This window comes from Chryseobacterium subflavum (assembly GCF_055762745.1).
On record NZ_JBVTMR010000003.1, the window covers coordinates 173015 to 230685 of the forward strand.

Consider the following 57671-nt stretch of genomic DNA (forward strand, 5'->3'; position numbering starts at 1 on the left):
TTATAATTTAGTGATATTTCAAAAGGTTTTCCACCTATTGAATTACTAAATAATGGAATACTAAGCGACGGTGTCCCCTTATACATGTTTACGGGGATCTTACCATTTATTGCGAAAGCAGTGGAATTAGGACTCTGAGGAAAAAAATTTGTTATTTGTGAAACTTGTGAATAAACTAATATAAGGTTTGATAATATTAGAAATACAATAATAAAATATTTTCTCATGGTTACTTTTTAATAATTTTATAATTAACTTTTTTACCTGTATCTGCCTTAATCACCACAAGGTAAGCACCTTGTATTAGCGGCTGTGTATTAATCTTCGTTACCTTATTCTTGGTTTTCAAAGTCTGAAGCTGTCTTCCTCCCATATCATACAAAGTAATATCCGCTTCCCTGAAATCAAAGCCTATTTCTATATAAGCATAATCTGATACCGGATTCGGGTAGATCTTGATATCCTGTTTTTCAATCAACTGATCCAGTTGTTTATCTCCCAGCTTCACAATCTTCCAGTTCTCCTTCCCTAATTCCTCTGCACTGGTTCCTGCTAAAATGATGGAACCATCCCTGTTCAGCTTAATATCCGATAATCTCTCCTCTCTCTTTTTGGATTCTCCCTTCACATGCTTTCTCCACTGTTCATTTCCATTATGGTCCAGATACAGCATCCAGAATGTTTCATCATCTGTTTCTATTCTTCCTTCTGCCTGAGTATATCCGCCTAATAAAATTCCTTTAGTTGAGGGTTGAGAGTTGTCAGTTGATAGCTGATTTAGGGCAGTCATACCCATTAAAACATCTCTGTTTTTGAAATTGTAGGACTTCTGCCAGTGTTCATCTCCTCTTTCATTTAAAGAAACCAACCATAAATCTGTACCTTCTTCTATTCCTACTGTCTTGTTTCCGGATCTCTCACTTCTGGATTCTCCTCCGATGAGATAACCGTTTGAGGTTAAAGCCAGTGTTCTTAGATGATCATCTCCTTTTCCTCCCAGGTTCTTTTCCCATTCTACCTTTCCCTCTTTGTTTAGTTTTATGATCCAGTAGTCTCCTTCACCAAAGTTTTCAGTGGTTTTTGCATAACGGGATACGGAATCTGAGGTTCCTGTGGCTGAATTTTGATTCCCGGAATCGGAAACACGAAACTCAGAACTTCTTGAATAGATTCCCAGAAGTGCTCCTCCGTCTCTTGTGGGGATCATCTTTTCCACTTCATCTAATCCCCTTCCTCCTAAAATAAGTTGTGAGAGTTCTTTTCCGTTTTTATCCAGTCTGATCATCAGGATATCTTTTGAACCATAACCTTTGGATGCATTCTGAACATTTCCGGCTACAACAAATCCTAAATCTGTGGTTTGGATAACTGCCCTGGCTTCTTCATCTGCACTTGTTCCCAAAGTCTTTTGCCACAATTCATCTCCAAATTCATTAATTCTAATGAGCCATATATCTGATCCTCCTTTGGAGTCATCTTTTTTATCTATTCCCTTTCCGGAATATGAGGTTCCTGAAATTAGAAAGCCTCCTTCCTGGGTTGCTACGGTAGAAGACAAATAATCATGATTGTTTCCTGAGAAATACTTTTCCCAAACCTGATCTCCCTGTTGGTTGAGTTTCACCAAATGAAAGTCGTAGCCATTGTTTTGCTGGGTATTGCTTCCTGCATCTTTCTTCTGGTTTCCTGCTTGTATGACACTTCCTGTTATCAGATACTGCTGATCGATTGTTGTGGTTACCTGGCTTAGGAAATCCTGGGTTGAGGATTTGATATCTTTTTGCCAAACCACTTCCTGGGCTGATAACCCGGAAATAATGCACATAGAAAGTACACTGAAGTAGAGTTTTTTCATGCCTTGTGTTTAATTGTTAATTGATTTTTATAATTGCCATAAAAGTAATCTTTTTTATCTCACAACGAAAAGACTTATCTATAATATTTAGTATTAATTATTTATTATAAATACAAACCTAATGCTTCAAAGCGCCAGAACTTGTCGTCTTATAATAACATTAATAACAAGTTATAGGTTGGAAAAAATTTATGACCATGTATTAATAAAAAGGTTGCTTGTCTGAATTTAATAACTTTTATCTTAATCCTCCGACCAAAAAATTGTCATTTCCAGTTTATTAAACTATTTTTGGAGATTAAAATTTTTGTAAAATGAATTATCATTTTCAGGCTCACAGACAGGTAAGGAGAAACCTTTTGGATATACTGCAAAACACCTCTCATGAAGATCTTTTGCTGATTCCGGACGGTTTCAACAATAATATGTATTGGAATATTGCACATACCGTTGCTACCCAGCAGCTTTTGCATTATTATCTGAGTGGCAACCCTTTCAGGATTGATAAATACTGGATTGAAACATATAAAAAAGGAACGCTGCCTAACCTGAACGTTCAAAAGTCGGAAGTTGAAGATTTAGAGTTTCTATTAACTGAAACTTCAAAGATTTTAATGAAGGATTATGACAGTGATTTCTTTTCGGATTATACACCTTATACCACAAGTTTTGGAATGGATCTGAAGAGCATTCAGGATGCAATTATTTTTAATAATATGCATGAAAGCCTGCATTATGGTTACCTTTTGGCACAAAAAAGAGCAATTTTAGGAGAAAAATATTAAAATGACAGATAAGAAAGACGATTTTATTTTCGGACTGCGTCCGGTAATTGAAGCTATTGAAGCGGGAAAAACTATTGACAAAATCTTTTTGCAGAATGCATTGCAAGGTCCTATTTATGCTGAACTGAAAACAATTTTAGCTCAAAATAAAATACGTCCCAATTACGTTCCGATTGAAAAGCTTAACCGCTTTACAAGAAAAAACCACCAGGGTGTTGTCGCTTTTATTTCAGATGTTCCGTTCCATAAAGTAGAAGACATAGTACCCCAATTATTTGAAGAGGGAAAAACTCCTTTTCTATTAATCCTGGATCGATTAACTGATGTAAGAAATTTTGGTGCTATATGCAGAACAGCAGAATGCGTAGGAATTGACGCTGTGATCATTCCGGAAAAAGGTGCATCCCCTATTAATTCTGATGCCATTAAAACTTCAGCAGGTGCTATTTATAATGTGAAGATTTGTAAAGAGGCCAATCTTGCTCATACTGTAGACTTTCTTCAGCAAAGCGGAATTGCTGTATATTCAGCAACAGAAAAGGCACAAAAGCTTATCTATGATGTAAGCTTTACAGAGCCTTGTGCTATTGTAATGGGTAACGAGGAAACTGGAATTTCCAAGGAAGTTTTACACCATTCCGATGAAAAAATAAAATTACCTATCGAAGGAAAAACCCAATCTTTAAATGTTTCTGTTGCCTGTGGTGCGATTTTATATGAAGCGGTAAGACAGAAAATGGCTGTCTCTCCAAATCTTTAATCCATGAAAACAATTCCGGAAACAGCGTACAGATAATCTAATGCGAGGGAAACAATTTGTCGGCAATATTCCTGAAAAGATTTACCGTAAAAACTATGAAAATCTTTTTTCAAAATATATTACCGGTCCGTTAAATATAAAGCAAATGATAGTTGGCACGAACTCTGCTGACTTATTAACCGGCTATAACGAAAAATGGATGATAATATCTATACCAGGAGTAACTGTAAGGATATTGCAGACAAAATAAATAAAAACAGTAGTAAAAAATTAAAATAAATTAAATGAAAAACATAGCAGCAATAGCGCTAATATCCATAGCATTGGTTTCGTGTAAAAAGGAAACAACAAAAATTACAAAAGTAGATCCCAAAACAGGAAAGACCGTTACAGTGGAAGTTCCGGCTGATTCACTTGCAAAAGTTGCAGAAAATGCTGCAATTAAAGATTCTGCAGGAATTTATACCCAGACTTTTAAACTTGAAAAAGGAAAAACCTATCCTTTAACAACATATCAGAGGGATGTAAAAACAATGACAGATCCTCAGGGGAAAACATTGAACGGAACAAGTGAATCCACAGATGAGATGAGTTTTACTGTAAATGACGTTAAAAACAATATTTACGACATTACACTTAATCTTATTTCCAAAAGAAATTCTCAGACTGCAGAAGGAAAAACTATTGTAGTAGATACTAAACAGCCTATTCCTAAAGAAGATGACCTTAAAATGATCTGGAACATCAACAGGGCATTGACAAGCAATAAACTGAACATGAAAATGGATACAAAAGGAAATGTAATTTCCATTACCGGTTTTGAACCAGTTTATACAAAAGTTTCCAATGCAGTAGGTACTATCGTAAAGGATGCCAATCAGAAAGCTAGTGTTGTAGCAAGTCTGAAGGAAAGTTTTAACGAAAAAGTATTGAAAGACCAGTTCAGCAAAAACCTTACAATTATACCTAAAAAAGGTGTTAAAATAGGTGAAAAATGGACCAATACCGAAAATGCTGATCCTAACGGTAAGATTAAAGTGACTTCAAATTATGTATTAAAAAGTGTTGGAAATGGGATTGCTGAGATTGGCGTAACAGGTGGAATTCCTAAAAAGACCGATAAACAGGCCCAGGGAGCAATGACTCACAGCATCAGCAGTGAGCTGGTACAGAACGGTACTATAAAGTTTGATGAAAATACAGGATGGATCAACAACCAGAATATTACAGTAAAAACAACTCAGATAGAAACCATTTCGGATGGGAAACAATCTCAATCCATGAAAAGCGTTTCCAATTCTTCTGTAATGGTAAATCCATCTGCTAAATAATTGAGGCTTATAAAATAAAAAAATATGAAGTGGATTCTTGAGCTAGTACTTACAGCTATTATTCTTTTCTTTGTCTGGAATATCCTTAGAAGGCTTTTTTTTAAGACTTTTTACAGTTACCGTTTCAACAATAACAATGATAAACAGCAGCAGGATATACAAAACTCAAAAAAGAATGCAAAGATCAATTGGGACGCAGAAACTGTGGACTACGAGGAAGTAAAAGAAACGAAGGATAAAAGGTAAAAATTCCAAGAAAATAAAAGATAATAACCAGCATGGCGAAAAATAAAAACTTAATTTATATTGCAATTTCATTAGTTGTATTTATAGTTTTAGCATTTTTATATTCCACTCCTGTTTTTACGGGAAAGCAACTTTTCCAGCATGACATTGTTCAGTACCGGGGAGGAGCAAAAGAACTTCTTGATTACAGAGCTAATAATGATAAAGAAACTTACTGGAGTGATTCCATGTTTGGGGGAATGCCTACCTACCAGATGGGTAGCCAGTTTAAGGGGGATATCATAAAAAAAATAGACAGTAATCTGAATTTCCTGCCAAGACCTGTTAATTATCTTTTTTTACTTTTTGCAGGATTTTTCCTTTTGGGAATGGTGGTGGTGAGAAACTGGAAGTACGCTCTGCTGGGGGCTACCTTCTTTGGTCTCTCAACTTATTTTTATATTATCATTGCAGCAGGACATAATGGTAAAGTAAATACGATTGAGTATTTTGCGCCTCTTTTAGCAGGTATATTACTGGTGTACATCAGAAAAAAATATATTACCGGATTTATCGTAACCACCCTGTTTATGGGACTTCAGATTGCTGCCAACCATCCACAGATGACCTACTATCTGTTCCTTGCATTAGGATTCCTCTTTATATCTGAATTGGTACGGGTTATCAAAAAGAAAACCCCGATGAAGCACTTTATTGTTTCTTCGGCTATTATAGCAGTATCATGTATCATCGGTGTCGGAATGAATTCGCAAAGGATCATGGCCAATTCCGAGTATATTAAAGAAACTGTACGCGGTAAACAAATCTTAAATACAGAAAGTCATACTGCCGGAAAATCCGGAATGGATAAAGAGAGTATGCTAATGTGGAGTTACGGAAGACTGGAAACACTAAACCTTTTTATTCCAAGATTAATGGGTGGAGGAAGCCAGGAACCTGAAGCCAAAGAGGTAATGAACCACATTCAGGAGATGATTCAGGAAAATGTTTCTTCTCAGGCAGAAATGGACAGGATTTCCAAAGGATTTGCAAGTGTTACCTACTGGGGTGACCAGCCGGGAACTTCGGGACCTGCCTATCAGGGAGCTATTGTTTGTTTTTTAGCTATTTTAGGATTCTTTTTTGCCGGAAAAAAATACCGCTACTGGATTTTAGGGGCTTCTATACTGACTATTCTGCTGGCATGGGGAAGCAACTTTATGCCATTTTCGGACTTCTTTATAGACTACGTTCCGTTTTACAATAAATTCAGAGCACCCTCTTCCATTCTTGTTATTGTTGAGCTCTTATTCCCGTTAATTGCAATTATTGGTTTGTATAAATTCTTTACAGATGAAAAATTGACAGAAGAATATAAAAAGAAAATTCTTTTTTATGTGAGTGGCGGGACACTAGGTTTGCTATTAATTCTTTTAATTTTTGGAAAGAGCATTCTTGGCTTTGCTACGGACAATGAAAAATTGTATTTCCCTCCTTTCCTATTAGACTATCTGGTAGATGAAAGATTCAAATTATTTAAAGTTGATGCATTAAAAGCATTTATCTATGTAGCAATAGCTGCTGTGGCTTTATTCCTCACGATGAAGAAAAAGCTAAATCAGAATATCGCATTGGTCATTATAGGTGTTGTAAGCTTATTTGATCTATGGACTGTAAACAAACGCTATCTGAATGACGACAATTATGTAGATAAAGTATTTGCAGAAAATCCTTTTCAGACGGAAAGCTCGGATCTTCTTGCTGAAAAAGTACAGGCAAATCCAAATCTTGGTTCTATTCTGGCCAATGTGAATGTCAACAAAACATTGGAAACCATTGCTGAAAAAGACAAAACACACTACAGGATTTTCAATAATATTCTTGGAACTTTCAGTGAAACGAATACTTCTTATTTCAAATCTTCAATTGGTGGTTATCATGCGGTAAAACTAAGAAGATATGATGATGTGATCAATGAATATTTCCAGATTATGGATTCTGTAAAAGTTCCTAATATGCTCAACCTTTTAAATGCAAAATACTGGGTTGTAGGGGGACCGGAAAAACCTCAGGTCATTCCTAATACAAAAGCTAATGGAAATGCATGGTTCGTATCAGAAGTTAAAGTGGCCAATACTCCGAACGAAGAACTAAAGCTGATCGGAGAGGTTGACACCAAAAAAATTGCAATTGTAGGAAAAGAAGACGGTAAACCTTTTTTAGAAAGAGATAAATTTATCCTACCCGATTCTACAGCATTCATTAATCTAACCAAATATCAGCCTAACGAATTAGAGTTTAAATCTAAATCTAAAACACCACAATTGGCGGTATTCTCAGAAATTTACTATCCTCACGGATGGAAAATGTTTATCGACGAAAAAGAAGTCCCTTATATCAAGGCAGATTATCTTCTTCGTGCGGTTCAGATTCCTGCAGGGGAACATCATATCAGAATGGTCTTTGAACCTGAAGTGATCGAAAAAGGAAAATGGATTTCTTTATTTTGCTTCGGATTATTTATCGCATTAAGTGCCTTTGGGATTTTCTGGATGAATAAAAAGAAGAAGGAAGCCTTAACCGAGGAAAAAGTTTAAATTATTTTTATACCCGATCATCTTAATTGCTGGTTAAAAAACATATTAAGATGACCGGCATTTATCTCTGCAATATTTCCATCCATGGAAGAGAAGAAAGTCCTTATTATTACTTATTACTGGCCTCCCGCAGGAGGTCCTGGTGTTCAAAGGTGGTTGAAGTTCGCAAAATATTTACCTGATTTTGGGTGGAAACCTATTATTTACACTCCGGAAAATCCGAGTTACCCGTTATTGGATGAAAGCTTGCTGAAAGAAGTTCCAAGAGACCTGAAAATTGTAAAAACAACAATCTGGGAACCTTACCAGCTTGCTGAAAAACTAAATAAAAGTAATAAGAAGTTTAAGGCCGGCCAATTTGATGTAGGCAAAAACCAAAGCTTGAAATCTAAGCTTTCCATTTGGGTAAGGGGAAACTTTTTCATTCCTGATGCAAGAGTTTTTTGGGTAAAACCATCGGTTAAATTCCTGGAACATTATATAAAAGAAAACAAAATTGATTTCATTGTAACTTCAGGTCCTCCCCACTCTTTACATCTTATAGGCTTACAACTTAAAAAGAAGTTTTCCACACTAAAATGGATTGCAGATTTCAGGGATCCGTGGACAGAAATCTCCTATTATAAGCATCTCAAACTTACCAAAAGATCTGATCAGAAACACAGAAAACTGGAAAGTGAAGTTTTCAGAAATGCAGACATTACCCTTGCAACCAGTTATACAGATGCTGAAAATTTCCGAAAAAAGGGTGCTAATGCAGTTTGCATTACAAATGGATTCGATGAAAGTGATGCTGTATCTATTGAACAAAATCTCGAAATTCCACAATTACAGAATACTAAGACCGAGGATAATCAAACACATTTCACCTTGAGCTACATTGGTGTTCTGGAACAGCTTCGTAACCCTGAAAATTTATGGACGGTCCTGGATCATCTTATAGAAACAGATTCATCATTTGCCCAACATTTTATATTAAAATTCGCAGGAAGAATCGATGACAGGATTCTTGAAACCTTAAACAATTCCAGTTTAAAAAAACACATTCATGATTTGGGATACCTTTCTCATGAAAAAGCCATTGAAGAAATGAAATCTTCAGACATGCTTTTAATCACGAATTTTCCTAACGAATCTTCTAAAGGAATTATTCCCGGAAAAATATTTGAATACCTGGCTACCGGCAAACAGATCATTTCGTTTGGTCCTGCCGATGCTGATGTATCAAAAATATTGGATGATACAAATGCAGGAAAGCACTTCAGTTATCAGGATTCGGATAACATAAAAGACTTTATACTTGAAAAATACACGTTGTGGAAAAAAGGAAATCTTCTCGAAAACACTCAAAATATTGAAAAGTTCTCAAGAAGAAATCTTGCTAAAAATTTATCTGAAATATTGGATCAGACAGTCCACTGATCATTAATTACAGCTATTATATAATATTTTCCTTCAAACTCTTCATATACAAAACGAAGAGTCTTCCAGTCCATTTCCCCGTATTTTTCTGTTCCTTTAATATAATTCTCTGTGAAATCATGGCCGGGGTAAATTTCTTTTAAATTATTAAGAGAATTTCCTCCTCCCTGAAATTCATTAAAAGAATAAGTGGAACGTGTAAAATCTTTTGAGAAAACCCATTTTTCAAGATAATCCTTTATAGTCTCTTTATACAGTTCTCCTGATCCATCATGAGATCCCCAGGTAAACTGCGTTTTCGTTTGAACATACTTTTCAAAGTCTGCTTTGGAAAAATGTTTATCATCTTTGAGATCTACAAAAGCATACATAGAAAAACGAATACCTTTCTGGGGATGGATGAACTCTGAAAATTTCTGATAATCCTTGTTTTTTAAGGCTTGCAGAATTTCATCATTTGTTTTCTTTATGATATCTTTCTTTTCTGCCTCACTCATTTTCGGAACAGCAACAGTGTCAGTTTTCACGTGGCCAGCAGAGTCTGTTGTATTTATGGTAGGATTTGCTGTATTCTTTTTACAAGCTACAAGGCTTATGATCAATAATAGTGGAATGAATAACTTCTTCATCTTTTTTAATGTTAATTACAGAAAATCACCAAAACTAATGCCAGAAAAATAAGTAAATTTGTTATATGGAAGTTTTAGATATCCTCATTATCGGAGGAGGACCTATCGGATTGAATTGTGCCTTAGAGGCACAAAAAAACAATCTCTCTTACATCATTATCGAAAAAGGAACAATTGTCAACTCCCTGTACAATTATCCTTTGTATATGCGTTTTTTTTCTACAGCTGAAAAACTGGAAATTGCCGAAATTCCGTTTATATCAGCGGCCCCTAAACCAGGCAGGCAGGAAGCTCTGGAATATTACCAGGGAATCACGAGACAGAAGAACCTCAACATTCGTCTTTATGAAAAAGTAATCAGAGTTTCTAAAAAAAATGAGATTTTTGAGATTGAATCTTCCAAATCCATATACTATGCAAAGAATGTGATCATTTCAACCGGATTTTACGACATCCCTAACCTGATGAATATTCCCGGGGAAGACTTACAGAAAGTCAGACATTACTATTCCGAACCTTATCCGTATGCCAAGCAAAAGATTGTTGTTGTAGGTTCAAGCAATTCAGCTGTAGATGCCGCGCTGGAAACATACCGCAAGGGCGCGGAGGTTACCATGATCGTACGCCAATCCGAAATATCGAAAAGTGTAAAATATTGGGTAAAACCCGATATTGAAAACAGGATTGCAGAAGGAAGTATTACCGCTCATTTTAATTCTGAATTGATAGAAATCAAAGAACATAGCGTTGTATTTAAAGATAAAAACGGAGAGATCAATGAAATTCAAAATGATTTTGTTCTCGCTATGACCGGATATCTGCCGGACTTTGGTTTCCTGATCAATGCAGGAATTGAGCTACAGGGAGAATGTCTCAATCCTGTATACGACCCTGAAACCATGGAAACAAATATTCAAAACCTCTATCTTGCAGGCGTGGTTTGTGGTGGAAAAGACACGCATTTATGGTTTATTGAAAACTCAAGGATCCACGCTGATATGATTATAAAGAATATCCTAAAAACAAGGGAAAATTAATAGCTTAAATTTTCGGCAATATTTCAAAAGTCAGCCTTTACACCCAAAATAAAATTCCGTCGGGCAGCAGGATTATAAAAACGATTTCCAAAAGCATTGGTATCAAATCCTAAAACATAATCTGTATTGTAAAGATTTTGAATCTGAAGGTATACGTTCAGCTTAGTCTTTTCAAAATAGACGGGAATTCCCAGTTGTATATTTCCAACGATACTAGATTCAGACCAGACAGAATTGGGGTCATTTAAAGGAATCTTCGAAGTATAGAAATGAGAGTAATCTACAGAAACTTTCCTTAACACAATAAAATTAAATAAACTGCTTATCGTAGTTGACGGAACACCCGTTACATCATTTCCGGAAAAATTCTGATTTCCCTGCGCATAATTTTCAAACCTGAACCGGTAAAAACTACCTGAAAATCTGAACTTAAACCTGTTAAAAGTAGTATTATTTACATTAAAGCCTTTTGATTCTATCAAGACTTCTACCCCTCTTTGCTTGATATTTCCCTGATTAATAAAAAACTCCTCGCCTTTCTCATTCTGTCTCCTTACAATAGCATCCATCATCCGAAAATCGAAATAGTTTCCTTCCAGAAATAAAAAATTACCGAACTGCTTACGGATCCCAATTTCCTTATTCCATCCATATTCAGGAACAAGGTCCAGATTAAATTCCTGATTAGAAGAACGGATTTCTTCATTAGTAGGTGCTGAATTTCCTTTCCCGATCTTAGCTCTTACTGAAAGTCCTTTTCCCAAAACATAAGTAAGCCCGATATTGGGAAGCCATTGTTTTCTGAAATGTACTTTTCCACTGCTTGTTCCTGGATAAAGCCTTTCCCATTCATAAGAATTGGCGTTCAGGCTAACAGATATATCCGTATATAATCTCTCATTAAAATTTAGTTTCTGGGACAGAAAATAAAATCCGGAAGTACTCTTAAGGTTATCAAAATTTTGAAAGTCTTTTTTTATTCCCTTAATATTGTCATAGTTTCTGACCATTATCGAATTGCTACCTCCTTCAAATCCTAAGCGCCATTCTGCTGTAATCTTGTTCCAGTGTTCTTCATAATTGAGGTGTGTCCTTATGGCAAAGTTTTTTTCAAACCTCCTTTCATAATTGGTAATAAAAGGATTTGAAAAATCTACATAAGAGCCCTGCACCATTATAAAATGGGAAAATTTAGGACTCAAGCTGAATTGATTTGAAACACCTGCCAGTAACATTTTATTCCGTATGCCCGCGTCTTGTTCCACGGCACCGGGAAGTGTGGATGTTGCCGGCCTTGCCTGTTTCCTATCTCTTTGCATCTGCTCTAAAGTAAGTCCTCCGGGAGTTTGGTAGTCCAGATCTGAAAACAGAACCATCGCATTCATAGTCGCTTTCTCACTATATTGAAAACGGTCTTTTAAAAAAAATTGTTTTCTTTCGATAGCTGATTGCTCACGGTAAGAATCACTCCGATAATAATTTTGAAAAACTTCGAGAAAATGTTTTCCAAGCTGTTTTGAAAAATTAAAGCTTTGATTCAATGTTCCGTAACTGCCTATTGAAATATTTGCTGATGTATTTTCCGAAGACCTCGTTTTAAGAAGAAGGGTTCCTCCTGTAGCTGCACCATAATCTCCACCCTCCGGTCCTTTGTAGATCTCCATCCTATTAATAAGTTCAGGAGAAATAATATTAAAATAAGTATTTCCCGATGCGTCAGAAAGGATAAAATCATCAAGATATACTTTAATATTACGTACCCCAAATGGAGACCTCAGCGTACTGCCACGAACAGAAATCCTGTAACTTCCCGGGGAACGCTCTTCCATTCTTGCTCCGGCAATTTGATTAACCGATTCCAGAAGCCGTTCCGGTGTATTCTGGCTCAAAAGATCTTGAGTAATGACAGCAACAGATTTTGTCGAACGTAAGTATGAAGATGGTTTTTTATAGGCATCAATTTTGATTTCCGAAATCAATTCAGCAGAATCTCTTATTTGGGAAGAGAAAAATGAACTGCAAATGATAAAGAATAAAAAACTGATCCTCACCATTCTACAAATCTAATAAATGATTTCTTAATCAGCCTCTTCTTTCGATTTTTTTTCAGATAACATCCATGGAACAATAAAATAAAAAGCAACTGCAATAAGAGCAGCGAGGGTTCCTGTTCCCAACCATAAAACCTTAAATCCCAATTTCTCTGCAATCAAAGTTCCTACATAGGGAGTAACAATAAAAGCTATAGAAAATGATATCCCGTTCAATCCCATATAAGCACCTTTATTATTAGAACCTGACCTTAAAGCTGTAATCGTAGACATAAAAGGTAAGGTCCAAATTTCACCGACGCATAGCATTGTCATGGAAATAAGCAACGTTAGCATTGTGTAATCAAAAGCAAGCATCGCGTATGAAAATCCACAGAGCAAAGTTCCTACCAGCATGGTGATTCCCAAGGTAAAATATTTCTCAGCAATCTGAACAAAAGCCATTTCAAGCAATACAATCAAGAAACCGCTATATCCTAAAAGATATCCTATATGTTCCTGGCTAAGGTGAGCTGTATCCTTATAAAATATCGTAAGTGTGCTGAAAAGCTGGAAAAAACATATCGCAAACAACATACAGAAGAAACAATACAGCAGAAACTTTCCGTCCCGGTAAGGAGATCCTTCTTTAACATGAACGGTGCTTTTTTTCATGTTTTGGGCTTTCCTCAGGGCTAATGTATTTCTCTTTTTAAAGAACACAATATAAGTGATACCAGCTATTAATGCAGCCAAGGCATTACTGTAAAAAAGAAATTCATAAGAAATGGCCGATAAAATACCTCCTAAAGCCGGTCCTATAGAAAACCCCAGATTCACGGCCATTCTGTTTAAGGAAAATGCCCGGGTAATATTTTCAGGTCTTGCATATTTGGTGATTGCTACCGAATTGGCAGGACGAAACGTTTCACTTACAATACTTTGTGCAAGGATAATCCCCGCTAATCCAACCTCGGTCGTAAAAAGAGGAATCATACAAAACAAAGGTACGCTAAGGAGCAAACTTAGACTTTGAACTCTATACTCTCCGATCTTATCCGTGATCATTCCTCCCAGCCATGAACCCAATACCGACCCAATTCCAAAAAAACTCAAAACAACACCTGAGTTCTCTATGCTGAAATGTAAATGCGCAGTCATATACACTCCTAAAAATGGGAGTACCATTGATCCGGCACGATTGATGAGCATTACCAACGCCAGCATCCAGCTTTCCTGAGACAGTCCTTTAAAAGAACTTGTATAGATCTTAATTAATTTCACGGGAATAAATTCTTGGGAACGGTTTTCGAAGACACAAAATTAGGCAAATTAAGTCAGAGCATGGTCCTTAAATTTATTTTCTCTGAAAAATAATTGAATCCCCGATTGCAGGAACCATTCAATATAAAAATAATTCAATTGATAATCCAACGGGTTCCTTTACAAATTTTGTAAATTGCAGATAAACCTTGTTGAACAAATACAAATGTAAATCAACAATTTTTCACTATCCAAATTAATTCCATTATTAATGACCACCAAAACAAAATTGTATGAATTTTAAAAATGTAACTGTTGCGGGCAGTGGTGTATTGGGATACCAAATCGCTTTCCAGGCAGCTTTCCATGGTTTTAATGTAACCGTTTATGATATCAGTGACGAAATTTTAGAAAAGGCAAAGGAAAAATTCAATATACTCAGTGAAGCTTTTACAAAAGACTTAAAAGCAACAAAAAACCAGCTGGACGCAGCATTCACAAATCTTACTTATACATCTGACCTGGCAGCATCTGTACAAAATGCAGACCTTTTGATAGAAGCCGTACCCGAAAACCCGAAAATTAAAATCGATTTTTACAGGAGTGTAGCAAAATTAGCTCCTGAAAAAACCATCTTCGCAACGAATTCGTCATCATTACTACCCAGTCAGTTTGCTAAAAAAACAGGAAGACCGGAAAAGTTTATTGCACTACATTTTGCCAATGAAATCTGGAAACATAACACAGCAGAAGTTATGGGACATCCGGGGACCTCTTCTAAAGTGTTTGATGATATCATGGAATTTGCAAAAGCCATTGGAATGGTCGCATTACCTATTTATAAAGAACAACCCGGCTATATTGTCAACTCATTGTTGATGCCGTTACTAAGCTCTGCATTGGAATTATGGGTAAATAAAGTATCAGATATCAAAACTATTGATAAAACATGGATGGTGGCCACCGGAGCACCAATGGGTCCTTTTGGGATATTGGATGTTGTAGGCATTACTACTGTTTATAATATTAATAAAATTGCAGCAGATTCTTCCAGATCACCTGTAATGCTTAAAATATCAAAAAAATTAAAAAAGGAATATATTGATAAAGGAAAATTAGGTGCCATAAGCGGTAAAGGCTTTTATAACTATCCCAATCCTGCGTACGGGAAAAAAAATTTCCTGAAGTAGTTTCTCTCGTTCTTATACGGGTAAAACAATAATAAAAAACAGGATCTATTTTGTAGATCCTGTTTTTTTTATATGATAAGAAACTTATTCTGGTTTATAAGAATCTTTCAGTGTCACGGTACGGTTAAATACCAGGTTCCCTTCAGTCGAATCCTGATCTTTCGTAAAATATCCAATTCTCTGGAATTGAAGCGGCTCTCCTACTGCAACATCTTTAAGGCCCGGCTCCGCAAAACCTTGAATAACAGAAACAGATTCAGGGTTCACAAAGTTAAGGAAGTCCACATCTTTTTCTGCATCAGGTTGCTCAACGGTAAATAGCTGATCATAAATTCTTACCTCCACCGGAATTGCATGGTTTGCTGATACCCAATGTAAGGTTCCTTTTACTTTTCTCAAGCTTTCTTCTGTTCCGCTTCCTGACTTGCTCTTTTCATCATACGTTGCATAGATGGTCGTAATCTCTCCGTTTTCATCTTTCTCTACTCTTTCAGCTTTGATGATATATGCAGATTTCAAACGAACTTCACCTCCTAATTTTAACCTGAAGAATTTATTATTTGCTTCTTCTTTAAAGTCTTCACGTTCAATATATAGTTCTCGTGAGAAAGGAATTTCTCTCGTTCCGGCATTTTCCTGCTCCGGATTGTTTTCAGTCTCCAACCACTCTTCTTTACCTTCCGGATAGTTTTCAATCACTAATTTTACAGGATCAACTACGGCCATAACACGTTTAGCTACTTTATTCAGGTCCTCACGAACGCAGAAATCCAATAGCTGAATCTCAATAAGGTTTTCTCTTTTGGCTACTCCTACTTTTTCAATAAAATTCCTAATGGATGTAGGGGTAAATCCTTTTCTTCGCATTCCTGAAATTGTAGGCATTCTTGGGTCATCCCATCCTGTTACTACTTTTTCAGCAACTAATCTCTGTAGCTTTCTTTTGGATGTAATCATATAGGATACATTCATCCTTGCAAATTCTCTCTGCTTCGGAGCTACTTTAGGCTCTTCATATACCTGATCCAGATACCAGTTATACAATGGTCTGTGATTTTCAAACTCCAAAGAACATAAAGAATGTGACACTTGTTCCAAATAATCTGACTCTCCATGAGCCCAGTCATACATCGGATAGATTTTCCAGTCGGTTCCTGTTCTGTGGTGAGGTCTTTTCAGAATTCTGTACATTACAGGATCACGCATATTCATATTAGGAGAAACCATATCAATTTTTGCACGAAGGGACATCGTACCTTCTTCAAACTCTCCGTTTTTCATTCTCTCGAATAAATCCAAAGATTCTTCAACAGGACGGTTTCTGAAAGGGCTTTCCACTCCGGGTTCAGTTGGATTTTTTCTTTGTTCTGTAATCACTTCAGACGGTTGCTCGTCCACATATGCTTTTCCTTCTTTGATTAATCTTACGGCCCAGTCATAGAGCTGCTGGAAGTAGTCAGATGCGTACAATTCTTTATCCCATTTGAAACCTAGCCATTCTACATCTTTTTTAATAGAATCTACAAATTCCTGTTCTTCTTTTTCAGGATTTGTATCGTCGAAACGAAGGTTTACAGGAGCGTTGTATTTTTCTCCCAGTCCAAAGTTGATGCAGATGGCTTTGGTGTGCCCTACATGTAAATAACCATTTGGTTCTGGGGGAAAACGGAAACGGATTTGATCTCTGTTCAAACCATTTGCCAAATCATCTTCTATAATTTGTTCAATAAAATTGAGCGATTTTTTTTCTTCTTCCATTATTTAATTAAAAGTTAAAAGTTATATTTAAATATAACCCATTCGCAAATTTAGCGAAAATTTAGGGTTTATGAAAGGGCTGATTTAAAAGCATATTGACTAAAAATCCAATATTTTTTCCGAAATTTATACCACCAAAACCTATCACAAAATCATTATGGCTGTTTATATCTTAAGTAACAGGAAGATCGTCCGTCATAAAAACGAAACCGTTGATTCATTTTCCAATGATGAATATTCTATTCCTAATTTCAGAATCGCAAAATGTGATTTTACCAATTATACGGAACCAACTGCCCAGGAAAAGAGAAAAAAAAATTACACCAACAGGAATATATTAAATTATCAGCTTTTTTCAGAACCTGAAAAACAAGGATACCAGGAAGTCCTTGATGTTTTATTAAGCGAAAAAAATATCAAAAAATCAAAAGTTACAGCCGATAACCTGGGGGGAACCCAAAGGATGTTTTATGAATTGTATAAAAACATGTCTTCTACCAAATCCAGAAGTGACGTTTTAATATTTATCCATGGTTATGCCTACGATTTCGACGATGAACTGGAAGCTATTATTGATCTGAAAAAACTGTTTATCGATAGTCCGGAATCTCCAGTTGAGCATATCCTGTTTGTGAGCTGGCCGGCTTCAAGCAGTATTGTTCCGCTTACCTACTTTGACGATAAAGCATCCAGCATTAATTCCGGAACCTCATTAATGAGGCTGTTCTATTTTTACACTCAGTTCCTAAAGGATATTTTTTCCAACCGGGATTTAGCTCCGTGTAACCAGAGAATTCATCTGATGGCTCATTCCTTGGGAAACAGGGTGCTTCAAAGTATGCTGTACAGTCTTAAAAGCGAAAATATTCTGAGAGTAATTGATCAGGTTCTTTTATTGAATGCTGATGTAACTTATAAAGTATTTGAAGACTCTGAAGACTCCTTTAACAAACTTCCTTTACTTGCCAATCGCGTTTCAATTTATTTAAACCGAAAAGATGCCGTTCTAGGAATTTCCCAGTTTACCAAAAATATTCTCACTCCGAGACTGGGAAAAAACGGCCCCAGTGATATTGAAAAATTTAAAGATATTGTGTCTATTGTAGACTGTACCTTTATTGAGAACAACCTCAAAGATGGTTTAAAATTTGAGCTAGGAAACCACTGGGGATATCTCTCTAGTTCACAGGTACAAAATGACATTTTTCAGACCCTGAACGGAGTTGATAGAAACCTCATTACCAATAGAATAAGCAATTATGAAAATATTTTCACAATTGTATCAAAATAGTGACTTATACAAAATTAACAATAAAATAACAGAACAATAATTGCGAAAAATTCAATTTGGCACGAAGATTGCTTATATCTAAAGATAGAGAATTAATTAAAATTTCCGGTCATGAAAAAGTTTAAAGAAAAGGTTTCTATTTTAATAGAAAACATCAAAAAAACGATTTTCATAAATGATGAAGTTTAATCAATGTACACCAACAGAAAATAACACAATTTCATGTTGAAATCATGCTTTAAAAAGCAAGCGTTCCCCAATTAGTTCCAAATGATTGTCAAAATTATTAGTAAATAAGCCTCCGGTTCCTAAACCTTGAGGCATTTTACTATTTTTAGTATAGGTATACTGGGCTATTGCATTTAATCCTATATTACTTTCCAGCGCCGAAGTTATCCACCATCCTATATTATTTTGTTCTGCAAGAGAAATCCATTCGTCAGATCCCGAAAAACCTCCAATCAAAGACGGTTTAAGAATAATATATTGCGGTTTAATTGCTTCCAGTAGTTTATTCTTTTCGCCGGTATCAACAATTCCGATCAATTCCTCGTCCAGAGCAATTGGTGTTGGTGTATCGCTGCACAACATGGCCATATCATTCCAATTTCCAGCCTTAATAGGTTGTTCTATAGAATGAATATGTAAATCCGATAGCTGTTTTAAAACAGTCTTTGCTTCTCGTGTATTGAATCCTCCGTTCGCATCAACCCGCAATTCCAAACTGCTTTCCGGAAATTTCTTTCTCAATTTTTTCAGCACTTCATGTTCGGATTCCCAATCAACCCCTATTTTCAATTTAATGCAATGGAAACCTTTTTCAAGTTTTTCCCGGATCTGTTCTTCCATAAACCCGACACCTCCCATCCAGATTAGCCCATTGATCGTAATGGGAATCTGCCCCTGTGTAAATTGACTGGGAAAATAAAGATGTCCTCCATTCTTTAAATTAAGGATAGCCTGCTCGTATCCAATCCAGATGGATGGAAATTCTATTAACTCTTCTCTTAAGAATTCAGTAGTCTGCCCGATATTCTCACAAAGCCATTTGAGTTTTTCTTCATAATCTGGTCTGTCGTCAAAGCTTAGCCCTCTGAAAACGGCACACTCTCCCACTCCCTTTCTATCATTTTCCGAAATTTCAAGAATAAAAGTTTCTTTTTCATGCAAAACGCCACGAGATGTTCCACTCGGGCGTTTGAATTTTAATAAATATCTGAAGTATTTTGCGATCATTTATTTCACATTATCTATTCGCATAAATTCCTCTGCTTTTTCTACCATAGCAACACTTCCACAGAAAAATGGAATTCTCTGATGAAGCTCTGTAGGCTCAACTTCCAGAATTCTTCTGAATCCATCCGTTGCTTTTCCCCCAGCCTGCTCAGCAAGGAATGCCATAGGATTACATTCATAAAGCAGCCTTAGTTTACCATTAGGAGCTTGTGAATAAGAAGGATAAATATAAATCCCTCCTTTTAGCATATTTCTATGGAAATCAGCAACAAGAGAACCAATATATCTTGATGTGTAAGGGCGGTCACCTTCTTCCATCTGACAATATTTCAGATAGTTTTTAACTCCCTGAGGGAATTTAATATAGTTTCCTTCGTTGATAGAATAAATTTTCCCCGTTGCCGGAAATTTCATATTGGGATGAGAAAGATAATAAGTACCCAGAGAAGGATCCAAAGTAAATCCGTTCACTCCGTTTCCTGTGGTATATACAATCATTGTAGAAGATCCATAAATTACATAACCTGCTGCAATCTGGTTCACTCCTTTCTGAAGGAAATCTTCTAACTGAACAGGTGTGCCCGGCTCAGAAACTCTTCTGTAAATAGAAAAAATAGTTCCCACAGAAACATTCACATCAATATTTGAAGAACCATCAAGAGGATCAATCAAAACTACATACTTGCTAAGATGCCCATTTCCTACACATTTAATATCAATAAAGTCATCATTTTCTTCGGAAGCAATTCCACAAACTACCTCTCTTTGCGATAATGCCGTAATGAATATCTCATTAGCAAGGACATCCAGCTTCTGCTGCTCTTCCCCCTGAACATTCTCATTACCTGCTTTTCCAATGATATCTGCAATTCCTGCTTTATTTACTTCTCTGTTTACAACTTTTGAAGCCAATCTTATAGCACTTAGAAGTCGGGAAAGTTCCCCTGTAGAATACTGAAAATCTTCTTGTTTATCTATAATAAATTCTCCTAAAGTCTGCAACGATTGATCTGACATATTTTACTTTTTACGATTTGCCCAAATTTCGTAAAATTTATCACAATCTAAAAAAAATTCTTTCAAAAGCCATTACAATCTGTATATCAAATACATACAACATAACAAACATAACATATTGTCTTTAACCTTTGTATAATTGATTCCCGTTTTCGCTCCCAGCTAAATTTCATCAATTCACACTATTATTAACAATATAGCATCATTACGTCGAGATAATATTAATAAATCTGGAATAATATTGCATAAAATCCATTCATCTTATCATTTATCATAAAAATCTTTATCTCATCCTACCCTTCGGGTATTTCATATCTCATTGTAAATTTATAATTTTGACCTCCGTAAAAAACTCAACTATTTTTTATCTAACAATTTTATTTTTAATATTTTAATGAAAATTTTCAAGTTTGGTGGAGCATCTGTAAAAGATGCTGAAAGCGTAAAGAATGTGTCAATGGTTTTAAAAAGCCAGGGATTTGCCAAATGTTTGCTGGTAATTTCAGCAATGGGCAAAACGACGAATGAATTGGAAAAGGTTGTGGAGCTTTATTTCAAGAAGGAAAACTATCAAACTGAAATTAAGATTATTAAACAGAAACATATTGAAATTGCTGAAGGGCTTTTTCAGGAAAATCATCCTGTATTTGCAGAAATCAATTTATTTTTTGACGACCTTGATTCTTTTTTAAGAAGAAATAAGTCGCCTAATTACAATTTCGTTTACGATCAGGTGGTAAGCTGTGGAGAAATGATTTCTACAAAGATAGTAAGTGAATATCTGAATGAAATACAGTTTATCAATCAGTGGCTGGATGCCAGAGATTATATTAAAACAGATAATTCTTACAGGGATGGTAATGTAGATTGGAAAAAAACAGAGGAATTTATTTCTACCCTGAATTCTGAAATTTGTTATGTAACGCAAGGATTTATTGGATCCGATGAAAATAACTTCACGGTAACATTAGGAAGAGAGGGTTCAGATTATTCTGCTGCTATTTTTGCTTATTGTATGAATGCAGAGGCAATGACCATATGGAAAGATGTACCAGGCGTAATGACAGGGGACCCGAGAAAATTTAAGGATGTTACCCTTCTTTCCAATATTTCATATGAAGAAGCAATCGAAATGGCTTATTACGGAGCGAGTGTAATTCACCCGAAAACCCTTCAACCACTACAGCAAAAAAGCATTCCTTTCTACGTAAAATCTTTTGTAGATCCTACAAAAGAAGGAACAAAAGTAGGAGCTTCAGAAAAAAACCAGCACGAAGAAACATATATTTTAAAAGAAAATCAGAATCTTTTAAAAATATCTACAAGGGATTTTTCATTTATTGCAGAAGATCACATGAGTCAAATCTTCAGTCTTTTGTCAAGACATAAAATTAAAGTTTCCTTGATGCAGAATTCTGCAATTTCACTAGCTTTATGTTTGGAAGATAAATTCAATGCAATTGATGAGCTGAATGAAGAACTACAGAAAGATTTCAGAACTGATGTAGTTAAAAATGTGTCCTTATTCACTGTAAGAAATGCGAAGATGGATAACATTGATAAATTTTACCAGGAAAAAAGTGTATTATTGGAACAGATTTCAAAGAATACGCTTCAGATGGTAACACAATAAATATAATTGCGACTAAACACATATGAGCTTAATTTCGAAAAACGATTTAATCCAGGCTTCCGGCTTAAGTAAAATAGGGTTCCTAAAGAATCCTGTGGCATCTGCTATCATGAGCGTTGCTAAAATAAATGAAGTCAATAAACTATATGATAAACTAAAAGACAAGGAAGGTAAAGACTTTTTCGATTCATTTGTGAGGGAAAGAAACTTAAGCTATATTGCTTTTGAAGAAGATTTGGCTAAAATTCCCAAAACAGGTCCATTTATTTTGGTATCCAATCATCCTCTTGGAGCAATTGATGGGATATTGATGTGTAAAATATTAACAGAAGTGCGTCCGGATTTCAAAGTAATGGGTAATTTTCTACTGGAGAAAATAAAACCAATGGAACCGTATGTAATTTCTGTAAATCCATTTGAAAACAGAAAAGGTGCTTACAGCAGCTCTTCCGGAATGCGTGAAACTTTAAAACATCTTGAAAACGGAGGATGTGTAGGTATTTTTCCAGCTGGTGAGGTTTCCAATAAAAACAATCCTTATAGTGAGATTTTGGATAAGGAATGGGAAAAGCCCGCTCTAAAACTGATCAAAATGGCAAAAGTACCGGTTGTGCCCATGTATTTTCATGCAAAAAACAGTACTTTATTTTATCAGGTTGCAAAGATCCATGCTAATTTACAAACCCTGATGTTACCATCAGAAATGATGAATGACAGGGAAAAACCTATCCGTATCAGGATCGGTAAACCGATTGCGGTAAAGGCTATGGATGAAATGGAGACCATCGAAGAGTTGGGTGAGTTTTTAAAGCGTAAGGTTTATATGATGAAATCTTACTACGAAAAGAGAAAATCATTAGCGCAGGTTATCAACCTGCAAAACCTATCATTAAAATTCCCTTTACTTAAAGAAGAAAATATTGTACAGAATATTATTGATGAAACTCCCAAAGAAAATATTCTTTCTGACATCAATAAGCTGAGAGGTACGGATAAAATGCTTTTCAGTAATGGCAATTACGAAATCTATTTTACAACCTATGAAGAAATTCCTTCCGTAATGAGGGAAATAGGCAGACAAAGGGAACTTACATTCCGTGCTGTAGGAGAAGGCAGCAATCTCCCTTTTGATCTTGATGAATACGATAAACATTATCACCATCTTTTTCTTTGGGACAATACGGCAGAGACACTTGTCGGAGCTTACAGGATGGCTTTGGGTAAAGATGTCATGAAAAAATATGGCATCAAAGGATTCTATACCAGTTCACTTTTTGAATTTGAACAGGATATCCATCCGTTCTTCAAAAAGGTTATTGAAATGGGGAGAGCCTATATCTGCCAGGAATATCAACAGAAACCTCTTCCACTTTTTTTATTGTGGCGGGGAATTGTTCATGTATGCCTGAGAAATTCTGATCATAAGTTCCTGATGGGTGGCGTGAGTATTTCCAATAAATTCTCCGAATTTTCAAAGTCTTTAATGATTGAGTTCATGCGCTCAAATTATTATGACGGAGCCGTTGCCCAATACATTACTCCGAGAAACGAATACAAGGTAAAGCTTAGAGACCGTGACAAAAATATCTTTTTCGAGGAGATGGAATCCGATCTTAATAAGCTTGACAAAATCATTGATGATCTTGAACCGGAATTAAGATTGCCTGTTCTGATCAAAAAATACATAAAGCAAAACGCAAAAGTAATCGCATTCAATGTGGATCCAAACTTCAATGATGCTATTGATGGACTTATGTATATTCGAATCAGTGATCTTCCGGAAAGCACGATTAAGCCGGTATTGGAAGAAATGAGTGAACAAATCAGAAAAGAGCAGGAAAATAATCCGGCTGAGAATCAGTAGGTTTTTGTTATTGACAGAAAAAAAACGTCTTAATACTTGCGTCATATACTAAAACTTACTACTTTTGCATCACTTTAAAACAACGAAGTAAGACAAACAAAAATATAATGGTTTCTTAGCTCAGTTGGTAGAGCAATGGATTGAAAATCCATGTGTCCCTGGTTCGATTCCTGGAGAAACCACAAACCACCTTTTATAAGGTGGTTTTTGTTTTTATCTAATGCTCAGTTTTTAGTATTCTGAAGTATATCGTTTTCCCCTATAATAAATCCTTCCAGAAACAAAGGGGAAATTTTACTGATTTCATATCTTGAGCAAAATATGCATTAAGATTAAGCTTGTAAAGTTTGAATAGAAGGTTTTGAAGTGTTGCTCTTGAAACCAGTAAGCTTCCCAAAAAATCCATCAACCCATTTTGAATATAAATCTAATTATTTGGTGTCAATAATTGAGAATTTGTAAATAGTTGAATGTTTATATACACTTCTAGGAGTTAGTACTGGTGATGGAAAATGAGATTGATTAATTGCGTCGGGAAAGTTTTGCGTTTCCAAACAAAACGACTCTCTTTCCTGATATATGTGATCCTCTTTTCCTTTTTCGTTTTTTATCCAATTGGCAGTATATAATTGTAAGCCCGTCATAGTGGTAAATACCTCCATTTTTCTACCCGACCCTGGCTCTATAGCGGTAGCTACTAAATCTAAACTATATATACCGTGTTTTAAAACAAAATTATGATCATATCCACTAGCAATAGCAAGTTGATCGTGATCACTATTAATTCTGTCTCCAATACATGTCAGGGAGGTAAAATCAAACGGGGTATTTTTTACAGTTAAGATCTCACCCGTTGGTTCATGATTTTTTGTAAGAGGAGTGTAAAAATCAGCCTCGATCTGCAATTGGTGGTTATTTATTGTTCCACTACCTTCTCCTGCCAAATTAAAATAAGAGTGATTCACAAGGCTGAGTATAGTTTCCTGATCTGTTGTTCCTGTATAATCTAATCGTAATTCATTATTTTCATTAATAGAATAGGTTACTGTTACAGTTACTGTACCCGGATAACCCTCTTCCCCGTCAGGAGAAGTATATTGAAAGGTCACTTTTGAGACAGAAGTCTTTTTAACATCCCATATTTTCTTATCAAAACCAATCAAACCACCGTGCAAATGATTACTCCCATCGTTAACTGTTAATGAGTATTTTTTTCTGTTTAATGTAAATTTTCCTTTTTTGATACGATTAGCATATCGACCACAAATAGCTCCTTGATAAAGTTTATTATTATCAATATATTCTTGTGCCGTATCATATCCTTGTACCACATCTGTCAATTTCCCCTCTTTATCTTTAACATTAATACTAACTATGATTGCACCATAATTAGTTATCTGTACAATCATCCCATTCTTATTTTTCAAAGTGAATAATTGTACTTTCTGATTATTGTGAACTGTATTAAAAGCCACTTCACTGATGATACCCATTATTTCAAAAATCTAATTTGACGGCTCCTTTTTGCCTAATAAATAAAGGATGGCAAGAACCAGCACCAAATAAATGATTTAAAGTTGTAATGTATCTTTCAAGCAAATATTCAGGAACAAAAGCTTGTATGGTTCCTGCGAATCCTCCTCCATGCACACGCCAAGCTCCAGTACCTTTTAATACTACTTCGCTATATGCCAATCCCAATGAAACTGCTTGTTCTTTTATGTTACTTGATACATAAACATTTTGATTGTACATATATGAACTATGCCCAGAATCTATTACCAATTGTAAAAATTTTTTAAAATCATTCTTCTCTAATGCCATTACTTCATCTACTACCCGGTCATTTTCGCATTCAAAATGAATTGCTCTTAAAATAGCCCGATCTCCCACTTTCTGACGGATCGAAGGTGCAATATCCATTACTTTTTCCAAAGTAGTTTCTCTCAGCACACCGCATCCTAAATGGGTTGCAACGTCTTTCATCTCTTTAGGTAAAACAGCATATTCATTATTCAAATTGGTATGATCCCCTCGGGAATCTGTAATTACTAAAGAAAAGCCGGTAGATTCAAAATCAAAATCTACTTTTTTAACAATAGGATTTGCTATATCAGCAAAATCAATGGATACCAATCCTCCTACCGAACAAGCTACCTGATCCATTAATCCACAAGGTTTTCCAAAGAAAACATTTTCTGCATATTGTCCTACACGAGCATTTAAGATGGGATCTAATTTACCTTCGTTAAATAAATGACTAACAATTACCCCGATTAATACTTCAAATGATGCAGACGAACTTAATCCGGAACCTTTAGGAACACATCCATCAATTACGGCATCGAATCCTCCTATTCCATATCCCAATTCCTTTAATCGAGCATTAATTCCGCGAACAAGAGCATCTGGAGTTAAAAATTCATTTTCGTTGGGAGCAAGATGATTTAAATCTACTTCAAATGATTGATAGCCTGAAGATTCAATCCGGATTATATTTGAATTATTTTTAGCTGCAATGGCAATATTATCTAAGTTTACCGCACCCGCTAATACGCGACCATGATTATGGTCTGTATGATTACCTCCAATTTCGGTTCTTCCCGGTGCGCTGAAAACAGAAATCTCTTTATCCCCAAAAACTTCTTTGAAACGGGACAATGTTTTGGTATACCGGACTGCTTGCTGATGTAATAATTCTGAATTCCGCCCATATAATTCTCTAAAAAGGGGGATATTACCATCTTTAATTATAGAATAAATATATTTAATATTTGACATTTTATTTGTATCCAATTTATAAAACAGTCTATTTTTATTAAGAGCTATTTTATTTAATTTTATAATGAATTGTTGAACTTTTTTTAAGAATGTCTGCGCTTTGTTCCGGAGTAATATCTCTTTGTGCTTCTGCCAGCATTTCATATCCTACCATAAATTTCTTCACACTAGCTGAGCGAAGTAAAGGGGGATAAAAATGCATATGAAAATGCCATTCCTCATGTGATTCTAGATCTGTAGGTGCCTGATGTATTCCGGCAGAATAAGGGAAGGAAGTAGAGAAAATATTATCGTATTTCACAGTTAAATCTTTCAATATTTGAGCAAATAAAACTTGATCTTCATGTGAAAAAGCCAGTAGGCTATTTAAAGGCATTTTACTAATAATCATTGTTTCAAATGGCCACGTTGCCCAAAATGGAACCAAGGCCACAAAAGCTTCATTTTCTAATATAATTCGCTCATTAATTCCTATTTCCCTTTGAAGATAATCAGACAGAAGGGTTGTTCCATGTTTATCATAATAGTTTTTCAAATTTTGTTGTGTTCTAGCTACCTGGGAAGGAATAGATAACTGTGCCCAAATCTGCCCATGAGGATGAGGATTACTACAGCCCATAATTGCCCCTTTATTTTCAAAAATCTGAACATGATTAATGTAATCTAGCCTTCCCAGATTCTGATATTCTTCTTTCCAGACAGACACAACGTTTGTAATTGCTTCTACAGACATTTCAGGAAGAGTCAATGAATGGTCATGTGAAAAGCAAATTACACGATTAATTCCTCTTTCAGGTTCAGTTTTAAATAATTCATCCTCGGTTTTATCAAAGGTTACTCCTTCGCTCAATAAAGCTCCAAAATCATTATCAAATACATACACACCCTCATACTGGGGATTTTGGACTCCGTTAACTCTTGAATTTCCCGGGCATAAATAACATTCGGGGTCATATTGATTTTGAACGTTTGGCAATGGTTCTTCCTGTTGTCCTTGCCATGGCCGCTTTGCTCTTTGTGGTGATACTAAAACCCATTCATCCAATAAAGGATTATATCTTCTATGTGGATGATCTTTGCTGTTAAATGAACTACTCATATTGAGTTTCTTTATATCAGTTTAGCCCTTTTTCAGGGTTTAACTTGTCCAAAATAGGTTCGGTTAATGTATTTAATTCTTTATTAATTTTATTATTTTTCTGCTCAAAAATAATAATCTCATTATCACCATTTCTTAGATAACATCCTGGTAAATATAATGTCTGTTGTGGTCCTACTGACCAATACCTTCCTAAATTAATTCCATTAACAAATACAATTCCTTTTCCAAAAGGCCGCATATCCAAGAAAGTATCTCCCACTTTTGATACATTAAAATTTCCTTTGTAGATAGCTGGTCTATTCTCTTTTAGATCTGATTTTTGTTTTGCATCAATTACCGGAGCCTTTTCAAAAGGAAGTCCATACATCTCCCAATCTCCGGTGATTTTTCGGTCATTAATAAATGCAGGAGAAATAATTCCTTTTGTATTTTTATTAATAGCAGCTCCGTAGTTAATTCTTCCCATGTTTTCTACCAAAATGTCTAATTTTCCATTGAAGGGTATATTAACTTCACATTCATATTTTTTATAATAACGATTAAGCTCTCCAACTTTTTCTCCATTCACATAAACAATCGCATAATCTCTTAATCCATCAAGTTTTAAAGTTCCTTTAATTGGTTGATTAAAGTTTTTGCTGTACCAGACATAGCCATACCCCTGATTTAATTGCTCAAAAGTCAAAGGATCATCATTAATTACTGGCTTTACATTATTTTTTAAATTTTCTAAATCTATTGCCTGAGACAATTTAATACCCTGAATCTGAATGACTGGAATTTTTGCAGGAATAGGAGGCGTAGAAGAATTTTTTAATAATTCTCTTAATTTCAAATACTTTTCAGTCTCCCAACCTGCCTCAGTAATGGGAGCATCATAATCATAACTGGTCATACTCGGTTGTATGTCATGATCTTTATCGTAATTAGCTCCAGAGGTAAACCCAAAGTTAGTTCCTCCATGAACCATGTAAATATTAAAAGAAATATCGTTATTCATGAATTTTTCAATATGGCTTTTTACTCTTTCCGCGGCTTTACGAGGGAAAGGTTCTGCCCAATGATCTAACCACCCGGGATAGTATTCCGCTACCATAAAAGGACCTTCTCCGTTATGAAATTTCTTTACCTCTTTCTTAATATTTTCTGGATCTTCGTCTCCATTTGCAGTTGGCAAAGCGCCAGGTAAAGCACCTCCTTCAAATAGCCAGTCTCCATCTGAAGTAAAAAACTCCATTCCTTTGAAGCCAACTTCTTTTAATTGATCAAATACAGATGAACTATATTTTTTATGATCTTCCATTTTAATATCTTCCCGTTGACTAACGAAAGATCCAAATTCATTTTCTCCCTGCACCATTACAATAGGACCACCATTAACAATCAGATAAGGTTTTACCACCTTATAAAGTTCTGTGAAATATGCTTTTGTTGAATGTAAAAAAGGTGTATTGTATTCTCTAATTTTCATATCCTTGTCATTTTGCAAAAACCAAGGATAACCTCCGAATTCCCATTCTGCACACACATAAGGTCCCGGGCGAAGAATTACCATTAAGCCTTCTTCTTTTGCTATTTTTAAGAATTCAGGTAAGTTTCGATTCCCGGTTTGAAAATCCCATTTTCCAGGAGCTATTTCATGATAATTCCAAAATACGTATGTAGCTATTGTATTTAGTCCCATCGCTTTAACCATTTTTAAGCGGTGTCTCCAATAATCATGAGGAATTCTGGCATAATGAATCTCACCTGAATGCAATTTAACTGCCTGTCCGTTAAATTTAAATTCTCCATTCTCGATTTTGAAAGATTCATATTTAATAGGTTTCTGCTGTGCGCTGATCAAACTTGCCCCTACTAAGCACAAGGCTAAAATTATATTTTTAATAAGCTTCATCGTAATGTATTATAAATCTAGTTTAGTTAATAAAATAAATTTATAAATTTACCAGACACTACCATACTAGTTCCTACCGGTTTTTGTAGCTTTACTACCAGTTTAAAATTTGGAAATATTTCGAAATAATTTGGGATTCAGTTCTACCCAAATACCAACAGATTATAAATTCCATTGAGCAAGGCTAAAGGATGAAAAACTATTTTCTATAAAAGTGTCTATGTGATAAATTATAGCAAAAAACCAACATTTCTCATTTTCCTCAAATACAAAACTCAAAATTTCTATTACCAAAAACGAACATATATAGCAGTTAGAAGTAATAAAATAATGACAATCAGAAATAATGTTCTATTGTCCACACTGAACATATTTTTGTCTGTGACAAAAGCCTTTGGATTTACTTTTGGTTCAAAAAAACTTAAGAGAATCATTACAACTGCAGTAATGAAAAATGACCAGCCCATATTGATAAGGAAAGGAATCTCTGTAATGGTTTTCACCACACCGTTTTCCAATTTTTCATAAGTGAATGCTGTATAAATCCATGTTTCTTTTCCAAACAGGCCAACTGCAAAGCTGTTAAAGAAAATAGATAATAAAAAACCAAGAATAACTCCAACTATAGCAGCGGTTCCGGTAGTTCTTTTCCAAAACATTCCTAAAATAAACATAGCAAATACACCCGGACTAATAAAGCCAGTATATTTTTGTATAAATGTGAAACCGCCTTCTCCACCGATTCCCAAAATATCTGTCCATGTAAATACCAAAGCAATAAGCATAGCCACTATAATTGCCCAACGTCCTGTTCTTACCATTTGCATTTCAGAGGTGTTGGTGTTTAAATATTTTTTATAAATATCTAAAGTGAAAATTGTAGATATACTATTTACTTTTCCAGCAAGTGATGCGACTATTGCAGCTGTTAAAGCAGCAACCGCAAGACCTTTAAGCCCAGATGGAAGCAACCCCAATATTGCAGAATAAGCACTATCTTTTACCCCATTAAAAATTGACAAATGACCTTTTGTATAGAGTACATAAGCTGCAATCCCAGGAAGTACAACAATTACAGGCATAAAAATTTTTAAAAACCCTGCAAATAAGATTCCTGTTCTTGCTGTTTTCAAATCTGCTCCTAATGCTCTTTGGGTAATGTATTGGTTACATCCCCAATAATTAAGTTGTACAATCCATTGTCCAGCAAAATACATCGCTAAGCCTGGCAAAACCACATATTTCTGCACCGCTAAATTTTCCGGCATTGATAAAGAAGTTGTTGTTATTTGTGGTTTATTTAGAATGAGTTTGAAATGTCCCGGAGCTTCTTTCAAAAGGGTATCTAAACCCGTTAAGGCATTTCCAATAGCAGCACCATTAATTCTTTGATCCACCACCTGTAATGCCATATAAACTGTAGCAAAACCACCAATAACAAGAACTGCTACTTGAATAACATCCGTGTAGCCAATGACTTTCATTCCCCCCAATCCAATAAACAAAGCCATTAGTAAAAGTGCAATCATGATGATATGCAGGTGGCCTCCACCAAGCAATGAATCAATAGCTACAGCTCCTAAATAAAGAATGGAAGTAAGATTAACAATTACATACAAAAATAGCCAAAAAACAGCCATAATAAGGGAAACAGACTTATTATATCGTGTTTCCAAAAACTGGGGCATCGTATAAATCTTATTTTTGAGATAAATCGGAATAAACCATACTGCAATAATGATTAGGGCAATTGCAGCCAGCCATTCGTAGACGGCAACAGCTACTCCTATGAAGAAGCCTTCTCCACTCATCCCAATAAATTGTTCTGCCGAAATATTAGATGCAATCAGGCTCGCTCCAATTGCCCACCACGTAAGTGAGCCTTCTGCAAGGAAATAATCTTTACTTCCTGTCGTTTTTGATTTCTTTCGCTTGTATATCCATAAGCCATATGCTGTTACAACCGAAAAATATATTAGAAATATAACAAAATCAAGAGTCGAAAGTTTTCCCACGCTTAAAAATTTTTATAGTAAGTTTATCATAGATTTGTACACTTTTTAGCACTTTTATATACTCTAAAGTATTTAATAATTTAGCGTCCCTAATAGATCATTTAAAATAAAATTGAATCTTTTTCAGAAAAATCACATAAAAGGAAACATTATCTTACCAAATATATAAATTTGGAAAACGCATCCATACTTGTTCCTACCAGTTTTTGTATATTCACCACTAGTTTTAAAAAATTGGAAATATTATGAAACTTATTAAAATAACTCCCGATTCGGTTATCCCTAAATACCAACAGATTATAAATTCCATTGAACAGGCTCTTGCTCAACAACTGCTAAAAAAAAATGACAAGCTACCTTCCATAAATAAAGTATGCATGGAATTTGGCATTTCTAGAGACACCGTTCTATATGCCTACGAAACATTGAAAAAGAGAGGAATAGTAAATGCCATTTTAGGTAAAGGGTACTACATAAAAAGTACTGATTGGGATTTTGAAGAGCGAATTTTTCTATTATTTGATGAGCTTAATGCTTTCAAGGAAACACTATATAATTCATTTTTGGAAGAGTTACAACAAAGATCTAATATCCATGTTTTTTTCCACTACTTCAATATAGATGTCTTCAAGAAATTAATCGAAGAAAATAATGGAAACTACACAAAGTACATAATTATGCCGGGCAATATGAATAATACGGCGCCCATTATTAAGATGCTTCCAAAGAAGGATGTTTATATATTAGATCAAACCAATTTACATTTAAGAGAATATTCATCAGTCTATCAGAATTTCGCAAAAGACATGTATAATGGTCTATCAAAAGCGAAAGCTTTGCTTAAAGCACACCAAAGACTGATTCTTATTTTTCCAGGAGAAAAAGAACCTATAGGTATGGTAGAAGGATTTACCAGTTTTTGTGAGCAGCATAAAAAGAAACATATCATTATCAATAATTTTACCGACGAGGAAATACTGGATGGAGATGTATTCATAATTCCTGATGATAAACACTTGGTAAATGTTATTAAACAATCTAAAAAGCAGAAGCTAAAGATTAAAAAGGATTTCGGAATTATCTCCTACAACGAAACGCCTCTTAAAGGTATTGTAGAAAGTGGTATTACTACAATTTCCACGGATTTTTGGCAAATGGGAAAGATCTTAGCAGAAATGATTCTTAATTCCAAACAAGAAAGGATCGAAAATGCGTCTGATCTAATTATCAGGAATTCCTTATAAATGATTTGAATTAATATTTTTTACCTGAAATTATTTAAAAAAAATACAAACAAAAGCTAAATAGGGCATCATTCTGAACGAATTTATGCTTGTTTTTGAAAAAAGGCTCAGATTCTAAAATCCAAGCCTTGACTTTTTAACTTACTCATATTGTGAGATGTTGTCAAAAAATGTAAATTCTTTCTTTTGCTTTTAAATAATTTCGTAATTAAAAGTTAATAGAGTTCAGTGTTTTATCAACAAGTAATCCTTTACTCGCTTTTATATTAAATGATCCGTTTCTTTTTGCTTTAAATTTAATAATGAATAAATCCGTTGTGCCTTCTAAAGGAAGTTTTTGTCCTACATTGACCAGCGTAGGATATAATACCTTTTCTTTGTTGGTATGCAGTCTGTCATAAGTCAGGTTTTCCATTTGTCCGATATTTAATGGGGTAATTCCTATATATTCCAAGTCTTCCTGTTTATATGGAATAGCGAAACTCAATGCATTTACAGATTGCAGATTACTACCTTTTACTACTACTTCAATGATATCATTCTTAGCATATTGTTGCTTTGAGGCAGAGGCTGTAATGCTACCTTGCAGTGGTTTCAATTCTTCATCATTTACTCCTCCATCTATTTTCGTAGCGACGTTAGAAATATCAAAGGCATCAATGAAACCATTTTTATTTATATCTCCGTTGCTAATATATCCTTCAAAATCAGAATCTCCTTTTCTCAAACCTGTATAATTAATATATGAAGTAAAATCATTCATATCAATTTTCTGATCATTGTTGATATCGCCGGGAAGCAAGCTTGAAGACCCTGGAACTTTGAATACATATAATTCGTTTCCACTTCCAAAGTTTTTGAAAGCATTGCTTACTACAATCTTCATAAATCGTGTAGTTGGATGTGTGGCGAAATCTAAAGATTTACTTTTGTTATTTCTATCCCATGTAAAAGAGCCAAGTTCTATCCAATCTTTTTTATTATCACTATACGAAATTTTACCATTCATCCATATTCCGTTGTAACCACTGTTTCTAGGAATATATTCTAATTTGCTTATGGTATTAATAGAACCTAAATCTAAAATTATCTCAAAAGGGACTTTGCTTTTTTCATAATCCGAGTGCCAGCCTGTGCTCATATCCTGATCAAAAAGATTCTCTAGCCCTTCTCCTTCCTGACTTGGAATTGTGGCTGTGGCTTTTATGCCTTTAATTACAAATTCATAAGGGTTTTTATTGGTTTGTGATGAAAAAGGAACCCAATCAGAAGTATTTGTTTTATTTACGGCTCTTAATTTGAAATCATATTTCATTTCAGGATCTAATCCTTCAAATAAGAAAGAGGTATCTTTTATATTACTGTATACCATATTATTATATAGTATTTCGTAATAATCAGCATTAGGAATTGTATTCCACGATGGTAATATAGAATATGCGGTGTTTGTATTTTCTGAAGTGATTGGTTTCAAAGCTTCTGCAAATGCTCCGGAATTCTTTTTTAGTTGATTAGAATTGATAAATTGGTAGTCTTTAATGACAAGCTCTACTTTGTTTTTGCTAACATCTGTGATTCCTGATTTTACCCACAATTGTGGATTTCGAGAAATCGAAACTTTTGAAAATTCAGAATCTTTTGTAGAAAAATTATTGAATTCAGGTTTACTATTGTAAAAATATACGTTTGTAGCATTATTGAATTCATCTAAAGTATTTACTATATTCAGTTTTATATTTTTACCTCCAATAGAAAGCTTTACACCGGATGGTTTCTTAGTAACATTGATTCTAAATTCTGTCATTTTTTCTTTTTCAAAGCCATTAAAGTTACCTTGAGTAGAAGAGATGCTTATTGTTGCAGTATTTTTTACAACATTACTTTCTATAAGGGTGCTTACAGATTCTTTTTTCATGTAATTTTCGGTTACGCCATCGTCATCATATTCTATAAAACTGGATTTGCCTGAAGGATATACCTCATAAATTCTTAATTTTTTATTGATTTGATGAATGTTGTTATTGGCATTTACCATCGGAATAATAGCACCTGGTTTCACAAATAGAGGGAGTTTCCAAATTGGGGCATCGAAATGATTTAAAACAATCCCTCCTTCATAAGTTTGCCCTGTAAAGTAATCAATCCAATTTCCTTTAGGAAGGTAAATATTATTTCTAATATCATTTCCTTCTTTATCCATTTTTGTAGCCTGATATACTGGAGCTACTAAGAAATAAGGTCCATACTGATACTGGTATTGAGTAGATTTTCCTAGGGTATATTCATTAGCTTCATCTAAAAACATTGCTCTGATCATTGGCAATCCTTCTACGGCTTCCTTCGCTATACTATAGCTATAAGGAAGCAGGCTGGATTTCATTTTTAAATAGTTCCTGTTAATAGAAGCAGCAGACTCACCCAAAGCATGGGGATACTTTTCGTTTGTTCCCCAGCCGTCCATGTTTAACTGCATAGGAGTAAAGGTCTTCCATTGGAAATCCCTTGTATTAACGATTGGGTTTTTCCCTCCAAAAATACCATCCATATCCGAAGTAATGTTAGGCTGGCCAGACAAACCAGAACCTATATAGGTAGGAATGTGGAATCTGATGTATTCCCACTCCCCTCCGGTTTGGTCTCCTGTCCAAATACCTGCATATCGTTGTGAACCAGCCCAGCCGTCTAACGAAATGATGAAAGGACGACTTCCGTTTCCATAGCGCGGCATTATTTGGGCTACATCTGAAATACCATTCAGTCCGAATGAATAGCCAGGACCTACCCAGGCAACATCCGTTTTTAGTACTCTTACACCTGCATCACCTACTTCCTTTATGATATCTCTCTGTAAAAGAGCATTTATACCATCTTTAGGGTGCAAATCTGATTGGGTCCATAACCCTATTTCTACGCCGTTTTTTCTGGCATAATTTCCGAGAGATTTTAAGTTAGCTATATTGCCATCCAAGGTTTCTGTCTGCCCGTATCCAGCACTGTAACCATCATTTGGCAATATCCACCCCAAAGGCATATCTGTATTTTTATAACGATCTATCACTGCTCTGGCAGAAAACTGATAGTTATTTTTTTCTCCATTTAAAGATTCTTTAACCCCTCCATTGTCTTTTTGGCTCTCTTTATATCTTTTTCCGTCTTCAAATAGGATTCCTTTATCATCTTCTTTCCAATAATCTCTATTGTAGGCATTAAGATGTCCTTCATAAAAACCAAATTTGGGTAAAAGTACAGGGTTTCCTGTGAGCTGGTAAAAATCATTCAACAAAGATTTAGGTTGATCATTTACCATAAAGAAAACATCCAGGTAATTAATCTCATGAGCCAGTTTCACTTCATTTTTATTTTGTTTACCGAAATCATAATATCCTTTTTTGAAAGTATGCCACATAAAACCATACCCATTTGTAGACCAATAATAAGGATTTGGAGATGCAACACCACCATCAGTCCAGTTATTTTGATTCACAATAAAGATGGTATTTCCTTTATGAGAAAATCGACCGTTTTGTACTCCGCCTCCATAGAAATATTCATCCTTTCCTTGAGATAAAGTAAGCACTGCTTCTTTAGAATTAAATTCAATGGGAGCAACAAAAGAAAATATCTCTTTATTAAGGCTCAAGTTGAATACTTTAAATAAAGAAGTTGCTTTTTCAATTTCTATTTTAATTTTACTGGTGGAAATAGAAACAGTGTGCGGTAAATTGTTGACAGCAATTGCTTTTACTTTTCTTCTGGGCTGATCTACCAAAATCTGAGCAGGAGGTATCGCTTCAGGATTTCTTACTTCTCCTCCTTTGGGATCGAAAAATAATCGAAAAATATTTTCTCCATAAAAATCTATTGTCATTTTTTTGTTATCAGAGAGCAAAACTTCTACTGAAGTTTCTCCTTTCTTAGAAACATTTTCAATTTTTTGAGCCTGAATTTTTCCAATGAAGAAAAAAAGAAAAGAGCTCAGTAGTAAAATCTTTTGAATTTTTGAATTTAAAACGGCATCCATTTACCTTGATTTATTTATTAATTACATTTTACACTACTCTAAGAAATAAGATCGATATAAGATAAAATTAACTGTAGCTTTCTGTGATATTAAGAGTTTCAAAAATAGTTTTTTATCAAGTAATAACTATAGTCATTTATATAAAATTAATATCCTTTTGCTGCTTGAGCTTCTTTTAGTTTCGGATTTAAATCCACAGCTTTTTGGGGATAAGGAAATCTGTAAAATCTATTATCCCAAACTCTTGTTGCAACCTGCGTATTAGTAATATCATAAACGGTTTTCATTACATTTGGGGCAATCTTCCATCTCCTGATATCATAAAATCTGTGGCCTTCATTTGCCAGTTCTATCCTTCTTTCATTTCTGATAATTTCTCTTAAGGTTTCTTTTGTCTGTGTGTTGCTAACCCCTACCATACCTGCTCTGCCTCTAATCTGATTTAATGCATCATAGATTGAAGGATCTGGACCAAAAAATTCATTTCTTGCTTCGGCATATATGAGTAATATCTCTGCATAACGGATAAGCATAAAATTGTTGCTCATATTTAAATTCTCGTCCAATGAGCCATAATCCGCCATTTTTTTATAATTATAGCCTATCTTGGACGTATTGTTTGCACCTTCATTCCATTTGAACAATGTACTTGTCCCAAAACCTTTTAAGTAAGACCAGGGTCCGTTTGGATGCATTATACTTGCATATAAACGGGTATCTCTGTTTTTAAATTCATCCAGATAGGCATTATTTGGGTTACCATGATTATAATTTGAAGCTCTTGTAGCATTAGAAGGAGGTGTAAATGCCGTTCCATCTTTGTTCCAATAGGCATTTACTAAATCAATTGTTGGTGTTACAGAACTCCATCCACTCTCTTCATTTGGCAATAAGAAAAGGGCCATGCTATTACTAAATACTCCTTTAGAGTCCGGTACAAATTGAGCTTCTAAAATTGATTCTTTGTTGCCATTATTTTTAGCCCAGAACAATGCTTGATAATTGCTCAATCCTCTATAAAAATTATCTTTATCTGTTGCAGAGGTAAAGGTAACAAAGCTATCATAATTTGTACTTGTGTCTACTAAAGTTGTAGTGAAAAGATTATAAGTACCGGAATTAATTACTGATTGAGCAGCTTCATAAGCTTCTTTATATTTTCCTGTGTATAAATATATCCTTGCCTTAAATGCTAATACTGCTCCTTTTGTTATTCTGCCTTTATCTTGGCCGGAAGGGTAGGCAGTTGGTAAATCATTTTCTATAGCATTTAATTCACTGATTACAAAATTATCAATTTGAGTTTCAGAAATAGGAGTTAGAGTGGATCCATCCAATTCACCTGATTTTTGTACGAGTGGAAGAGCTCCAAAACGTTGTGATAAATCAAAATAATTAAAAGCTCTTATAAATCTGGCTTCTGCTTTATATCTACCAGCTAAATTTTTGTCCATTGGGATCCCATCAATTTTTTCCAAAAAAGTATTTACTCTTCTAATTGTAGTAAAATCATATCCGAAATCTATAGAAGGAAGTATGTTTCCCGCAGAAGCATCTACTGCAGTTGTTTCCCAGGGATATTGAGCAAATGAATTATCGGTAAAACTATCGTTATATAAATTGCTGTAAGCGGCATCAGAAAAATATTTGTAAATACCATTTAATGCCATGGTTGCGTCTTTTTCCGTCTTCCAAAATGTTTCTTCCGATACTTTATCTTCTGGAAACCTATCTAAATTACAAGAACTAGTCACTATAGCCAGGGAAGCTGATAGTAATATAATTTTTATCTTTTTCATTTTCAGATGTTTAATTTTAAATTAAAAAGTTGCATTGATACCAAACGATATGGTTTTTAAATATGGATATGTTGAACGACTACTTGGCATTTCAGGATCAAAATCTTTCATTCGTTTATCTCCCCTCAATGTAAAGTAATTCTCTAAGTTGGCATATATTCTGAATTTTGTCAGTCCTATGCGGCTAATTGTTTCCTTAGGAATAGAATATCCCAAAGTAATAGACTTAATTCTAAAGTAACTTGCATCAAAAAGCCAATAATCTGAAATAACACCTATATTTTGAGTTCCTCCTCCTGATGGCAGTATTCTAGGATACAGGGCATTAGGATTCGGGTTTTCCGGAGTCCATCTGTTATCTGAAACATATTGTTTTGCACCGGCACCATTAAAAAATGCCTGAGAAGATTCTTTATCCAGATATACCTTAACATTAGCCACCCCCTGACCCACTACGCTAAGATCAAAATTTTTGTATCTACCCCCTATACTTAGACCATAGGTAAGACTTGGAACATCATTTCCTATTACTGTTCTATCTTTTTCATCAACAACTCCATCTCCATTAATATCTACATATTTTATATCACCAACTTGAGAGCTACTATATAATTTAGGATAATTATTGTTGATATCTTCTTGGGTTAGGAGACCTGCAGTCTTATATCCGTAGAAATCACCAATTGAGCCTCCTACTTGTGTTATCCAATAATCATTATATAAGGTCTTACTATTGATGAGTGAAAGAATATTATTTCGGTTTTTAGCAAAATTTGCATTGATGTAAAAGTCCCCATTTTCAAAATTTTTATTATATCCCAAAGTAATTTCTATCCCTTTATTTTCCACATTACCCGCATTAATGGGCGGTGCTTGGTTTTCTGCTACACCAGTTTCATATTCTAATTGGTTGCTCATTAATGCTCCTTTTGTAAGACGGTTATATAAATCTACCGAGAAAGTGAAAGCGTTATTGAATAAAGATCCGTCCAGACCTATATTTTTGGTAACAATTGTTTCCCAGCCTATGCCCAAAAATCCAAGCTTACCCGGTACCACTCCCCCTACTATAGTATTCCCCAGAACTGTAGAAGTATTATCCATATAGGTCTGATTGTCATAATAACCAATGGTATTGATAGATCCGGTGCTGCCATAAGAACCTCTTAATTTTAGTGTATTGATAAAACTCAGGTTTTTTATGAAATTCTCCTTATCTAATCTCCAGGAAGCCATAATTGCAGGAAAATATCCCCATCTATTTTCTTTAGCAAAACGTGAGGATGCATCTGCCCTTATGATACCTTCTAAAAAATATTTTTCCTGATAATTATAATTGATACGAGCGAAAACAGACTGGAAAGCATATTGCTGAGTATTAGAATTTAATTCATCCAAGGTTCCGTCAAGGGTACTAAGAGCACTTAAAGAATGTAATCCATCTTTTGGTATATTGGATTTTTTACCAGATATGGATCTGGTTGTATAATCTTCATACGAAGTACCTCCCAACAATTTAAAATAATGTGATGATATGTTTTTTTCATAACTTATCAGGACTTGAGTATTAAGTAATTCATCAGAATTCCAGGACTCAGAATAGTTATTAATTGCTCTCGCAGTTGAACTAATAGGAACATTAGTTAAAAAATTGTATACGGGGTTTAGTGTATTTACAAAAGTCCCTAAACGATAGTTCCAATTTGAATAGTTAATTTGAGCATTTACATTTAATCCTTTTACAGGAGTGTAATTGGCAGATAATGCCCCCATAAATTTTTGATCATTTGACTTAGAATCTCCTCCCTCTACATTGTTTCTTACAGGATTGGTATTTGCAAATGTATTATCTACTTTACCCGCATTAACAGATCCCCACCATCCATTGGATTGTCTTAATACCATAGTAGGAGTTATTCTTGCTAATTCTCCAGTATTAATAACACCGCCCTGATCATTGATCATTTGTTTGATAAATGATATATTAGAATTTACTGTAAGTTTATCACTCAATTTAGAAGATGTATTTGTCCTAAAAGAATATCTATCCATACCCTTTGTAGGTGATAGAGACTCCTGTTTCAAATACCCTAAACTTGCGAAATAACGAGTTTTATCTCCACCTGATATATTTATCTCATTATTAAGCACATTTGCCATTCTTCGATAAGTTGCTTTATACCAGTCTGTGTTTGGGTATCTGTCGGTGTCTGTACCGGCAGCTGTAAGATTTATTTGATCTTGCGTATATTGAGAAAAATGACCAACATTATTATTAGCGTTATAATATGCTTCATTTTTCAGTTTCATATATTCAACAGCATCTACATACTTAGGCAAATAGGTGGGCGTCTGATAACCATTATACATATTATAACCTATACTCATCTTACCTCCACCGCCTTTTTTAGTCTCAACAAGAACAACCCCATAGCCAGCTCTTGCACCATAGATAGATGCTGAAGCATCTTTTAAAATGCTTATATTTTCAATATCAGCTGGGCTTAATCTGGAAAAATCTGCAGCACTAGAGGGAATACCATCTATAATATAGAGTGGAGAATTACCCGCAACACTCCTTCCCCTTACATTCAAGGTAGGAACAGAACCTACATCTCCCAAAGAAGACTTAATTGTAACTCCTGGTAAAGCACCTTGCAGACTTGCTGTTAAGCTTGTTGTTGGGCGATCCTGTAGTATCTTTTTATCAACAGAAGCTATAGATCCGGAAACAGTTCCTTTTTTCTGTTTTCCGAATCCTACTAAAACAATTTCTTCCAGATCTTTTACTTTTTTAGAGGTAGAGTCCGAAGGTTTGTTTTTAGTTTTTTGTGCATCCACTAATGTGATAGATGACATTAAAATTGCACTCAAAATACAAATTGTAGTTTTCTTCATATTTTATTGACTTTTATAACAATATTATCCAGATGATGTTGAATTCTAAAACCGTATCACTTACCATTTTTTCCAGGCAAAAACAAAAAAATGGTGATCTTCCATATTTTACAGTATCCGGCACAAATGGAAAATATGTAAAGTGAAACCTCCCGATTATATCCAAATACACTATATACCCTCTTCTTATTTCCTTTTCTGAATGTGAACTAACTATTACTTTAATATTAACCCTGTGTAACCCAAATGTATAGTTTTACACCATACCTCCATACGGGTAGCCACCAGTTTTTATCCCTTTACCACCAGTTTGAAAATCATTTGAATACGGCCTTATTAAGAAGCTCTTAGAAATTGGTTATAAATTGGCAGCCATGCCTATTGCTTCTCTATTTTTCAAGAGAAAAAACCCATTTACATATTGATTTTTTCCATTACAAAAGTGTTTTCAATTTGTCATTCATGGATCACTATCAAATATTAAAACGAATTTTTTAAAGGTTAAAAATCTTTATAAGCATGTTTAGAATTAATTTTCAAAGCGTCTTAAATAAGTCAACTGGTAGTGAACATTCAAAAACAGGTAGGTACTAGTTTGTGCAATTACTTTAATTGTTAATTTTGGAAAGGAGGTTTTTAGTTCAGATATATCGCAAACTTAACAGGAGTGTAATAGAAGTATTTATCTGTAAAAAGTCTTTTTAGGATAAAGTTTTGAGCTATCAACTCACAAATAGTGGATAATTAATATCTGGGAAGATTGCTTAATACAATTACTATTCAAAAACAAATCAAAGCTGGATTTGTCTAACAGCTATAGATTATTACTTTGTTATTTTTTTAATCAAAAATCTACACCAAATGAAAAACAATTATTTTATTCTCTCATTTCTACTCGTTTTACAGACAGCTTTCGCACAGCAGTATAAGATGTCTGTAGCATATGTAAATTCGTTACAGCCCGCACAATCAGGACAGGAGGCTGGACAGAGTATTGATAATAATGTGAATACTCTTTATCATTCTCAATACAATTTGAGTACAGCACTTCCGGACCAGTTAAATTTCAAATTTTCCAACCGGGTAAAAAGTATAAAAAGGTTAGTCTACAAACCTAGAACAACGGGCCCAAACGGAATCTGGACAAGTGTGAAAGTTTCTTATTCTACCCAATCCGATCCTACAGTTTTTATAACAGCAACCGGGGTTATTTCCTGGGCAGCTGATAATACGGCAAAAACTATAGATTTGCCGACAGCAATAGTTCATCCTGCTGTTATTAGGATTGATGTCCTCAGTGCCCAAAATAATTTTTCAAGTTGTGCTGAGATGGAATTTTATTCTACAGAACAGATGGATCCTGTACAAACAGAATGTACACTGGCAACCAATGAGTTTTCAGCTTATGCAGATATCCCAGTATTGCCTCAGGTGGCAGGATCTTCGGCCTCAAGTTTCCAATCGGGAGAAAATATAGAGAAATCCTTTGATGGTGATGTAAGTACACTTTATCATTGTAGTTGGAATGCAACAGCAGCTACTTTTCCTATTTCTCTGATTTACAAGTTTAATGGACAAACAGCTATAAATTATTTAAGGTACACACCCAGACAGGATGGCGGACCAAACGGACTTTTTGGAAATGTAAAAATAAGTTATAATACAATTTCTAATCCAGCATACATTACTATTTCTACTCAAAATTTTGGGCAGACATCTGCAATAAAAACGGTAAATTTTCCTTCCGCCATTACTCCTTTAACTATAAAAATTGAAGTTCTTGATGGTAAAAATAACTTTGCAAGCTGTGCCGAAATGGAATTTTTTCAGGCGAGTTCTAATAGTTTTGATCCTTCAGCTTATTCAAATATTTTTAATGATTCTATTTTCAGTGCTTTAAAAACAAATGTAACCCAGCAGGATATTGATGCCATTTCCTCACCTTTCATAAAAGGATTAGCTCAGTGTTTATTTAATAATACCTACAATAAAAAATATAGGGTACAGACTTTTACGGCATATAAGACAATTGAATCAATAAATACCCAATATAAAATTGGAAATTATAACGGATATGAAAACCCTACAGGGATAGCATTCCAGCCTAATACCACTGCTATTGTTTTTGCGAAAGATATTACCTCTGAAAACAAAGTTTACTTAAAAATAAGAGATTTTGCTACTGAAGGGGCGTCCCCTGAAAAAACATACGAACTAAAAAATGGAATAAATATTCTCGCTATTGCTAATACAGGTTTGGGATATATTTCATATTACACTGATAATGTAAATGCCGCCCCGGTAACTGTAAATATCACAGCAGGTATTGTAAATGGTATTTATAAAAAAGGTACAACCCCTACAGAATGGGCAGAAATGCTGACTAATGATGTCTATCCAAAAATTGATATAGAAGGTTATTATACAAAACTGGTTACCAATAAGTCTGCGGTAAGCAATTTCCATTTCACAACCGCCCAGCCTTTGATAGATAAGTATGATGCAATTGCCAAGTCTGAAAGAGAAATGATGGGCTTCTATAAATTCAATAAAAACTTTAAAAACAGGCAGCTTGTTTATATGGAATCTACAGGAGGATGGTTTGCTGGAGGTTTAGGAGTTCATTTAGATCTTACTTGGGGATTATCCAATTCAACCTCAGCATCAGGACTTGATATTTGGGGTGTGGGACATGAATTAGGTCATATCAACCAGGTAAGGCCTGGATTAAAATGGGTTGGTACAACAGAAATCACTAACAATTTATACTCATTGTGGGCCTATTATAATATGTACTTACCTACAGGGAGTAACAGATTTACAAGGCTGGAAGGTGAAATTGCCGATAAAACAGCCTTTCCTAAAGTAGCTGGAAACAGATTTGGAGAAATTATTATTCAGACACAAATTAACGGGAAAAGTATTATGGATCAATTCAGAACAGATTATGTGAATCCCGCTGATGCGAATTTCAGAAGCCTTATTCCATTTTGGCAATTAGAATTGTATTATCAATTGGCAGGCGCTTCAAAAGGTGCTGCAACCCTTGCATTTGATTCAGATATGTCTGATGAAGATACCCCTACAGTTACCCCTACAGGTCCGGGAGTAGATTATGCACATTGGTTTGCTACAGTAGCTGAGAAAGTAAGAAATACAAACGAAAGCCAGTTTACCCAAGGGCAATTGGTAATGAATTTTGTAAAAAATGCCTGTGACGCCGTACAAGAGGACCTTACGGATTTCTTCACTAGCACCGGTTTTTTAAAGCCAATAAACGGTACAATATCAGATTACACCAATGCTCAAATGACAATTACCCAAAGCATGATTGATGATGTGAAAAGCTATGTCCTGGCAAAGGGATATGCCAAACCTGTATCTCCGGTCATCAATTATCTTTCAGCGAATAGTGTAAATGCATTCAAGAATATGCAGCCTGTTTCAGGGATTACGGGTGTTGGTGCACAGATCACAACCAATACACAAGGACAGTTCTTATTGGTAGATAATTCTAAATGGAGTAATGCTGTTGCCTTTGAAACCTATAATTCAAGTAGCCAGCTAATCAGTGTTTCTATTGTAGGAACAGGAGATACTACATTGACAAATACTTATGTAGATTATCCTTCGAACGCAATGAAGGTCTATGCCGTGGGATACAATGGACAAAAAATACTGGTTTATCCGGCAATTACATTAGTTGTTGATGATATTAAGAAAAATAATAATGAATTTACTGTTTATCCGAATCCTTTAAAAAATGGCCAAAAATTAGTTATTGATTTTAAAAATTCAAAAGAAAATCTGAAAGCAGGATTGTATGATTTGACTGGGAAGCCACTTATTTTAGCAAAAGGCTCTTTAAGAGAGATAAATAAGGAAATTAACGATAAAATTCAAGATTTGAAAACTGGAATTTATGTTGTTTCAATAAATGATGGAACTAATACCTATCAATCTAAGATTATTAAAGAATAATATTCTTTATAAGCTTTACAATCCAGCAAATTGTTACAGTTTATAATATTTAAAAATAATGAATGCTTGAAGCGATTGCCGAAGATTGTTGATTAGTAAAAAGTTATTTTTTATACTGCCGAGCATATTATTGTCAGCAAATAAGTAAATACCAATTTTTATTTAATATCACTTTATAGTTAGTATTACAAAATTGGTGTAAATAAACTTATAGCATTTTGTATTAATTTAATCAAAATGATAGCCATCAGTAAGTAAACTGGATAAATTAACACATTAAAATGGTTGAAATAAATATCTGATTATGTTGTAAATCCCTTTGTTTTGTACAAAACAAAGGGATTTAACCATGGTTAAAAAATACATAAATTACTACTGTAATTATTTCTTCTGGAAAACAACCTATGATAAGCCCTCTATTTAAAGAAAAATTTACAAAATCGGTGGTTTATGGGGATATCTAATGAGTTTTTAATGCCTCCTCTAAACTTCTTTAATACATGTCTGATTCCTGAAAAGACAAAGTATAAAATCTTTAAAATTATACAACTGCACTAACAACTTTTTAATATTATAAATTTAGATTTTTATTTAATCTACAATATGTGAAATAAACTTTTATTATATCCATAAAAAAATTAAATTAGTAGACGTAAATCAAATTACAAACATATTATGAGGACAAAAAAATTAACAAATACCTTTTTAGGTGTTGCCTTACTTATTTTTCAGTCGTGTGCAGAAGCCACTGTAGTAGCGGAGGACACTGTTACTACACAAAAAAGCGCTTCAGCTTTAAAAACCACGTCTTCCTTCAATGTTCCGGTCGCAGGAAATTCTTTTATAACAGTAAAGCCTTCGGGTGCATCCGAAGTTATTACTTCTACAAAATTGGGTAACTGGACTAATTCCAACACTGTGATCAGTACTTATTTCAAGGTGGGCAATACTGGAGCCTTACATATCGGATTAAAAGCTTCTGTACCTTCCGGTACCAGCACAGTAAAAATAACAATCGGTAACACATCCAAAAATGTTACTTTAACTGGATCAGCTTATACAGATTATTCTGTTGGAGATTTTACTATTTCCTCTCCGGGTTATGTAAAAGTTGATCTTCAGGGCGTCACCAAAACAGGCGGATACTTTGCAGATGTTACGGATATTACTTTTAGTGGAGCAGCTTCTACCGGAACCAATATTTACAGTAATGATCCTTCCTACTATTATTGGGCACGCAGAGGGCCGTCATGCCATCTGAACTATACAATTCCAACAACCAGTAATGTGAGCTATTACTACAATGAAGTAACTGTTCCGGCCGGAGAAGACAAGATAGGCTCTTATTTTATGGCAAACGGGTTTAGTGCCGGCTATTTTGGAATGCAGGTAAACTCTGCTACAGAAAGAAGAATCCTTTTCTCCGTATGGAGTCCGTTTGACACAGATGATCCGAATAATGTTCCTCCTGATCATAAAATCATTTTAAACAGAGCCGGAACCGGAGTAACAGTTGGAGAATTCGGCAATGAAGGTTCGGGAGGCCAAAGCTATTATAAATACAACTGGACAGCAGGACAAACCTATAAATTCCTGTTAAAAGGAGAGCCGGATGGTAGTGGAAAAACTGATTTTACAGCCTGGTTCTTATCGCCTGATACCACAACATGGAAACTTATTGCCAGCTGGAAGAGACCTCAAACCAGCACTTATCTTAAGAGCTTCTACAGTTTTGTTGAAAATTTTAATCCGGAGAATGGATATCAGGGACGAAAAGCAGAATTCAAAAATCAATGGGCAAGAACTTCGGATGGCAACTGGATCGCTATTTCAGGAGCAAAATTCAGTGTAGACAATACCTACAATGCACAACAAAGAATAGATGCAATGGGAGGAACGAGTGGCAATGCTTTCTTTTTACAAAATGGAGGATTCTTTAATACTGTTGTTGCACCCGGTTCTCAATTTTCTGTTACTGCACCTACCCAGGCTCCGAATATTAATTTTTCGACACTTCCTTAAAATTACAACATAAAAATAACCAGCCAGTTAGTTTTAAACAAAACGAAAACTGGCTTTTTTATTTTATTTATTTTCAGTTTTTATTGCATGGTAAGCTAAAAATTACTATTTTTGCACCCACTTTAAACAACGAAGTAACACAAAACTATCATATTGGTTTCTTAGCTCAGTTGGTAGAGCAATGGATTGAAAATCCATGTGTCCCTGGTTCGATTCCTGGAGAAACCACAAAACCACCTTTTTTAAGGTGGTTTTTTTATGATTTGTATTTCAAGATTACTCTGAAATAATACCATTATCATTTCAAAACCTAAAACAACAAAAGGCACTTTCCTTTTCTTTAATCTTTCATATAGGAAAACAACTCCTAACTTCCCCGGATGATTTTTACTATAAAAAGTTTACATTTAATCGTTTGACAAAGATCGTCTTTTCCCTGATATCTTCATTAGCCGCAATACAGCATTGATATTTTTTGTCAAGATAAATCTCTTTCAAATAAAAAATTTCATTTTCAATAATAGCCTGACCATGATTAACTTCAAAAGAATCTAAAGGAATAAACATTCCTTTTCCATGTGCTTTAATAACAGCCTCTTTTTCCGTCCAGTACGTAAAAAAAGACTGTACTTTATCCTCTGAAAAATGTATTTTTTCCAACTCACCAGAAGTCATTTGAAATTTGAATTCTTCATAATCGGCTTCCTGATTGATATATTCAACATCAATTCCTACGGGTGATTCATTAATACAGCAAATAACCAGATTACCAGCATGAGATATATTAAAATGCAGGTTGTGGTTTTTTATATAGGGTTTGTAATCCGGGAGTGCGTCCAATTTCAAAATCCTTGCTATCAAAATAATGATCTAATCCATATTTTGGAAGAACTCTTCCCAACAAAGACAATTGTGCATCCTGCCATCTTCTGAATTTTAATAGTCTTGTAACAAACTCATCAGAATTCATTATCAGATATTTATCCATCAGATACTGATGTTTCGCTTCTTCGATAAATGTATATAAAACCCGCATTAAATTAAAGCTAATATCGGCAGAATTTTTCAATTATTTTCTATGTCTAAATTAATTAATAGCGATAAGAAACACATGCATATAAAATTATCGAGTTTAACTCTTGTTTTACTTCAAAATTATCAAAAACCATTTTATTGTCATCACTAAAATTTCGAAAAATTTGTACTATTGCCGATGTAGCTTATGGGATTATTAAGCTAAACTGAAACAGAATTTAAGAAGTACTATCTGGGAGCATAATTAGCTACAAACAATAGTAAAATGCCGGTAAAATCCGGCATTAACACTTAAAAAGGCAAGTTGTAATTATATCCAACCTGCAAAAGATATGGCAGTTGTGGTTTCGTTTTCAAATCCTGAGAAACAATCCCTCCTATTTTCAGATATATTTCCTGGTTGCTGAATGTATATCCTCCTTGTATGGCAGCATAAAAGTTTCCTCCGGTCGCCGGTTCATACCAGCCATCTTTTACTGCCGGATAAATTTCTTTATAGTGATCGGAATGTTTGAAATGAGTAACAATGGCTTTATCAAAGCCAATTTCCAACGCTCCAAACCATCTCTGCCTGTAATACCCAATTGTTCCGGACATATCCACCCCAAAATTCAGAAGCTGAACATTCTCGTTTTCAAACTTCCGGAAAACTCCCTGAACTTTTGTTGAAAATTGGAAATCCCTAATTTTTATCCATCTCACATGAGCTCCTGCTTTTATTTTAAAGTCATCAAATAAATCTTCACCAGCCGGTGTGGAGACCTCAATATTTACAATTGTGGGAAATAACTTACCATGAAATTTATATCCGTATCCTAGCCCCAAAACAGCACCATATTCGGCACCAATGTTTGCATTAAGAATATGTCTTTCTCCATTTTCAAGCCCAGCCCAGTTAACCGTTTGTGATTTCACAACATTAAAGATCAGTATAAAAAAAGCTATTTTTATATATAGTTTATTATTTTTCATTTGTTAAAGATTGTTGATAAAATTGATAATTTTAGGTTTGGTCTGGGAATTCCATACATTCTGATTGGTAATAATACCATCATGTCCAACACCGGAAACCTTAACCTTTTCCACATGATTATAATCTGAAGTAATTTTCTGTGCCCAGGAATCAGGATAAGCTTTATTTCTTTCACTGTAAAAGAATAACACAGGAGCATTGTAATTCTGCAGCCCCTTAGAAAAATCGGAATTGTATTCCTCTCCTACATCAAATAATGCATCCATAATTACAGCCCCACTTCTCCAGCTCATGCCGGGATCAAAGTCTCCTTCACCAGTAATATCGTTTTTCGATGTCAGCATAGACATTTTATAATCCAGTATTTCGTGCTGATCCTCCTTTCCGGATATAAACTGATCAATATAGGCTGCATCATTCAAGATCTCACTCCAGAGTTTAAATGATCTGGACTCTTTTACATAGTCAGTAATATCATCCCATTTCAATCCGCCCGGTTCACATAAAACAATACCCTGAACAGCATTTGGATACTTTCCCACATATCCTGAAGCCAGTATGGCTCCCCAGGAATGCCCTAATAAGATTACTTTTTGATTAGAGCTTTTACGGTAATAAGCTATTACTGAGGATAATTCGTCATACATAAGATCAATAGCTCCTGCTCCTAATGATTTATATGAATTCTTAGGAAAACGCTGGGAAAGACCAGAACCTCTCTGATCATAAAAAACGACTCTGTATCCTTTATTAGCGAGATCTTTACAATTTAATAAATATCTGTAATCACCTCCCGGTCCTCCATGGATAGCAATAATTAGGGTCCCATTTTCAGGGCCGAATGCTTCGGAATGGAGCAGAGAGCCATTCACGCGTATTGATGGTAATGAAGAATCCTGATCAACTGTCTTAGGAACTAAGTTTCCGGGTTCATCAATTGTTCTTCCATCAGTACAGGAGAACAGTAATGCAAAAATTGTAAAAGAGGTCAGTAACCCTCTTTTTTTTCTCAATGTTGTCATAGTTTGGGTTTAAAATATTGATGCAAAGATTCATCAAACCCAAAAGCTATACGCCCCAACAGGAAAGCTGACCCAAGAAAAACAACCAATATAAAAACCTGATTACCAATATTATATGAAACATGAAACCATTCCCTGGAAGATGAAACTATAAAAAGATAAGAATTACAGCTTTTTTTGGTATTCAGTAGGGGTAATACCCGTATATTTTTTAAAATTCCGGTTGAAGGATGTTTTGGAATTAAAACCACATTCAAAGGCAATAGCCAGAAAAGTATATTGCCTGCTTTCCGGTTCCGAAATTTTGTGCAAAAACTCTTCTATCCTCTTTTCATTAATTAATTCGTAGAAGTTTTTATTTTCCTTAGAATTAATTACCTGGGAAAGATAGTTCGGATGGACTTTAAGCAACTGAGACAATTCATTTAAGGTGAGATTGGGATTTATGAACGGTTTTTCTTCGCTTAAAACCTCAAGTAATCTGCAATGGATATCATCAATATTTTCCTGTGTTAATCCTGATTTTTGATACTTTTTATCTTCACCAATTGCTATTGGAGATCTAAGTACTTCTGTCAGGCTTTCTTCAGCAGTAAAAAATGAATTAGAATGATTGAAAACCTGTACCTGCTTGATCCCGAAATATCCCAACCACATGATAAAAACAGCAACTGCACCATAAATAATATTTGCATTGTCATTCCAAAGAACCAATCCCCAGATCAGCCCAATCCAGATAATAAGATACAACAACCACTTAAAGTTTATTTTTTCTGTATTTGAAAACTGCTGGACCATATTTTTGCGGAATCTATATAAAATAAATAAAGAAATGATCACATAAATGATTCCTGAAATGTATATACCATATAGCCTGAAAAGCAATTCAATCTCGAATTCCCTTCCCTCATGTTTAAAAATACTAACCCTTTCATCAAAGGGTGCCATATAAAATGAAAGAAAAGATAAATTACATATCACAAAAGGTAAAAAATGTAACAGCTGTACTGCTGAAAAAGGTTTAGGAGAAGTTTGTTTTCTTACATAGAGGTATAAAAACGGTCCATAAAGTAACGGTAGTGTAAAACCTAAAAGTATAAAAGAAGGATATTCTTTATACTGATGAGTAAGAAAGAGATAATGTGTTAATAAATTGACACCAATTGTAAATAACCATCCACATAAAATAAAATCAGCAGAGCTTTTATTCCGTTTTGTAAGCAAAAGAAATGTCAAAAAGAAAGCAATAAAAACCCCGGAAAGATAAAGCATAAACAGCTTCAGTTTTTTAGTTAATAGTCCAATAAATTATAATCATCTAATTCACAAAAATAAAGAATAACTTCTATTGAATGATATTAAATAAGACAGGATACAGAAAACAAGTTTTACAATTGATTAATTTAGTTCTTAAAATTAGTTAATGTCCTCTATCTGGCCTTCTCATTTTCAATCTATCTCTTGAAAATTAACTATCTTCGCCTACAAATTTTAATCGAATGAAGAAGATTATCTCCGGATTATTTGTTTTTTTCACTGTAATTCTTTTTGCGCAGGAATCCATCCAGTTTCAGGATATCCCTTTTAAAGACCTAATTGCCAAAGCTAAGAAAGAAAACAAAATAGTTTTCATTGATGCTTACGCTTCATGGTGTGGCCCTTGTAAACTGATGGAGAAAAATGTATTTACAAAGAAATCGGTGGGAGATTATTATAACGCCAATTTTGTAAATGCAAGATTTGATATGGAGAAAGGAGAAGGGAGAGAAATTGCTGCCAAATACGGAGTTCGTTCCTATCCGACTTACTTGTTTCTGAACGGTGATGGGGAGCTCATCTCTCAAAATCTCGGTTATATGGAAGAAAGTGTTTTCCTAACGATGGCACAGGACATCAATTCACCCAATAACAAAAAAGGGTCATTAAAAGATCGTTTTGCATCGGGTGAAAAAGACCCTGAATTTTTGATCAACGTAATGAAATTAAATTCTACTTCAGATTTTGATTTTGCAAAAAAAGCCTCTGAAAGATACTTTGAAAATAAAAAGAAAACTGAAGAACTGTCTAAAGATGACATTGGATTTCTTTTATTCTTTTTAAAATCCGTTGAGGATCCTAATTATAAAATTTTCGCTTCCAGAAAATCAGAAATTATCAAATATCTTCCTGAGGAAACCTATAAAGAATTTGATCATCAGCTTATTTTATCCAAGGTAGTAGCCGAATCGATTGACGACAAAAATAAGAGGGTAAATGATGACTATTTTCTGAAAACAGCAGAACCCTTGGTGGGGAAATATGAGGCTGAAATTAAGCTGAATCAGACTAAACTTAGTTATTATGAACAAAATAATAATTTTCCTGAATATGAAAAAGCAGCTTTAGCATATTACAAAAATTCTGATTCCTTTGAGCCTAATCAATTACTTAAAGCCGCGTGGATATTCTCCGAGCATGTAAAAACAACATCCTCATTAAAGAAAGCGGTTGAATGGGCAGAGAAATCTGTTATGAGAGGAGAGACTTCTGAAAACACCTTTATTCTGGCAAAGCTCTATTTCTTAACAGGAAATAAAGATATGGCAAAAACGTATGCTGAAATGTCGAAAAATATGGCTGTTCAATCCAATAAAGACGCAACTTTGGCCGATGGATTGCTTAAACAAATCAAATAAACTTCAGAATGAAATATAAATTGTTGGTAAGTTTTATAAGTCTGTTTTCACTAGGAAATTTGAATGCCCAGGAACAGGAACAGGCTACAGAAAAGGGGAAAAGTTTATACGTAAAAGGCAATGCCCTTTTTCTTCCAATAGGAGTTCTAAACGGAGGATTAGAATATCAGCTTAGTAAAAAATATACTTTACAGGGTGATGTGTTTGTTTCTCCATGGAAATCTTTCGCCGGACATGAATTTCAATATTATTCTGTTTCCTTAGAGGGTAGATATTATTTTGATGAAGCTTTCAAACACTGGTATGTGGGTGCCAACCTTGCAGCATCTTCTTTTGTATTGCAAAAATGGAATTACTGGGGTTCTGGTACATACACTAATGACAGAGGCGAACAATTTAAAAAATCAAATCTGTATCAAAAAGGACTTTCTGTAATAATTGGTGTTACCGCAGGATATCAGTTTCAACTTTCTGAAAACTGGAATCTGGATGTATATGGAACATTGGGCACATCTCAAGATTTTTATAAAGGTTATGACCGTGCAACAGGAAAACGTTATGATGAAGCTAAAAAGTTCAACAAAAGTGGTGAGTTTTTACCATATAGAGGTGGAATAATGATTTCTTACAAAATAAAATAACACGATGAAACTATTTGGAAAAAATCACATTATTATATTGGTTATCACCTTTGTTATCCTTTTTTTAATGAATTACATTGGAAATGATGCCCCAGACAAATTACAAAGGGCAATAATGACCGCTTCAGCAGGAGTGATCGGATTAACAGTGGGGCTTTTTATCCTTAATAAAGGTAAAAATGACAAAAACCCACCACAAGATTTCGATTAGTTTTCGTACACCACGTATTTAGATCTGATTTTCTCAAACTTTTCTAAATCTGACTTCCACGAAGCCTTTATTTCTTGTATTGATTTACCGGCAATGATTTGTTTTCTTAATTCATCAGTTCCGGATAAAGTATCGAACCATAAGTTTTTAAGAAAGAAATCCTGTTGAGGATTCTTGTAATTTTTATAAGCTTTGATCACCCATTCCAGACTAAGTTCCCTCAAATCATTCGGATACTCAGATAAATTTTCTCCATAACATAGTTGCCCGTTCAGGAACGGATCTTTTGCCCCGAAATTAGGCTTTGGAGTAAACTGATAAGGAAGACTTTTTGTCCAGGGAGAACCATATACCTGAAAGGGATTATCTGTACCTCTTCCTACAGAAACCTGTGTTCCTTCAAAAAAACATAAACTCGGATATAAATTTATTGCTTTATCATTAGGTAAGTTGGGAGATGGCTTATCAGAAATAGCATATCGCAGCTTTTTATGATAATTCTTCATAGGAACCAAAATATATGTTGCCTGCATTCCATTCTTCAGCCATTTTTCACCGTTGACCATTTTTCCATACTCACCAATGGTTAAACCATAGACAACCGGAACTTCATGCATTCCTACAAAACTAGCCCATTTCTTTTTTAAAACAGGTCCATCAATATATCCATCGTGAGGATTAGGCCTGTCCAATACCATTATCTCAATATTATTTTCAGCTCCGGCCTCCATAAGGTAGCTTAACGTTGAAATATAGGTATAGAATCTGACGCCGACATCCTGAATATCAAACACTACAATATCAATTCCTTTTAACTGTTCAGGTTTCGGCTTCTTATTACTTCCATATAAAGAAACAATAGGCACACCTGTTTTTGAGTCTACTCCATTTTTAACAGTTTCACCAGCATCAGCATTTCCCCTAAAGCCATGCTCAGGGGCAAAAATAGCTTTTATCTTAATCCCGTTTTTTACTAAAAAATCGACCAGGTGAGTACGATCTTTCATCAAACCCGTTTGGTTGGTAACAATACCAATTGTTTTTCCCTTTAGCAGCGGTAAATAAACTTCCGGCTGGTCGGCACCGGTCTTAAAACCATCTTTTGTTTGATTCTGAGAATAATATTGATTGAATACTCCTAAAAAAATTAGGCAAATAAGAAGTAAATTTTTAATTTTGAAATCTAAATTCATAAGCTTGAACTTTCCTTTATATTTCTCTAGAAAAATAGCGTTTTCCAAAGATAACAAAAATAATCTTTCAAGGGTTATCATCTTCATAGGCAGGCTTTCTGTAGCTTTAGGAATCATTGTATCATTGATTACCGTATCTACAGGATTTGGCTCAAAAAAAGCTATTAAAGAAAGACTGGCAGATTTCAGCGGACATATTACCGTAAAGTCCACACGATCCAATTCTTCATACAATACTTCTGTGCTTGATAAGCAGGGATTAAATATTCAGAAAATAAAAGCACTTCCGGATGTTGAAAGTGTTCAGAAATATGCTATGGTTACAGGAATTATGCGGAATGAGCATAATTTTGCAGGCATTATTTTCAAAGGTGTAGGCAAGGACTTTGACAGTGCCCGTTTTAAAAAATTTCTCGTTGCCGGCACAACACCCAAAGTAACGGAGGTCGGCTATAACCATGGGGTAACTATTTCACAAAAGATCGCGAATGACCTTCATTTAAAAGTGAAAGACAGTATTGTTACCATATTTTCAAAGGCGGATCAGAAACCTATTTATCGAAAATTTGAAGTTGTGGGAATTTACCGAACGGACATTAAAATGATTGATGAACAATTTGTGATCGGTGGAATCAACCATGTGAGAAAAATTCAGGATATGAAACCGGATGACATTGGTGGTCTGGATATCTTCTTTAAAAATGTAAATGATATCGATAGTGATTTCCCGGAAATTGAAAAGCTTATCGGCTATAAAAATTACGCGGAAAAAGCAACAGAAAAATTCCCACAGATTACAGACTGGATCAGTATTTTTGACACCAATATTGCATTGATCATTATTATCATGCTTATTGTGGTAATCATTAATATCATCATGGTTCTTTTGATCCTTATTATTGAAAGGACGAATTCAATCGGTCTCTTAAAAACTTTAGGAGCTAGCAATTCCCAGATCAGGGCTACATTTATTAATTATACCTTAATAATAATGGTTCCGGGGCTTTTATACGGAAATATTATAGGCCTTGGTCTCTTACTTTTACAGAAGTTTTTTGGAATTATAAAGCTGAATCCTGAAAATTATTATGTAAGTACAGTTCCCGTAGACCTTAATCCTATTGCTATTATTTCAATCTCTGTAGGAATTTTAATTATATCGGCACTGGCATTGATCGTTCCAAGTTATCTGATCAGCAAGATTTCACCGGTTAAAGCGATCAAATACAATTAATTTCAGATTGTTTATTCTTCCCAATTGAGGTAATATACTTTATCTGTTAATAGTTCATTTTACATGTGGCCAAACTTCATAAATAATTTTAAAGCTGTATCTTTGCAAGGCTTATAAATTATGTATGAAATACGCAAAAAATATTCTTGAAACTATCGGAAATACTCCATTAGTAAAACTTAACAAAGTTTTGGGCGAGGATTTCCCTGCATTAGTTTTAGCCAAAGTAGAAACTTTCAACCCGGGAAATTCTGTAAAAGACAGAATGGCCGTTAAAATGATCGAAGATGCCGAAAAAGACGGCAGATTAAAACCGGGCGGAACAATCATTGAAGGAACTTCCGGAAATACAGGAATGGGATTAGCTCTTGCCGCTATCATCAAGGGGTACAAATGTATTTTTGTAACCAATTCCAAACAATCTAAAGAAAAATGTGATATTTTACGTGCTGTAGGAGCAGAAGTTATTGTTTGTCCTACAGATGTGAAGCCTACGGACCCTCGTTCTTATTATTCGGTTTCAAAAAGATTAGCCAAAGAAACTGAAAACGGATGGTATGTGAATCAATATGATAATTTATCCAACCGAGCAGCACATTATGAATCTACTGCTCCTGAAATATGGGAACAAACAGAAGGAAAACTTACTCATTTTGTAGTCGGAGCCGGAACAGGAGGCACCATTACAGGATGTGGAACGTTCTTCAAAGAAAAAAATGAAAATATAAAAGTAATTGGTGTTGATACTTATGGTTCTATTTTAAAAGAATTCCATGAGACCGGTGAACTTCACTATGATCACGCATATACTTACATTACTGAAGGAATCGGAGAAGATATTATTCCTGAAAACTATGATATGTCGGTTATCGATCATTTTGAAAAAGTAACGGATAAAGATGGTGCCATTTATGCAAGAAAGCTTGCAAAAGAAGAAGGAATTTTCTGTGGATATTCAGCAGGAAGTGCTATATCAGCATTGGTACAAATGAAAGATCAGTTTA

At 34.7% G+C, this 57671-nt stretch carries 41 protein-coding genes and 2 tRNA genes (2 of these 43 running past the window's edge); 21 read left to right on the forward strand and 22 right to left on the reverse strand.

What is annotated here, in order from left to right; genetic code table 11:
- Positions 1-227 carry the 5' portion of a hypothetical protein gene (locus tag AC0INN_RS14310; protein WP_273648657.1) on the reverse strand. The gene continues 2770 nt to the left of window position 1, outside the view, so 227 of the gene's 2997 nt are visible here — the first part of the coding sequence; it begins with the start codon at positions 225-227; the stop codon falls past the left edge of the window.
- A 2-nt stretch (positions 228-229) separates the two neighbouring features.
- The gene (locus tag AC0INN_RS14315; RefSeq protein ID WP_306613791.1) at positions 230-1855 is read right to left on the reverse strand and encodes a T9SS type A sorting domain-containing protein; all 1626 of its coding nucleotides are present in this window, start codon (positions 1853-1855) and stop codon (positions 230-232) included.
- 314 nt (positions 1856-2169) lie between these two features.
- On the opposite strand from AC0INN_RS14315, the gene AC0INN_RS14320 reads away from it, so the two are divergent.
- The 6 genes from AC0INN_RS14320 (at position 2170) to AC0INN_RS14345 (ending at position 8975) form a co-directional block, all read left to right on the forward strand.
- Positions 2170-2640 (forward strand): DinB family protein, encoded by a 471-nt coding sequence (locus tag AC0INN_RS14320; protein WP_172279557.1) that lies wholly within the window; start codon positions 2170-2172, stop codon positions 2638-2640.
- Position 2641: 1 nt separating this feature from the next.
- On the forward strand, positions 2642-3400 hold the full coding sequence (gene rlmB / locus AC0INN_RS14325; RefSeq protein ID WP_172279559.1) for a 23S rRNA (guanosine(2251)-2'-O)-methyltransferase RlmB: 759 nt from the start codon (positions 2642-2644) through the stop codon (positions 3398-3400).
- Between the two features lie 284 nt (positions 3401-3684).
- Positions 3685-4731 carry a DUF6263 family protein gene (locus AC0INN_RS14330; RefSeq protein ID WP_273648662.1) on the forward strand — a complete coding sequence of 349 codons (1047 nt, stop codon included), beginning with the start codon at positions 3685-3687 and terminating at the stop codon, positions 4729-4731.
- A gap of 24 nt (positions 4732-4755) precedes the next feature.
- Complete coding sequence (locus AC0INN_RS14335) at positions 4756-4977, forward strand: hypothetical protein (RefSeq protein ID WP_273648664.1); 222 nt, start codon at positions 4756-4758, stop codon at positions 4975-4977.
- Positions 4978-5009: 32 nt separating this feature from the next.
- Positions 5010-7553, forward strand: a complete 2544-nt coding sequence (locus tag AC0INN_RS14340) for a YfhO family protein (RefSeq protein WP_306613795.1) — start codon at positions 5010-5012, stop codon at positions 7551-7553.
- Positions 7554-7637: 84 nt separating this feature from the next.
- A complete protein-coding gene (locus AC0INN_RS14345; protein WP_273648667.1) occupies positions 7638-8975 on the forward strand; it encodes a glycosyltransferase family protein in 1338 nt (445 codons plus the stop codon).
- On the opposite strand, the gene AC0INN_RS14350 is transcribed toward AC0INN_RS14345, so the two are convergent.
- On the reverse strand, positions 8960-9604 hold the full coding sequence (locus tag AC0INN_RS14350; RefSeq protein WP_273648669.1) for a hypothetical protein: 645 nt from the start codon (positions 9602-9604) through the stop codon (positions 8960-8962). The genes AC0INN_RS14345 and AC0INN_RS14350 overlap by 16 nt on opposite strands.
- 65 nt (positions 9605-9669) lie before the next feature.
- On the opposite strand from AC0INN_RS14350, the gene AC0INN_RS14355 reads away from it, so the two are divergent.
- Positions 9670-10641 (forward strand): YpdA family putative bacillithiol disulfide reductase, encoded by a 972-nt coding sequence (locus AC0INN_RS14355; RefSeq protein ID WP_273648671.1) that lies wholly within the window; start codon positions 9670-9672, stop codon positions 10639-10641.
- A 23-nt stretch (positions 10642-10664) separates the two neighbouring features.
- Here AC0INN_RS14355 and AC0INN_RS14360 read toward each other — a convergent pair whose 3' ends face one another.
- The gene (locus tag AC0INN_RS14360; RefSeq protein ID WP_273648672.1) at positions 10665-12695 is read right to left on the reverse strand and encodes a TonB-dependent receptor; all 2031 of its coding nucleotides are present in this window, start codon (positions 12693-12695) and stop codon (positions 10665-10667) included.
- Between the two features lie 24 nt (positions 12696-12719).
- Positions 12720-13898: an MFS transporter gene (locus AC0INN_RS14365; RefSeq protein ID WP_172279731.1), complete on the reverse strand. Its 1179-nt coding sequence runs from the start codon at positions 13896-13898 to the stop codon at positions 12720-12722.
- 329 nt (positions 13899-14227) lie between these two features.
- Here AC0INN_RS14365 and AC0INN_RS14370 point away from each other — a divergent pair, with 329 nt between their 5' ends.
- Positions 14228-15124, forward strand: coding sequence for a 3-hydroxyacyl-CoA dehydrogenase (locus tag AC0INN_RS14370; RefSeq protein ID WP_273648675.1), 897 nt, complete (start codon positions 14228-14230; stop codon positions 15122-15124).
- 84 nt (positions 15125-15208) lie between these two features.
- Here AC0INN_RS14370 and AC0INN_RS14375 read toward each other — a convergent pair whose 3' ends face one another.
- The gene (locus AC0INN_RS14375; RefSeq protein ID WP_273648677.1) at positions 15209-16882 is read right to left on the reverse strand and encodes a glutamine--tRNA ligase/YqeY domain fusion protein; all 1674 of its coding nucleotides are present in this window, start codon (positions 16880-16882) and stop codon (positions 15209-15211) included.
- Positions 16883-17039: 157 nt separating this feature from the next.
- On the opposite strand from AC0INN_RS14375, the gene AC0INN_RS14380 reads away from it, so the two are divergent.
- The gene (locus AC0INN_RS14380) at positions 17040-18173 is read left to right on the forward strand and encodes an alpha/beta hydrolase (protein ID WP_273648679.1); all 1134 of its coding nucleotides are present in this window, start codon (positions 17040-17042) and stop codon (positions 18171-18173) included.
- 231 nt (positions 18174-18404) lie between these two features.
- Here AC0INN_RS14380 and AC0INN_RS14385 read toward each other — a convergent pair whose 3' ends face one another.
- Together AC0INN_RS14385 and fbp are read right to left on the reverse strand one after the other, a co-directional pair.
- Positions 18405-19409 carry an o-succinylbenzoate synthase gene (locus AC0INN_RS14385; RefSeq protein WP_273648681.1) on the reverse strand — a complete coding sequence of 335 codons (1005 nt, stop codon included), beginning with the start codon at positions 19407-19409 and terminating at the stop codon, positions 18405-18407.
- Positions 19410-20426: a class 1 fructose-bisphosphatase gene (gene fbp / locus AC0INN_RS14390; RefSeq protein WP_273648683.1), complete on the reverse strand. Its 1017-nt coding sequence runs from the start codon at positions 20424-20426 to the stop codon at positions 19410-19412.
- A 394-nt stretch (positions 20427-20820) separates the two neighbouring features.
- On the opposite strand from fbp, the gene AC0INN_RS14395 reads away from it, so the two are divergent.
- From AC0INN_RS14395 to AC0INN_RS14405, 3 genes are all read left to right on the forward strand, one after another.
- Entirely contained in the window at positions 20821-22059 is a 1239-nt protein-coding gene (locus AC0INN_RS14395; RefSeq protein ID WP_273648684.1) for an aspartate kinase, read from the forward strand.
- A 22-nt stretch (positions 22060-22081) separates the two neighbouring features.
- The gene (locus AC0INN_RS14400) at positions 22082-23923 is read left to right on the forward strand and encodes a lysophospholipid acyltransferase family protein (protein ID WP_172279588.1); all 1842 of its coding nucleotides are present in this window, start codon (positions 22082-22084) and stop codon (positions 23921-23923) included.
- Between the two features lie 109 nt (positions 23924-24032).
- Positions 24033-24105 (forward strand) — tRNA-Phe (locus tag AC0INN_RS14405).
- 249 nt (positions 24106-24354) lie between these two features.
- Here AC0INN_RS14405 and AC0INN_RS14410 read toward each other — a convergent pair.
- From AC0INN_RS14410 to AC0INN_RS14430, 5 genes are all read right to left on the reverse strand, one after another.
- A complete protein-coding gene (locus AC0INN_RS14410; RefSeq protein ID WP_273648685.1) occupies positions 24355-25416 on the reverse strand; it encodes an aldose epimerase family protein in 1062 nt (353 codons plus the stop codon).
- Positions 25417-25420: 4 nt separating this feature from the next.
- The gene (locus AC0INN_RS14415) at positions 25421-26704 is read right to left on the reverse strand and encodes a galactokinase (RefSeq protein WP_306613798.1); all 1284 of its coding nucleotides are present in this window, start codon (positions 26702-26704) and stop codon (positions 25421-25423) included.
- Positions 26705-26753: 49 nt separating this feature from the next.
- Positions 26754-27803 carry a UDP-glucose--hexose-1-phosphate uridylyltransferase gene (locus AC0INN_RS14420; RefSeq protein WP_306613800.1) on the reverse strand — a complete coding sequence of 350 codons (1050 nt, stop codon included), beginning with the start codon at positions 27801-27803 and terminating at the stop codon, positions 26754-26756.
- Between the two features lie 16 nt (positions 27804-27819).
- Complete coding sequence (locus AC0INN_RS14425) at positions 27820-29703, reverse strand: beta-galactosidase (protein WP_273648691.1); 1884 nt, start codon at positions 29701-29703, stop codon at positions 27820-27822.
- Between the two features lie 287 nt (positions 29704-29990).
- On the reverse strand, positions 29991-31718 hold the full coding sequence (locus AC0INN_RS14430; protein ID WP_306613802.1) for a sodium:solute symporter family transporter: 1728 nt from the start codon (positions 31716-31718) through the stop codon (positions 29991-29993).
- A 245-nt stretch (positions 31719-31963) separates the two neighbouring features.
- Between AC0INN_RS14430 and AC0INN_RS14435 the strand changes: the two genes are divergently transcribed.
- The gene (locus tag AC0INN_RS14435) at positions 31964-32962 is read left to right on the forward strand and encodes a GntR family transcriptional regulator (protein WP_172279598.1); all 999 of its coding nucleotides are present in this window, start codon (positions 31964-31966) and stop codon (positions 32960-32962) included.
- A 208-nt stretch (positions 32963-33170) separates the two neighbouring features.
- On the opposite strand, the gene AC0INN_RS14440 is transcribed toward AC0INN_RS14435, so the two are convergent.
- The 3 genes from AC0INN_RS14440 to AC0INN_RS14450 form a co-directional block, all read right to left on the reverse strand.
- Positions 33171-36983 carry a TIM-barrel domain-containing protein gene (locus AC0INN_RS14440; RefSeq protein WP_306613804.1) on the reverse strand — a complete coding sequence of 1271 codons (3813 nt, stop codon included), beginning with the start codon at positions 36981-36983 and terminating at the stop codon, positions 33171-33173.
- A 146-nt stretch (positions 36984-37129) separates the two neighbouring features.
- Entirely contained in the window at positions 37130-38782 is a 1653-nt protein-coding gene (locus AC0INN_RS14445) for a RagB/SusD family nutrient uptake outer membrane protein (RefSeq protein WP_306613806.1), read from the reverse strand.
- Between the two features lie 21 nt (positions 38783-38803).
- The gene (locus AC0INN_RS14450; RefSeq protein WP_273648696.1) at positions 38804-41680 is read right to left on the reverse strand and encodes a SusC/RagA family TonB-linked outer membrane protein; all 2877 of its coding nucleotides are present in this window, start codon (positions 41678-41680) and stop codon (positions 38804-38806) included.
- A gap of 861 nt (positions 41681-42541) precedes the next feature.
- Here AC0INN_RS14450 and AC0INN_RS14455 point away from each other — a divergent pair.
- The 3 genes from AC0INN_RS14455 to AC0INN_RS14465 all read left to right on the forward strand — a co-directional run bounded on the left by AC0INN_RS14455 (position 42542) and on the right by AC0INN_RS14465 (position 47911).
- The gene (locus AC0INN_RS14455) at positions 42542-45661 is read left to right on the forward strand and encodes a M60 family metallopeptidase (protein ID WP_273648698.1); all 3120 of its coding nucleotides are present in this window, start codon (positions 42542-42544) and stop codon (positions 45659-45661) included.
- A gap of 675 nt (positions 45662-46336) precedes the next feature.
- On the forward strand, positions 46337-47683 hold the full coding sequence (locus tag AC0INN_RS14460) for a DUF3472 domain-containing protein (protein WP_273648700.1): 1347 nt from the start codon (positions 46337-46339) through the stop codon (positions 47681-47683).
- Positions 47684-47838: 155 nt separating this feature from the next.
- Positions 47839-47911 (forward strand) — tRNA-Phe (locus AC0INN_RS14465).
- A 162-nt stretch (positions 47912-48073) separates the two neighbouring features.
- Here AC0INN_RS14465 and AC0INN_RS14470 read toward each other — a convergent pair.
- The 5 genes from AC0INN_RS14470 to AC0INN_RS14490 all read right to left on the reverse strand — a co-directional run bounded on the left by AC0INN_RS14470 (position 48074) and on the right by AC0INN_RS14490 (position 51985).
- Positions 48074-48523, reverse strand: a complete 450-nt coding sequence (locus tag AC0INN_RS14470) for a 4'-phosphopantetheinyl transferase family protein (RefSeq protein WP_306613808.1) — start codon at positions 48521-48523, stop codon at positions 48074-48076.
- Positions 48468-48752 (reverse strand): hypothetical protein, encoded by a 285-nt coding sequence (locus AC0INN_RS14475; RefSeq protein ID WP_306613810.1) that lies wholly within the window; start codon positions 48750-48752, stop codon positions 48468-48470. The genes AC0INN_RS14470 and AC0INN_RS14475 overlap by 56 nt, the downstream gene beginning before the upstream one ends.
- Positions 48753-49009: 257 nt before the next feature.
- Positions 49010-49690, reverse strand: a complete 681-nt coding sequence (locus tag AC0INN_RS14480) for a hypothetical protein (protein ID WP_273648704.1) — start codon at positions 49688-49690, stop codon at positions 49010-49012.
- Positions 49691-49693: 3 nt separating this feature from the next.
- The gene (locus tag AC0INN_RS14485; protein WP_273648705.1) at positions 49694-50713 is read right to left on the reverse strand and encodes an alpha/beta hydrolase; all 1020 of its coding nucleotides are present in this window, start codon (positions 50711-50713) and stop codon (positions 49694-49696) included.
- A gap of 165 nt (positions 50714-50878) precedes the next feature.
- Positions 50879-51985: a helix-turn-helix domain-containing protein gene (locus AC0INN_RS14490; protein WP_172279622.1), complete on the reverse strand. Its 1107-nt coding sequence runs from the start codon at positions 51983-51985 to the stop codon at positions 50879-50881.
- Positions 51986-52212: 227 nt separating this feature from the next.
- Between AC0INN_RS14490 and AC0INN_RS14495 the strand changes: the two genes are divergently transcribed.
- Genes AC0INN_RS14495 through AC0INN_RS14505 form a run of 3 tightly spaced genes read left to right on the forward strand, consistent with a single transcriptional unit; the run spans position 52213 to position 54240 of the window.
- Positions 52213-53388 carry a thioredoxin family protein gene (locus AC0INN_RS14495; RefSeq protein WP_273648707.1) on the forward strand — a complete coding sequence of 392 codons (1176 nt, stop codon included), beginning with the start codon at positions 52213-52215 and terminating at the stop codon, positions 53386-53388.
- Positions 53389-53396: 8 nt separating this feature from the next.
- Positions 53397-54029: a DUF3575 domain-containing protein gene (locus AC0INN_RS14500; protein ID WP_273648709.1), complete on the forward strand. Its 633-nt coding sequence runs from the start codon at positions 53397-53399 to the stop codon at positions 54027-54029.
- Between the two features lie 4 nt (positions 54030-54033).
- Positions 54034-54240: a hypothetical protein gene (locus AC0INN_RS14505; protein WP_273648711.1), complete on the forward strand. Its 207-nt coding sequence runs from the start codon at positions 54034-54036 to the stop codon at positions 54238-54240.
- On the opposite strand, the gene AC0INN_RS14510 is transcribed toward AC0INN_RS14505, so the two are convergent.
- Positions 54237-55433 carry an exo-beta-N-acetylmuramidase NamZ family protein gene (locus AC0INN_RS14510; protein WP_273648712.1) on the reverse strand — a complete coding sequence of 399 codons (1197 nt, stop codon included), beginning with the start codon at positions 55431-55433 and terminating at the stop codon, positions 54237-54239. The genes AC0INN_RS14505 and AC0INN_RS14510 overlap by 4 nt on opposite strands.
- Positions 55434-55437: 4 nt before the next feature.
- Between AC0INN_RS14510 and AC0INN_RS14515 the strand changes: the two genes are divergently transcribed.
- Positions 55438-56667 (forward strand): ABC transporter permease, encoded by a 1230-nt coding sequence (locus AC0INN_RS14515; RefSeq protein WP_172279632.1) that lies wholly within the window; start codon positions 55438-55440, stop codon positions 56665-56667.
- Between the two features lie 124 nt (positions 56668-56791).
- Positions 56792-57671: the 5' portion of a PLP-dependent cysteine synthase family protein gene (locus tag AC0INN_RS14520; RefSeq protein ID WP_172279634.1), read on the forward strand. It continues 104 nt past the right edge of the window; only the first 880 of its 984 coding nucleotides appear in the window; its start codon is at positions 56792-56794; its stop codon lies beyond the right edge, outside the window.

What these genes read in the sequence shown, in the direction of transcription:
- AC0INN_RS14315 (WP_306613791.1), bottom strand. Translation starts at nt 1,855, where the DNA reads ATGAAAAAACTCTACTTCAGTGTACTTTCTATGTGCATTATTTCCGGG.
- AC0INN_RS14320 (WP_172279557.1), top strand. Translation starts at nt 2,170, where the DNA reads ATGAATTATCATTTTCAGGCTCACAGACAGGTAAGGAGAAACCTTTTG.
- rlmB (WP_172279559.1), top strand. Translation starts at nt 2,642, where the DNA reads ATGACAGATAAGAAAGACGATTTTATTTTCGGACTGCGTCCGGTAATT.
- AC0INN_RS14330 (WP_273648662.1), top strand. Translation starts at nt 3,685, where the DNA reads ATGAAAAACATAGCAGCAATAGCGCTAATATCCATAGCATTGGTTTCG.
- AC0INN_RS14335 (WP_273648664.1), top strand. Translation starts at nt 4,756, where the DNA reads ATGAAGTGGATTCTTGAGCTAGTACTTACAGCTATTATTCTTTTCTTT.
- AC0INN_RS14340 (WP_306613795.1), top strand. Translation starts at nt 5,010, where the DNA reads ATGGCGAAAAATAAAAACTTAATTTATATTGCAATTTCATTAGTTGTA.
- AC0INN_RS14345 (WP_273648667.1), top strand. Translation starts at nt 7,638, where the DNA reads ATGGAAGAGAAGAAAGTCCTTATTATTACTTATTACTGGCCTCCCGCA.
- AC0INN_RS14350 (WP_273648669.1), bottom strand. Translation starts at nt 9,604, where the DNA reads ATGAAGAAGTTATTCATTCCACTATTATTGATCATAAGCCTTGTAGCT.
- AC0INN_RS14355 (WP_273648671.1), top strand. Translation starts at nt 9,670, where the DNA reads ATGGAAGTTTTAGATATCCTCATTATCGGAGGAGGACCTATCGGATTG.
- AC0INN_RS14360 (WP_273648672.1), bottom strand. Translation starts at nt 12,695, where the DNA reads ATGGTGAGGATCAGTTTTTTATTCTTTATCATTTGCAGTTCATTTTTC.
- AC0INN_RS14365 (WP_172279731.1), bottom strand. Translation starts at nt 13,898, where the DNA reads ATGCTGGCGTTGGTAATGCTCATCAATCGTGCCGGATCAATGGTACTC.
- AC0INN_RS14370 (WP_273648675.1), top strand. Translation starts at nt 14,228, where the DNA reads ATGAATTTTAAAAATGTAACTGTTGCGGGCAGTGGTGTATTGGGATAC.
- AC0INN_RS14375 (WP_273648677.1), bottom strand. Translation starts at nt 16,882, where the DNA reads ATGGAAGAAGAAAAAAAATCGCTCAATTTTATTGAACAAATTATAGAA.
- AC0INN_RS14380 (WP_273648679.1), top strand. Translation starts at nt 17,040, where the DNA reads ATGGCTGTTTATATCTTAAGTAACAGGAAGATCGTCCGTCATAAAAAC.
- AC0INN_RS14385 (WP_273648681.1), bottom strand. Translation starts at nt 19,409, where the DNA reads ATGATCGCAAAATACTTCAGATATTTATTAAAATTCAAACGCCCGAGT.
- fbp (WP_273648683.1), bottom strand. Translation starts at nt 20,426, where the DNA reads ATGTCAGATCAATCGTTGCAGACTTTAGGAGAATTTATTATAGATAAA.
- AC0INN_RS14395 (WP_273648684.1), top strand. Translation starts at nt 20,821, where the DNA reads ATGAAAATTTTCAAGTTTGGTGGAGCATCTGTAAAAGATGCTGAAAGC.
- AC0INN_RS14400 (WP_172279588.1), top strand. Translation starts at nt 22,082, where the DNA reads ATGAGCTTAATTTCGAAAAACGATTTAATCCAGGCTTCCGGCTTAAGT.
- AC0INN_RS14410 (WP_273648685.1), bottom strand. Translation starts at nt 25,416, where the DNA reads ATGGGTATCATCAGTGAAGTGGCTTTTAATACAGTTCACAATAATCAG.
- AC0INN_RS14415 (WP_306613798.1), bottom strand. Translation starts at nt 26,704, where the DNA reads ATGTCAAATATTAAATATATTTATTCTATAATTAAAGATGGTAATATC.
- AC0INN_RS14420 (WP_306613800.1), bottom strand. Translation starts at nt 27,803, where the DNA reads ATGAGTAGTTCATTTAACAGCAAAGATCATCCACATAGAAGATATAAT.
- AC0INN_RS14425 (WP_273648691.1), bottom strand. Translation starts at nt 29,703, where the DNA reads ATGAAGCTTATTAAAAATATAATTTTAGCCTTGTGCTTAGTAGGGGCA.
- AC0INN_RS14435 (WP_172279598.1), top strand. Translation starts at nt 31,964, where the DNA reads ATGAAACTTATTAAAATAACTCCCGATTCGGTTATCCCTAAATACCAA.
- AC0INN_RS14440 (WP_306613804.1), bottom strand. Translation starts at nt 36,983, where the DNA reads ATGGATGCCGTTTTAAATTCAAAAATTCAAAAGATTTTACTACTGAGC.
- AC0INN_RS14445 (WP_306613806.1), bottom strand. Translation starts at nt 38,782, where the DNA reads ATGAAAAAGATAAAAATTATATTACTATCAGCTTCCCTGGCTATAGTG.
- AC0INN_RS14450 (WP_273648696.1), bottom strand. Translation starts at nt 41,680, where the DNA reads ATGAAGAAAACTACAATTTGTATTTTGAGTGCAATTTTAATGTCATCT.
- AC0INN_RS14455 (WP_273648698.1), top strand. Translation starts at nt 42,542, where the DNA reads ATGAAAAACAATTATTTTATTCTCTCATTTCTACTCGTTTTACAGACA.
- AC0INN_RS14460 (WP_273648700.1), top strand. Translation starts at nt 46,337, where the DNA reads ATGAGGACAAAAAAATTAACAAATACCTTTTTAGGTGTTGCCTTACTT.
- AC0INN_RS14480 (WP_273648704.1), bottom strand. Translation starts at nt 49,690, where the DNA reads ATGAAAAATAATAAACTATATATAAAAATAGCTTTTTTTATACTGATC.
- AC0INN_RS14485 (WP_273648705.1), bottom strand. Translation starts at nt 50,713, where the DNA reads ATGACAACATTGAGAAAAAAAAGAGGGTTACTGACCTCTTTTACAATT.
- AC0INN_RS14490 (WP_172279622.1), bottom strand. Translation starts at nt 51,985, where the DNA reads ATGCTTTATCTTTCCGGGGTTTTTATTGCTTTCTTTTTGACATTTCTT.
- AC0INN_RS14495 (WP_273648707.1), top strand. Translation starts at nt 52,213, where the DNA reads ATGAAGAAGATTATCTCCGGATTATTTGTTTTTTTCACTGTAATTCTT.
- AC0INN_RS14500 (WP_273648709.1), top strand. Translation starts at nt 53,397, where the DNA reads ATGAAATATAAATTGTTGGTAAGTTTTATAAGTCTGTTTTCACTAGGA.
- AC0INN_RS14505 (WP_273648711.1), top strand. Translation starts at nt 54,034, where the DNA reads ATGAAACTATTTGGAAAAAATCACATTATTATATTGGTTATCACCTTT.
- AC0INN_RS14510 (WP_273648712.1), bottom strand. Translation starts at nt 55,433, where the DNA reads ATGAATTTAGATTTCAAAATTAAAAATTTACTTCTTATTTGCCTAATT.